General features: G+C 59.8%; 56 protein-coding genes, 1 tRNA gene and 3 pseudogenes (2 of these 60 cut by a window edge). 28 read left to right on the top strand and 32 right to left on the bottom strand.

From position 1 onward, the window contains the following. On the top strand, positions 1-225 hold the 3' end of the coding sequence (gene eno, locus C1J04_RS10610; RefSeq protein WP_009824746.1) for a phosphopyruvate hydratase. 1,053 nt of this gene lie to the left of the window's left edge; 225 of the gene's 1,278 nt are visible here — the last part of the coding sequence; the start codon falls outside the window, past its left edge; its stop codon occupies positions 223-225. Positions 226-314: 89 nt separating this feature from the next. Here the strand turns inward: eno and C1J04_RS10615 are convergent, their stop codons facing one another. Together C1J04_RS10615 and C1J04_RS10620 are read right to left on the bottom strand one after the other, a co-directional pair. Continuing rightward, positions 315-995, bottom strand: coding sequence for a hypothetical protein (locus C1J04_RS10615; protein ID WP_037953711.1), 681 nt, complete (start codon positions 993-995; stop codon positions 315-317). 333 nt (positions 996-1,328) lie between these two features. Beyond that, positions 1,329-2,474: an anhydro-N-acetylmuramic acid kinase gene (locus C1J04_RS10620; RefSeq protein ID WP_009824748.1), complete on the bottom strand. Its 1,146-nt coding sequence runs from the start codon at positions 2,472-2,474 to the stop codon at positions 1,329-1,331. 65 nt (positions 2,475-2,539) lie between these two features. On the opposite strand from C1J04_RS10620, the gene tyrS reads away from it, so the two are divergent. Beyond that, positions 2,540-3,790, top strand: a complete 1,251-nt coding sequence (gene tyrS / locus C1J04_RS10625; protein WP_009824749.1) for a tyrosine--tRNA ligase — start codon at positions 2,540-2,542, stop codon at positions 3,788-3,790. A gap of 41 nt (positions 3,791-3,831) precedes the next feature. Here the strand turns inward: tyrS and C1J04_RS10630 are convergent, their stop codons facing one another. The 3 genes from C1J04_RS10630 to C1J04_RS10640 all read right to left on the bottom strand — a co-directional run bounded on the left by C1J04_RS10630 (position 3,832) and on the right by C1J04_RS10640 (position 6,951). After that, complete coding sequence (locus tag C1J04_RS10630; RefSeq protein WP_009824750.1) at positions 3,832-5,643, bottom strand: ABC-F family ATP-binding cassette domain-containing protein; 1,812 nt, start codon at positions 5,641-5,643, stop codon at positions 3,832-3,834. Between the two features lie 84 nt (positions 5,644-5,727). After that, on the bottom strand, positions 5,728-6,477 hold the full coding sequence (locus C1J04_RS10635; RefSeq protein WP_009824751.1) for a GNAT family N-acetyltransferase: 750 nt from the start codon (positions 6,475-6,477) through the stop codon (positions 5,728-5,730). Positions 6,478-6,486: 9 nt separating this feature from the next. Beyond that, the gene (locus tag C1J04_RS10640) at positions 6,487-6,951 is read right to left on the bottom strand and encodes an outer membrane protein assembly factor BamE (protein ID WP_005853789.1); all 465 of its coding nucleotides are present in this window, start codon (positions 6,949-6,951) and stop codon (positions 6,487-6,489) included. Between the two features lie 91 nt (positions 6,952-7,042). Here C1J04_RS10640 and C1J04_RS10645 point away from each other — a divergent pair, with 91 nt between their 5' ends. From C1J04_RS10645 to C1J04_RS10680, 8 genes are all read left to right on the top strand, one after another. Beyond that, on the top strand, positions 7,043-7,597 hold the full coding sequence (locus tag C1J04_RS10645) for a YceD family protein (RefSeq protein ID WP_037953716.1): 555 nt from the start codon (positions 7,043-7,045) through the stop codon (positions 7,595-7,597). Positions 7,598-7,792: 195 nt separating this feature from the next. Continuing rightward, positions 7,793-7,999 carry a 50S ribosomal protein L32 gene (gene rpmF / locus C1J04_RS10650; protein WP_005853791.1) on the top strand — a complete coding sequence of 69 codons (207 nt, stop codon included), beginning with the start codon at positions 7,793-7,795 and terminating at the stop codon, positions 7,997-7,999. A 42-nt stretch (positions 8,000-8,041) separates the two neighbouring features. After that, a complete protein-coding gene (gene plsX / locus C1J04_RS10655) occupies positions 8,042-9,118 on the top strand; it encodes a phosphate acyltransferase PlsX (protein ID WP_037953718.1) in 1,077 nt (358 codons plus the stop codon). Next, entirely contained in the window at positions 9,115-10,086 is a 972-nt protein-coding gene (locus tag C1J04_RS10660; protein WP_009824753.1) for a beta-ketoacyl-ACP synthase III, read from the top strand. Before plsX ends, C1J04_RS10660 begins: the two co-directional genes overlap by 4 nt. Positions 10,087-10,183: 97 nt before the next feature. After that, the gene (gene ihfA / locus C1J04_RS10665; RefSeq protein WP_005853794.1) at positions 10,184-10,486 is read left to right on the top strand and encodes an integration host factor subunit alpha; all 303 of its coding nucleotides are present in this window, start codon (positions 10,184-10,186) and stop codon (positions 10,484-10,486) included. Between the two features lie 4 nt (positions 10,487-10,490). Further along, positions 10,491-11,516 carry a MerR family transcriptional regulator gene (locus C1J04_RS10670; RefSeq protein WP_009824754.1) on the top strand — a complete coding sequence of 342 codons (1,026 nt, stop codon included), beginning with the start codon at positions 10,491-10,493 and terminating at the stop codon, positions 11,514-11,516. Positions 11,517-11,585: 69 nt separating this feature from the next. Then, positions 11,586-11,662: transfer RNA gene (locus C1J04_RS10675), tRNA-Pro, on the top strand. A gap of 64 nt (positions 11,663-11,726) precedes the next feature. Then, positions 11,727-12,806 (top strand): 2'-deoxycytidine 5'-triphosphate deaminase, encoded by a 1,080-nt coding sequence (locus C1J04_RS10680; protein WP_009824755.1) that lies wholly within the window; start codon positions 11,727-11,729, stop codon positions 12,804-12,806. A gap of 25 nt (positions 12,807-12,831) precedes the next feature. Here the strand turns inward: C1J04_RS10680 and C1J04_RS10685 are convergent, their stop codons facing one another. The 7 genes from C1J04_RS10685 to C1J04_RS10715 form a co-directional block, all read right to left on the bottom strand. Next, a complete protein-coding gene (locus C1J04_RS10685) occupies positions 12,832-13,074 on the bottom strand; it encodes a hypothetical protein (RefSeq protein ID WP_037953720.1) in 243 nt (80 codons plus the stop codon). A gap of 83 nt (positions 13,075-13,157) precedes the next feature. Beyond that, on the bottom strand, positions 13,158-13,811 hold the full coding sequence (scpB, locus tag C1J04_RS10690; protein ID WP_009824757.1) for an SMC-Scp complex subunit ScpB: 654 nt from the start codon (positions 13,809-13,811) through the stop codon (positions 13,158-13,160). A gap of 1 nt (position 13,812) precedes the next feature. Then, complete coding sequence (locus C1J04_RS10695) at positions 13,813-14,598, bottom strand: segregation and condensation protein A (protein WP_005853799.1); 786 nt, start codon at positions 14,596-14,598, stop codon at positions 13,813-13,815. Beyond that, on the bottom strand, positions 14,591-15,595 hold the full coding sequence (gene nagZ / locus C1J04_RS10700; protein WP_114865357.1) for a beta-N-acetylhexosaminidase: 1,005 nt from the start codon (positions 15,593-15,595) through the stop codon (positions 14,591-14,593). The genes C1J04_RS10695 and nagZ overlap by 8 nt, the downstream gene beginning before the upstream one ends. Then, positions 15,595-16,512: an SPOR domain-containing protein gene (locus C1J04_RS10705; RefSeq protein WP_254693835.1), complete on the bottom strand. Its 918-nt coding sequence runs from the start codon at positions 16,510-16,512 to the stop codon at positions 15,595-15,597. Before C1J04_RS10705 ends, nagZ begins: the two co-directional genes overlap by 1 nt. 162 nt (positions 16,513-16,674) lie before the next feature. Continuing rightward, positions 16,675-18,417, bottom strand: a complete 1,743-nt coding sequence (argS, locus tag C1J04_RS10710; protein ID WP_009824760.1) for an arginine--tRNA ligase — start codon at positions 18,415-18,417, stop codon at positions 16,675-16,677. 63 nt (positions 18,418-18,480) lie between these two features. Further along, entirely contained in the window at positions 18,481-19,623 is a 1,143-nt protein-coding gene (locus C1J04_RS10715; RefSeq protein ID WP_005853804.1) for a deoxyguanosinetriphosphate triphosphohydrolase, read from the bottom strand. A gap of 84 nt (positions 19,624-19,707) precedes the next feature. On the opposite strand from C1J04_RS10715, the gene C1J04_RS10720 reads away from it, so the two are divergent. Further along, positions 19,708-20,031: a HesB/IscA family protein gene (locus C1J04_RS10720; RefSeq protein ID WP_009824761.1), complete on the top strand. Its 324-nt coding sequence runs from the start codon at positions 19,708-19,710 to the stop codon at positions 20,029-20,031. A 70-nt stretch (positions 20,032-20,101) separates the two neighbouring features. Here C1J04_RS10720 and C1J04_RS10725 read toward each other — a convergent pair whose 3' ends face one another. Both C1J04_RS10725 and C1J04_RS10730 read right to left on the bottom strand, forming a co-directional pair. Then, positions 20,102-21,193, bottom strand: coding sequence for a DUF6902 family protein (locus C1J04_RS10725; protein ID WP_009824762.1), 1,092 nt, complete (start codon positions 21,191-21,193; stop codon positions 20,102-20,104). Positions 21,194-21,249: 56 nt separating this feature from the next. After that, positions 21,250-21,480, bottom strand: a complete 231-nt coding sequence (locus tag C1J04_RS10730) for a DUF6749 family protein (protein ID WP_037953722.1) — start codon at positions 21,478-21,480, stop codon at positions 21,250-21,252. Positions 21,481-21,829: 349 nt separating this feature from the next. On the opposite strand from C1J04_RS10730, the gene xth reads away from it, so the two are divergent. Next, positions 21,830-22,612, top strand: a complete 783-nt coding sequence (gene xth / locus C1J04_RS10735) for an exodeoxyribonuclease III (protein WP_037953724.1) — start codon at positions 21,830-21,832, stop codon at positions 22,610-22,612. 26 nt (positions 22,613-22,638) lie between these two features. Here the strand turns inward: xth and C1J04_RS10740 are convergent, their stop codons facing one another. The 4 genes from C1J04_RS10740 to C1J04_RS10755 form a co-directional block, all read right to left on the bottom strand. Beyond that, entirely contained in the window at positions 22,639-23,223 is a 585-nt protein-coding gene (locus tag C1J04_RS10740) for an HNH endonuclease (protein ID WP_005853809.1), read from the bottom strand. Positions 23,224-23,436: 213 nt separating this feature from the next. Then, positions 23,437-24,102 carry an alpha/beta hydrolase gene (locus C1J04_RS10745; protein WP_005853810.1) on the bottom strand — a complete coding sequence of 222 codons (666 nt, stop codon included), beginning with the start codon at positions 24,100-24,102 and terminating at the stop codon, positions 23,437-23,439. Further along, positions 24,099-24,731, bottom strand: coding sequence for a DNA-3-methyladenine glycosylase family protein (locus tag C1J04_RS10750; RefSeq protein ID WP_009824764.1), 633 nt, complete (start codon positions 24,729-24,731; stop codon positions 24,099-24,101). Before C1J04_RS10750 ends, C1J04_RS10745 begins: the two co-directional genes overlap by 4 nt. Next, positions 24,728-25,486 carry a precorrin-6A/cobalt-precorrin-6A reductase gene (locus C1J04_RS10755; RefSeq protein WP_037954443.1) on the bottom strand — a complete coding sequence of 253 codons (759 nt, stop codon included), beginning with the start codon at positions 25,484-25,486 and terminating at the stop codon, positions 24,728-24,730. The genes C1J04_RS10750 and C1J04_RS10755 overlap by 4 nt, the downstream gene beginning before the upstream one ends. Positions 25,487-25,561: 75 nt before the next feature. Between C1J04_RS10755 and C1J04_RS10760 the strand changes: the two genes are divergently transcribed. Next, positions 25,562-26,785 carry an MFS transporter gene (locus tag C1J04_RS10760; RefSeq protein ID WP_009824766.1) on the top strand — a complete coding sequence of 408 codons (1,224 nt, stop codon included), beginning with the start codon at positions 25,562-25,564 and terminating at the stop codon, positions 26,783-26,785. A 2-nt stretch (positions 26,786-26,787) separates the two neighbouring features. On the opposite strand, the gene C1J04_RS10765 is transcribed toward C1J04_RS10760, so the two are convergent. From C1J04_RS10765 to cysS, 3 genes are all read right to left on the bottom strand, one after another. After that, positions 26,788-27,555, bottom strand: coding sequence for a squalene/phytoene synthase family protein (locus C1J04_RS10765; RefSeq protein WP_009824767.1), 768 nt, complete (start codon positions 27,553-27,555; stop codon positions 26,788-26,790). A 5-nt stretch (positions 27,556-27,560) separates the two neighbouring features. Next, the gene (gene cimA, locus C1J04_RS10770) at positions 27,561-29,177 is read right to left on the bottom strand and encodes a citramalate synthase (protein WP_009824768.1); all 1,617 of its coding nucleotides are present in this window, start codon (positions 29,175-29,177) and stop codon (positions 27,561-27,563) included. Between the two features lie 127 nt (positions 29,178-29,304). Then, positions 29,305-30,765 carry a cysteine--tRNA ligase gene (gene cysS, locus C1J04_RS10775; protein ID WP_009824770.1) on the bottom strand — a complete coding sequence of 487 codons (1,461 nt, stop codon included), beginning with the start codon at positions 30,763-30,765 and terminating at the stop codon, positions 29,305-29,307. 225 nt (positions 30,766-30,990) lie between these two features. On the opposite strand from cysS, the gene C1J04_RS10780 reads away from it, so the two are divergent. After that, entirely contained in the window at positions 30,991-32,169 is a 1,179-nt protein-coding gene (locus C1J04_RS10780) for a pyridoxal phosphate-dependent aminotransferase (RefSeq protein WP_009824771.1), read from the top strand. A gap of 151 nt (positions 32,170-32,320) precedes the next feature. On the opposite strand, the gene C1J04_RS10785 is transcribed toward C1J04_RS10780, so the two are convergent. Continuing rightward, positions 32,321-32,929 (bottom strand): outer membrane protein, encoded by a 609-nt coding sequence (locus tag C1J04_RS10785; protein WP_037953726.1) that lies wholly within the window; start codon positions 32,927-32,929, stop codon positions 32,321-32,323. A gap of 371 nt (positions 32,930-33,300) precedes the next feature. Between C1J04_RS10785 and C1J04_RS10790 the strand changes: the two genes are divergently transcribed. Next, positions 33,301-34,665, top strand: coding sequence for a phospholipase D-like domain-containing protein (locus C1J04_RS10790; protein WP_009824773.1), 1,365 nt, complete (start codon positions 33,301-33,303; stop codon positions 34,663-34,665). Next, positions 34,662-35,369 carry an endonuclease/exonuclease/phosphatase family protein gene (locus C1J04_RS10795; protein WP_009824774.1) on the top strand — a complete coding sequence of 236 codons (708 nt, stop codon included), beginning with the start codon at positions 34,662-34,664 and terminating at the stop codon, positions 35,367-35,369. The genes C1J04_RS10790 and C1J04_RS10795 overlap by 4 nt, the downstream gene beginning before the upstream one ends. Positions 35,370-35,468: 99 nt before the next feature. Here the strand turns inward: C1J04_RS10795 and C1J04_RS10800 are convergent, their stop codons facing one another. Continuing rightward, positions 35,469-38,885, bottom strand: coding sequence for an indolepyruvate ferredoxin oxidoreductase family protein (locus tag C1J04_RS10800; RefSeq protein WP_009824775.1), 3,417 nt, complete (start codon positions 38,883-38,885; stop codon positions 35,469-35,471). 118 nt (positions 38,886-39,003) lie between these two features. Here C1J04_RS10800 and C1J04_RS10805 point away from each other — a divergent pair, with 118 nt between their 5' ends. Then, entirely contained in the window at positions 39,004-39,474 is a 471-nt protein-coding gene (locus tag C1J04_RS10805; RefSeq protein WP_005853822.1) for an Lrp/AsnC family transcriptional regulator, read from the top strand. Between the two features lie 184 nt (positions 39,475-39,658). Here the strand turns inward: C1J04_RS10805 and C1J04_RS19340 are convergent, their stop codons facing one another. After that, positions 39,659-39,931: a hypothetical protein gene (locus C1J04_RS19340; protein WP_162797838.1), complete on the bottom strand. Its 273-nt coding sequence runs from the start codon at positions 39,929-39,931 to the stop codon at positions 39,659-39,661. A gap of 184 nt (positions 39,932-40,115) precedes the next feature. On the opposite strand from C1J04_RS19340, the pseudogene istA (C1J04_RS10810) reads away from it, so the two are divergent. Continuing rightward, positions 40,116-41,774: pseudogene (gene istA / locus C1J04_RS10810) on the top strand (IS21 family transposase). Beyond that, positions 41,764-42,619, top strand: a pseudogene (gene istB / locus C1J04_RS10815) (IS21-like element helper ATPase IstB). The pseudogenes istA (C1J04_RS10810) and istB (C1J04_RS10815) overlap by 11 nt, the downstream one beginning before the upstream one ends. Before the next feature lie 105 nt (positions 42,620-42,724). On the opposite strand, the gene C1J04_RS10820 reads toward istB (C1J04_RS10815), so the two are convergent. The 3 genes from C1J04_RS10820 to istA (C1J04_RS10830) form a co-directional block, all read right to left on the bottom strand. Then, complete coding sequence (locus tag C1J04_RS10820; protein WP_009824781.1) at positions 42,725-43,234, bottom strand: hypothetical protein; 510 nt, start codon at positions 43,232-43,234, stop codon at positions 42,725-42,727. A gap of 142 nt (positions 43,235-43,376) precedes the next feature. Beyond that, positions 43,377-44,141 (bottom strand): IS21-like element helper ATPase IstB, encoded by a 765-nt coding sequence (gene istB / locus C1J04_RS10825; RefSeq protein ID WP_009824782.1) that lies wholly within the window; start codon positions 44,139-44,141, stop codon positions 43,377-43,379. Continuing rightward, positions 44,138-45,616: an IS21 family transposase gene (gene istA / locus C1J04_RS10830; RefSeq protein ID WP_114865359.1), complete on the bottom strand. Its 1,479-nt coding sequence runs from the start codon at positions 45,614-45,616 to the stop codon at positions 44,138-44,140. Before istA (C1J04_RS10830) ends, istB (C1J04_RS10825) begins: the two co-directional genes overlap by 4 nt. 87 nt (positions 45,617-45,703) lie before the next feature. On the opposite strand from istA (C1J04_RS10830), the gene tnpA reads away from it, so the two are divergent. From tnpA to tnpC, 3 genes are all read left to right on the top strand, one after another. Continuing rightward, positions 45,704-46,096, top strand: a complete 393-nt coding sequence (gene tnpA, locus C1J04_RS10835) for an IS66-like element accessory protein TnpA (protein WP_114865408.1) — start codon at positions 45,704-45,706, stop codon at positions 46,094-46,096. Then, entirely contained in the window at positions 46,096-46,443 is a 348-nt protein-coding gene (gene tnpB, locus C1J04_RS10840) for an IS66 family insertion sequence element accessory protein TnpB (protein ID WP_114865360.1), read from the top strand. The genes tnpA and tnpB overlap by 1 nt, the downstream gene beginning before the upstream one ends. Positions 46,444-46,521: 78 nt before the next feature. Beyond that, positions 46,522-48,048, top strand: a complete 1,527-nt coding sequence (tnpC, locus tag C1J04_RS10845; protein ID WP_114865409.1) for an IS66 family transposase — start codon at positions 46,522-46,524, stop codon at positions 48,046-48,048. A gap of 159 nt (positions 48,049-48,207) precedes the next feature. On the opposite strand, the pseudogene C1J04_RS10850 reads toward tnpC, so the two are convergent. From C1J04_RS10850 to C1J04_RS10860, 3 genes and pseudogenes are all read right to left on the bottom strand, one after another. Next, positions 48,208-48,423: pseudogene (locus tag C1J04_RS10850) on the bottom strand (hypothetical protein); the annotation flags it as partial. 359 nt (positions 48,424-48,782) lie between these two features. Next, on the bottom strand, positions 48,783-50,033 hold the full coding sequence (locus tag C1J04_RS10855) for a DUF4135 domain-containing protein (RefSeq protein ID WP_156775789.1): 1,251 nt from the start codon (positions 50,031-50,033) through the stop codon (positions 48,783-48,785). A gap of 48 nt (positions 50,034-50,081) precedes the next feature. Next, on the bottom strand, positions 50,082-50,423 hold the full coding sequence (locus tag C1J04_RS10860) for a hypothetical protein (RefSeq protein WP_009824785.1): 342 nt from the start codon (positions 50,421-50,423) through the stop codon (positions 50,082-50,084). A gap of 536 nt (positions 50,424-50,959) precedes the next feature. Here C1J04_RS10860 and C1J04_RS10865 point away from each other — a divergent pair. The 3 genes from C1J04_RS10865 to C1J04_RS10875 are packed head-to-tail and all read left to right on the top strand — an operon-like array spanning position 50,960 to position 52,958. Then, complete coding sequence (locus tag C1J04_RS10865; protein ID WP_009824786.1) at positions 50,960-51,352, top strand: MAPEG family protein; 393 nt, start codon at positions 50,960-50,962, stop codon at positions 51,350-51,352. A 9-nt stretch (positions 51,353-51,361) separates the two neighbouring features. Beyond that, the gene (locus C1J04_RS10870; RefSeq protein ID WP_037953732.1) at positions 51,362-51,721 is read left to right on the top strand and encodes a YciI family protein; all 360 of its coding nucleotides are present in this window, start codon (positions 51,362-51,364) and stop codon (positions 51,719-51,721) included. Positions 51,722-51,725: 4 nt separating this feature from the next. Further along, positions 51,726-52,958, top strand: coding sequence for an RNA polymerase sigma factor (locus C1J04_RS10875; protein WP_114865361.1), 1,233 nt, complete (start codon positions 51,726-51,728; stop codon positions 52,956-52,958). 188 nt (positions 52,959-53,146) lie between these two features. On the opposite strand, the gene C1J04_RS10880 is transcribed toward C1J04_RS10875, so the two are convergent. Beyond that, positions 53,147-54,529: an IS1182 family transposase gene (locus tag C1J04_RS10880; RefSeq protein ID WP_009824789.1), complete on the bottom strand. Its 1,383-nt coding sequence runs from the start codon at positions 54,527-54,529 to the stop codon at positions 53,147-53,149. Positions 54,530-54,732: 203 nt separating this feature from the next. Next, a complete protein-coding gene (locus C1J04_RS10885; RefSeq protein ID WP_009824790.1) occupies positions 54,733-55,320 on the bottom strand; it encodes a TetR/AcrR family transcriptional regulator in 588 nt (195 codons plus the stop codon). A 135-nt stretch (positions 55,321-55,455) separates the two neighbouring features. Here C1J04_RS10885 and C1J04_RS10890 point away from each other — a divergent pair, with 135 nt between their 5' ends. The 3 genes in view from C1J04_RS10890 to C1J04_RS10900 are tightly spaced (at most 60 nt apart) and all read left to right on the top strand, a layout consistent with a single transcriptional unit that may run on beyond the window. Beyond that, positions 55,456-55,959 carry a YkgB family protein gene (locus tag C1J04_RS10890; protein WP_037953736.1) on the top strand — a complete coding sequence of 168 codons (504 nt, stop codon included), beginning with the start codon at positions 55,456-55,458 and terminating at the stop codon, positions 55,957-55,959. Between the two features lie 60 nt (positions 55,960-56,019). Then, entirely contained in the window at positions 56,020-56,292 is a 273-nt protein-coding gene (gene grxC, locus C1J04_RS10895) for a glutaredoxin 3 (protein WP_009824792.1), read from the top strand. 23 nt (positions 56,293-56,315) lie between these two features. Continuing rightward, positions 56,316-56,418, top strand: the start of a protein-coding gene (locus C1J04_RS10900) for a dihydrolipoyl dehydrogenase (protein WP_009824793.1). It continues 1,355 nt past the right edge of the window; only the first 103 of its 1,458 coding nucleotides appear in the window; it begins with the start codon at positions 56,316-56,318; its stop codon lies off the right edge, out of view.

The following is a 56,418-nucleotide window of genomic DNA, read 5'->3' on the forward strand; positions in this document are numbered from 1 at the left end:
GACATGGCGCATCGTGCGGGCTTTACCAACGTGATGTCCCACCGCTCGGGCGAGACTGAAGACGCGACGATTGCGGATCTTGCTGTTGCGACGAACTGCGGTCAGATCAAGACCGGCTCGCTCGCGCGGTCCGACCGGTTGGCGAAATACAACCAGCTGATCCGCATCGAGGAATCGCTTGGCGTGACAGCGGAATACGCCGGTCGCTCGATCCTGAAAGGTTGATCAAGGGGGGCAGTTCGCCCCGCCCGAAGATACGAAAGCGCGCCCGATCAAGGCGCGCTTTTTTTGTGCTTGCGGTGTCGCGTCCAGTGTCAGCTTTGGATCTGACGCAACAGGCCCGACTTGGTAAAGCCCACACGGATCATATCCGTGTCACTTTTCAGCATCGGCATCTTGATCTGGATCGTCCGCGGCTGCGCGCCAAAGGCGACGTTCATCCGGATGGTGGCCACGAATTTGCCTTGCGTCGACGGGCGCACGTCTTCGATCATACCCACGACCTCGCGGTCCGTGGTCATGACCGTAGCGCCCAATGCCGCCGTGATCGGGACAGAGGCCGCGGCGCGGGTCACATCGCCGCTGACACTGCGCGATACCGCGGCAGTCGCGCTGCTGGTCGTCCCGCTGTCGTCGGTCGTCGTGCCGCCGCCGCTGTTGGACCCGCCGGTGCTGCCGATACCCACGCCAACGCCCGCCACAGAATCCCCGCCAACCGCGGCCCCGACACCAGCGCCCACGCCGCCGACAGAGGCACCAGCGCCCGCATCAGCAACCGAGCCGCCACCGACAGAGGCACCCGCCCCCGCGCCGACGCTGCCCGCGCCCACACCAACACCGACATCCGCGGCGGACCCGTGGCCGACGCTGGCCCCTACGCCCGCGCCAATACCGCCCACGCTGGCACCGACGCCAACATCCAGCGCAAAGGCCGACGTGGCGATGAATACCGTTGCAACCGAAGTTGCGGCGTTTTTAAGAAACATACTCGTCATGGTCATTCTCCTTTTGAAAAGGAACGGCGCAAGCAAAGCCCCCACTTTCTGCGCCACCGTTCTGAGGTAGTACAATTCAAGGTAGAACCGCCCTACTCCCAAGCAAGGAAACAGACTGTTTACGGAACGCCGCTGTGCAACCGTGCCACAGCCCTTTGCCGCGTCGGAGACCCACGGCGGGTAGCTAACCTATTCGCGAAAAACGAAGATTACGCACGACTATAGCGCGAAATGCTAACAGGCGACTCAGGCCAAAACACATGCTGTCCAGCGAAAAACGCAGGTCAGAGGGGCGACGATACGCTGGCGCGAAACCCATCAAAGAGCCTTATTCTAAACGCTGATCGCCTCCGTCGGCATGCTCACGGTGCCGCCCCCGACCGCAGCCCGCACCCCCGTGGTGCCGGGGCAAGAGGTGGGCAGCCCGCGCGCCACCCGCACGGCAAGATATCCGAAGGCCTGCGCCTCCAGCATATCACCGTCGAGCCCGATCTCTTCTATCGGCATGACCGGACAATCCAGACTGACACTGAGCATCTTCATCAACACAGGGTTGTGCCGCCCGCCCCCGGTGACCAGCACACGATCGGGCAAGCGCGGACAATGCTGCATCGCTTCGGCCACGCCAGCGGCACACATGGCCGTCAGCGTCGCGGCGGCATCGGCGTCCGACAGTTCGGTCACCAGCGCGACCATCTCGTCAAAATCGTTCCGGTCCAACGACTTGGGGGGCATCCGTGCGAAATAGGGCTCGGCCAGAAACAGCTCAAGCGCGCCGGTCTCTACCTGCCCGCGCGACGCGGTCTTGCCGCCCTCGTCAAAGGGCAGCCCAAGACGCGCCTGCATCAGATCGTTGATGGGTGCATTGGCGGGCCCCGTGTCGAAAGCCAGCAGCGCCCCCTCCGTCTCGGGCAAGGGGATCGCCGGATCCACCCAGGTCAGGTTCCCCACCCCGCCAAGATTCAAAAAGGCCACCGGCCCCGTCAGCCCGGCATAGCGGGCACAGGCGTGGTGAAAGAACGGCGCGAGCGGTGCGCCCTCTCCGCCCAGATGCACATCGGCGCTGCGGAAATCCCACACGACGGGCAGCCCCAGATGATCCGCCAGCGCTGCACCGTCGCCCACTTGCAACGTCCCCTGCATGCGCGGCGCATGGGCCAGCGTCTGCCCGTGAAAGCCGATCAGATCCACATCGGTATACGCGCCAAGGGCACCGATATGCGCCGCCTCGACCACCTGCGTCGCCGCCGCCACCTCTGGCCCTGACCATTTGCCGAAACCGGCCGCGATGGTGCGGCGTTCCTCGACTGAATAACTGCGGTAGCTCGACGCGCCAAAGCCGATGATATCGCGGCCGTCTGTCTCGATCACCGCAACGTCCACCCCGTCGAGCGAGGTGCCGCTCATCGCGCCTGCGGCCCGCAGCGGGCCTGTTTTCGCGATCCGTGTCGGGGTTCTTGCCCCTTGGGCCTTATTCATGGCCTTTTCCTTTGTCTGCTCAGCACCTATAGAGTGCACCACCACCCAAGCTGAGGGCAAGCACCATGACATACCACCCCAAATCCGATTTCATCCGCATCATGATGGAGCGCGGCTTTCTCGCCGATTGTACGGACTATCAGGGCCTTGATGACGCGCTGATCAACGGGGCTGTGCCTGCCTATATCGGCTATGACGCGACAGCGAAATCCCTTCATGTGGGGCATCTGATGAATATCATGGTGCTGCGCTGGTTGCAGAAATGCGGCGGCAAACCGATCACCCTGATGGGCGGCGGCACCACCAAAGTGGGCGACCCGTCCTTCCGGTCGGATGAACGCCCCCTGCTCGACAATGCCGCCATCGACGCCAATATCGCCGGCATGCAGCAGGTGTTCGAGAAATACCTGTCCTACGGTGACGGCGACAGTGACGCGATCATGCTGAACAACGCCGAATGGCTGGACAATCTGAACTACCTCGCATTCCTGCGCGACATCGGGCGGCATTTCAGCGTTAACCGGATGCTGTCGTTCGAAAGCGTCAAATCCCGCCTAGATCGGGAACAGTCGCTTTCCTTCCTCGAATTCAACTACATGATCCTGCAGGCCTATGACTTCCTTGAGCTCAACCGCCGCTATGGCTGTTTGCTGCAGATGGGCGGCTCGGATCAATGGGGTAACATCGTCAACGGGATCGACCTGACCCGCCGCGTGCTGGATCAAGAGATTTTCGGCCTCACCACGCCCTTGCTCACCACCAGCGACGGCCGCAAAATGGGCAAATCCCAGGGCGGCGCGATCTGGCTGAACGGGGACATGCTGTCGCCTTACGAGTTCTGGCAGTTCTGGCGTAATACCACCGATGCGGACACGGGCAAGTTCCTCAAGATCTTCACCGAACTACCGGTCGAGGAATGCGACCGTCTGGGCGCACTGGAGGGCTCAGACATCAACGCGGCCAAGATCATTCTGGCGAACGAGGTCACGACCCTGCTGCACGGTGCCGAAGCCGCAAAGAACGCCGAAGCCACGGCACGCGAAGTGTTTGAAAAAGGCGGTGTCGGCGATGACCTACCCACCCTGACGCTCAGCGCGGCAGATATCGGCGACGGCATTTCTATCGTGCAGTTGATCGTGAAATCCGGTCTGGCCGGTTCGGGCAAAGAGGCAAAGCGTCTGATCACCGAAAACGGTGCCCGCTATAATGACGAACCGCTGACAGACGCAGGCCTGATGGTCGATGCTGCCACGCTGGCCACACCGATCAAGCTTAGCGCGGGCAAGAAACGCCACGCGCTGGTACAACTGGGCTAAGCCCCCGCAGTATGAGAGGGGGGCGGGTCGCCCTGCCCCCTTCAGCTTTCGGCTTTTTCTTCCAGCATCAGCCACTCGGCCTCTGCGTCCTGCAGCTTTTCATTCCGCTCGACCAAGGCATCGGTCGCTTTCTGGAATTTCACCGGATTGTCGGAATACAGTGTCGGATCGCTCATCAACTCTTCCAGTTTCGCGATTTCGGCTTCCAGTCGCGCAATCTCGGCGGGCAGCGCCTCAAGCCGATGCTTTTCGGTAAAGCTCAGTCCCGACTGCTGCGCCGCTTTGGGCTTTTCGGATTTCGCCCCGGGCTTTGATTTGACGGCGACGCTTTGGTCAAAATCATCCTGCTGGCGCTGTGCCAGATAATCCGTCCAACCGCCCGCATAGACGGTCGCCTTGCCGTCACCCTCCATCGCGATGGTGGTCGCGGCAACACGGTCAAGGAAGTCACGGTCGTGGCTGACCAGCAGCACGGTGCCGTCATAGGTCGACAGCAACTCCTGCATCAGATCAAGGGTTTCGACATCCAGATCGTTGGTCGGTTCATCAAGCACCAAGAGGTTGCTGGAGCGCGCCATGATCTTGGCCAGCAGCAATCGCGCCTTTTCACCCCCCGACAAGGACCGCACGGGCGCACGGGCCTGCCCCTCGTCGAACAGGAATTCTTTCAGGTACCCAACCACATGTTTCGGCTGCCCACGCACCAGAATCTGGTCCGCCTTACCCGATACACGCATTTCCGGATCACCGGTCAGACTGTCCCACAGCGACATATCGCCATCAAGCTGCGCGCGCGCCTGGTCGAACAGCGCGATCTCAAGGTTGGTACCCTGTTTGATCTCGCCCCCGTCGGGCTGTTCTTTCCCGATCAGCATATTCAGCAACGTCGTCTTGCCCACACCATTCGGCCCGACCAAGGCGATCCGATCACCCCGCTGGATCGTGATGTCGAAGGGGCGCAGAATCGTCTTGTCGCCAAAGGCCTTGGTGATGCCCATAGCCTCGACCACCTTGCGGCCGGACTTCGGCCCCGCTTCCAGCGCCATGGCGGCGGTGCCCTGACGTTTGATCTGGCTGGCGCGTTCGGCCCGCAGGTCTTGCAGGGCGCGCACACGGCCCTGGTTACGCTTGCGCCGCGCCGAAATGCCTTCGACAGCCCACCGTGCCTCCGCCTTGATCTTGCGGTTCAGCTTGTGGCGCTGCATGTCCTCTTCTTCCCACATCTGGTCGCGCCAGGCTTCAAACCCGCCAAAGCCGATGTCCTGCCGACGCACAACACCGCGGTCGACCCAGAGCGTCGCACGGGTCAATTCGCGCAGAAACGCCCTATCGTGAGAGATAATCACAAAAGCGGCCCGTGTGGCTTTAAGCTCGTCTTCAAGCCAGCGGATCGCTTCGATATCCAGGTGGTTCGTCGGCTCGTCCAGCAACATCAGCTCGGGCTCAGAGGCCATCAGACGCGCCAATGCCGCGCGGCGACGTTCCCCACCCGACGCGGTGCTGACAGGGCGCGCGGGGTCGAACTTCAACCCCTCTCCGGCACGTTCGACCTTGTACATCTCTGACGGGTCCAGGCCATGGGCCGCGAAGTCGCCCAAAGTCTCGAATCCGGTCAGATCCGGGTCTTGCTCCATATAGCCCACCGAAACGCCGGGCCCGACGATCACGTCGCCGCTGTCGGCCTCGACCAATCCGGCCATGACCTTCATCAAAGTGGATTTACCTGACCCGTTCCGGCCCACCAGCGCCAGTCGGTCGCCGGATTGAACCACAAGGGACATGTCTTCGAATACGGGATCGCCGCCGAATGTCAGCGAGATCTCGTTAACTTGTAAAAGGGGTGCGCGTGCCATGACAGCCAGCTAGCGCCGCGCCGCGTCAGCGTCAATGACCCCTCTTCCAAATGGGCTAAAATCCTCGCCGAAGGCATGAAACTCTTAGGCGGCACCGCGCAGCAGGCGCTTACGCCCCTCGGGGATCGCCGCGATTTCAAGGCCGGTAAATACATGCAGCGTGTTCATCTGGTGGTCGATCACCGCATGATCGCTCACCCAGCCCCCCATCATCAGATAGCTCCGCAGCAGCGGCGGCAACATTTGTAGCGCGGCTTTCTCGGCCGGTTTATCCAACGTCCGTTCCACAAAGCCCACCGTATCGGGGGCCTTGACCAGCGGCTGCCATTGCACGGGCGCAAGGTGGCGGCTGTGCAAAAGCGCCATGACATCGCTATAGGGTGCCGGATCGGTACCCTTGAAGGAGGTGCAGCCAAAGAGCAACGCGACCCTATGGGCGTCCACAAACTGCGCCAGCGCGGCCCAGGCCATGCGCACGACATCCGGGTCTGTGACCCCCGGGGCCAGACAGAACCGCCCCAGCTCCATCGTCGCGCCGGGGAAATATGCAAGCTTGGTCAGATCGTAGAATTGCGCGGCATAGCTTTGATCCAGCGACGCGCCCTCCATCAGCCCGATCCGGTAGCAGCACAGCAGATCACCGCTGCCTTGATGCCGCACGAGGATATGATGCTTTTGCGCATCAAACCCGTCGATATCGCGCGGTTGAACCAGCCCAAAGGCCCGCGCGCGTAAGGCTTGCGCGGCCTCGATATCCTCGGCTGTGGTGGCACAATAGGCGCGGTACGGACCGCGTAAAAGCGGCTCGATCACAGCACCCTCCGGCACCGTCACGGGCCTGCCCTAGCCAGCCAGCGCCGCGGGGTTGAAGCGGCCAATGTTGCCCAGAAGCTGGCGGATAAAGGATTTATCCGAGATCGGCGAACTGGTGACGCGGCGGTCAAGGGTGACGACATTGCCACGCTCCAGCCCGAAACGTTCGACGTTCTGCACCACACCGTTGCTGTCAAAGCTGACAGCGACAACTTCGCGCTCTGTCTCGCGCGGGGCCATGAACCACATCGCCTGACGGCGCGACCGGACATAGTAATACCCCGAATTGGTCAGCAACCCTGCCGACGCTGGCACGCCTACGGTTTCGGCCACGGTGTCGCGAGTGTCTTGGCCCACGGTGATCTTCTCAAGATCCTCTTGCGGCGGGATATAGCCGTGGTTGGAGTATTGCGGGGAGCAGGCCCCAAGCGTCAGACCAGCAGCGAGAACTGTGGCGGTCAGCAGTGTCTTTTTGACATGGCGGTCGATACGCATTCTTGGTGCCCTCTTGCCCTTGGGGATCATGGCTTTTATCTCGCATACACTAAGCACGCCCCATGGTTCAAGAAACGAAAGTACCCCTAACATGTCTCGCACGCCCCCAAGCCCCACAGCATTGCGCGTCGCAGAGCTGTCGCAGAATGCGCAAACCCCTTTCTCCCTGCGTCCCGACGCCGACAGCTTGCGGATGATCGCAGAAGAACTTGATCTTTCAGCATTACGTAAACTTTCATTCGAAGGGCACCTCAAGGCGCTTGGTCGCAGTGATTGGGAACTCAAGGCGCGTCTGGGGGCCACTGTGGTGCAGCCCTGCGTGGTGACGCTGGAGCCGGTACAGACGCGGATCGACGTCGATGTCACACGGCTTTTCGTGCAGGATTACGAAGAACCCGAGGAAGCCGAGGTCGAGATGCCCGAGGATGATCGCACCGAACCGCTTGGAGCGTGGATTGATCCCGCGGCCATCATGATCGAAGCGCTGGCGCTTGAGATTCCCGAATATCCCCGCGCCGACGGGGCCGAACTGGGGCAAGCGGTCTATACCAAACCCGGCGACACCCCGATGACCGACGAAGACGCCCGCCCCTTTGCGGGGCTGGCCGGCCTCAAGAACCAGCTTAAGGACGATACCACCGAATAACCCTGCCGGTTTGGGTGAAAAAAGGGTTGCTTCGGCGGTTTTTCGCAGTATTTTGCGCCCTTCACCCCAATTAAGGTTGGACATCGGATAGGCTTCGGCCTAAACGCACGTCACGCCCAAACCGGGAGTTGATCTGAAACACGGTCGTCTTTGGCAGGAAGCCGATGAACGACCCCGAAGGCAAAGGCACCAGACATGGCTGTCCAACAGAATAAAGTTTCCAAATCGCGTCGCAACAACCGCCGCGCACACGATTCGCTGACTGCAGCGAACCCGAACGAATGCTCCAACTGTGGTGAGCTGAAGCGCCCGCACCACGTTTGCGCAGCATGCGGTCACTATGACGACAACGAAGTTGTTTCTCTGAACGAAGAGATCGACCTCGACGAAGACGCGGCGTAAGCTCGTCACGTCAACCGCAGTTCATAAGAGGCATCGCACCAGATGACGGCCACGTCCGATCAGCCTAGCGCGAGAACTCAGCGCACCCTTATCTCAGTTGATGCGATGGGGGGCGATCAGGGCCCGGCAATCGTTGTTGCCGGGTGCTCTGCGTCCGCGCTAAAGAATCCCGATATCAGCTTTATCCTGCACGGCCCTGCCGAAACGCTGGAACCGCTGGTGGCAAAGCGGCCCGAACTGAAAGGGCGCTGCACCATTCGGGATGCCCAAGGGGTTGTCACAATGGATGACAAGCCCAGTAACGTCGTGCGCAATGGCAAGGGCACATCGATGTGGTCCGCCATCGAATCCGTGCGCGACAACGAAGCCTCGGTCGCGGTCAGCTGCGGGAACACCGGCGCGCTGATGGCGCTGTCGATGATCCGCCTGAAAAAGCTGCCGGGTGTGAACCGCCCTGCCATCGCTGTGCTCTATCCCTCTACCAACCCTCAGGGCTTCAACGTTCTGCTGGATGTGGGTGCGGATGTGCGTGCGGATGCCGATGACCTGCTGCGCTATGCGCTGATGGGCAAATCCTACGCCCGCAACGGTATGGACATCGAACGCCCGCGCATCGGGTTGCTGAACGTCGGCACCGAAGAACACAAAGGCCGGACCGAGCTGAAAGAAGCCCACGAGTTGATTCGCGACGCCGCGGATGACGCGGGTTTTGAATTCGTCGGTTTCGTCGAAGGCGGCGATATCTCGGGGGATGTCGCAGATGTGATCGTCACCGATGGATTTACAGGTAATATTGCGATCAAGACCGGTGAAGGCACCGCGACGCTGATCGGCAATGGCCTGCGCCAAGCGTTCAAGAATTCGATCTGGTCCCGCGCGGCATCGCTGTTGGCCTATACCTCGCTGCGCCGCGTCAGCAAACGGTTTGACCCGCGCCGTGTGAACGGCGGTGTGTTTTTGGGGTTGAACGGCACGGTCGTTAAATCCCACGGTGCCGCTGACGCGACGGGGGTTTCCTCGGCGATCAAACTGGCCGCGCGATTAGCGGAAAGTGAATTTACAAATCGGTTGGCTGCGCGTGTTGCTGCAGCAAAGCCGACGAAAGAGACCGAAGAATGACAAAAAGAGCCGTCGTAATTGGTGCCGGACACTACCTTCCGGAACGCATTGTCGAAAACGCAGAGTTTGAAGGCAAGATCGACACCAGTGACGAATGGATCCGGTCACGCTCTGGCATTGAACGGCGTCACTTTGTCGGCGAAGGCGAAACCACGTCGACCATGGCCACCGCTGCCGCCAAGGCCGCATTGGCCGACGCGGGCAAGACAGCCGCCGATGTGGATGCGGTGATTGTCGCCACCTCTACCCCCGATCTGACTTTCCCCTCTGCCGCAACGATGGTGCAGGCCCAGCTTGAGATGGAGCGCGGCTTTGCCTTTGATGTACAGGCTGTGTGCGCGGGCTTTGTCTATGCGCTGGCCAATGCCAATGCGCTGATCGTCTCGGGTCAGGCTGACCGCGTGCTGGTCATCGGCTCCGAGACATTCTCGAAAATCATGGACTGGACCGACCGGAGCACCAGCGTGTTGTTCGGTGACGGTGCCGGCGCGATCCTGCTTGAAGCGCAAGACGGCGCCGGCACCGCAGCCGACCGCGGTATCCTCTCCACCGATCTGAATTCGGACGGGCGCTACAAAGACTTGCTGTATGTCGACGGTGGCATCAGCACGGGCACGACCGGCTATCTGCGCATGCAGGGGAATCAGGTCTTCCGTCACGCGGTTGAAAAGCTCGCCGCGTCGGCAAACACCGCGATGGACCGTGCCGGCGTCAGCGCCGAGGACGTCGACTGGATCGTCCCGCATCAAGCGAATATCCGTATTATTCAAGGCACTGCCAAAAAGCTGAACCTGTCGATGGATAACGTCGTCGTGACGGTTCAAGACCACGGCAACACCTCTGCCGCGTCGATTCCGCTGGCCCTTTCCGTCGGGCAAGAGCGCGGCCAGATCAAGAAAGGCGACCTGCTGGTCACCGAGGCGATCGGCGGCGGGCTGGCCTGGGGCGCGATCGTTCTGCGCTGGTAAGCGGCTTTTCTTCGCGCGAACAGCACGTTACGCCCCATAGTTGTTGACTTGCGGAAAAATCACAGCCTATGCTGCTTAAAACACATGGGGGGAAGATATGGCCGACAAAACGTTGACCCGGATGGATTTGAGCGAAGCAGTCTTTCGTGAAGTAGGTCTTTCCCGCAATGAAAGCGCACAGCTGGTCGAAGCGGTGCTTGAACATATGTCCGACGCGCTGGTCAAAGGCGAACAGGTCAAGATTTCATCTTTCGGCACTTTCTCGGTGCGCGACAAGTCGGCCCGCGTTGGCCGGAACCCCAAAACCGGCGAAGAGGTCCCGATTAACCCGCGCCGCGTGCTCACATTCCGCCCGTCCCATCTGATGAAGGACCGGGTTGCAGACGGGAACAAGCGATAACCTAATGCCCAAGTCTCCGGACGCATTCAGAACCATCTCAGAAGTTGCAGAATGGCTTGAAATTCAGGCGCATGTCCTGCGTTTCTGGGAAAGCAAGTTCACGCAAGTCAAACCGATCAAACGCGCAGGCGGGCGGCGATATTATCGCCCCAACGATATGCTGCTGCTTGGCGGTATCAAACGCTTGCTGCATGAAGACGGGCTGACGATCAAAGGCGTCCAGAAGGTATTGCGCGAAGAAGGCATGGGCCATGTCGCGGCCCTGTCAGCGCCTCTTGACGGGGTCACGCAGGATGATCTGGATGCCGGTGGCGACACTATCGACATGACCCCCGCGCCGATGCAAGAAGACGCAGAACAGACCCACGAGGGTGTTGTTCTCCCATTCGAGCAACGCGCGAGCAAAGCGGCCAAGCCAGCCCCTGTCGAAGCGCCCGAAACACCAGCCGAAGCCGCTTCCGCGCCCGAGGTGTCGGCAGAGGATACCCCCCCCCTGCCTGCCGACGAACCGACCCTCGACGCGACAGAGGTAGAGCCGGAGCCGGAGGAGACAACCGTCGCCCCCGCCGATACCTCTGCGGAGGACGGTGCCACCCTGCCCGGCTTCCTGCGCCACCCGATGACCGACGCACCGGTGCCGCCAAGCGATAACACGCCGGACGACGCCCCTGCCGCTGCGCAAACTCGCGCCCCGGATCAGGACGCGCCGACCATCGACAGCGCGCCAGAGGCAGCGCCGGAAGGCAGCACCGCCGAAACGCGGGACATCGAAGCGCAGGACGTCGAAGCGCCAGAGATCAACGAGGCACCGGAAGACCCTGTTGTAGCAGGTCCCAAGCCGCGTGTGATCGATCTGCCGCCTCTGACGGCAGAAGAAGACTTCCCCGCCAAACCCTCTGTGCTTTCTGCTGCATTGCTGTGCCGCGATCTGCCCGAGGATTCGGCCCGCGATATCGCGCCTTTGCTTAACCGTCTGGGCGAACTGCGTGATTCCATTCGGGCCGATGTGGTCCGCGGCACAAAAGTCTAAGCCGCGCGTGCGATTTGCGACAATTCCCCCTTGCACGCACGGTTTTATCAGGTATGAAACGCCTCATGTCGGGCTATGGCGCAGCCTGGTAGCGCGTCCGTCTGGGGGACGGAAGGTCGCAGGTTCGAGTCCTGCTAGCCCGACCAACCGACATACAACAAACGCCCGTACCCTAATGGGTGCGGGTGTTTGCATTTGAAAGGCCCGGATATGATCGGCGTAGTTCCCAACCAGCATATCACCGACATGATCGCTTCGGGTCAGATCATCGGCACACCGCCTGTCGACAGCGCCCAGATCCAGCCTGCGAGCCTAGATCTTCGTCTCGGAACAGTGGCTTACCGCGTGCGTGCGTCTTTTCTTGCCGGGCATGGGGCCAAGGTCGCCGACCGTCTGGAAGAGTTCGAGATGCACCGCGTCGACCTGACGAATGGGGCGGTGCTGGAAAAGGGCTGCGTCTACGTTGTCCCGCTGATGGAAAGCCTCGCCCTGCCCCAAGGCACCTCTGCGGCGGCCAATGCCAAAAGCTCCACCGGGCGGCTGGACCTGCTCACGCGCACCATCACCGACGGCGGGACCGAGTTTGATCGCATCGCGCCGGGCTACACCGGCCCGCTTTATGCAGAGATTTGTCCGCGCTCTTTTTCGGTGCTCGTGCGTCCGGGCATGCGGCTGAACCAGATCCGTTTTTCCACCGGAGCCGCCACGCTTGACGATGCAGCGCTGCGCGCATTGCACGCCGACAGCCCGCTGGTGGATGGCGAGGCCGTGATCGATGATGGTCTGGGATTCTCGGTCGATCTTCGCCTGCCTGACACCACGCTGGTCGGCTACCGCGCCAAGCCGCATACGGGTGTGATCGATCTGGACAAGATCGGCCATTATGACCCTTCGCAATACTGGGAAGAGGTCCACAGCGACAACGGTCAGATCATCCTCGACCCCGGTGCGTTCTACATTCTGGTCAGCCGCGAAGCCGTGACCATCCCGCCAGAATACGCCGCAGAGATGGCCCCCTATCTGGCGATGGTGGGCGAATTCCGGGTGCATTACGCGGGTTTCTTTGACCCCGGTTTCGGCCATGCCTCTGCAGGGGGTGCGGGATCACGGGGCGTACTTGAAGTGCGCTGCCACGAGGCCCCTTTTGTGCTGGAGCATGGTCAGGTTGTCGGACGGTTGGTCTATGAGAAAATGACCGACGTACCGACCCAACTGTACGGGTCGGGCATCGCGTCGAACTATCAGGGTCAGGGTCTCAAGCTCAGCAAGCATTTCAGCGCGCCGCGCTAAGCTTCGCAGCGCCTGATCACGCGGGTTAGAAACGCGTCAGCTTGCGCATATTCTTGACCATATTGCGCGCCTGTTTGCCCTGCTCTCGGCTGCTTCTGTCACGACGGGCCATTTCCTCGGCGCTTGGTTGGACAGGATTGCCGTCACGGTCCACTGACGCCCGACGCCCCTTGCCCAACTTTGATGCCTGATCAAAGCCGATATCAACGCCTTTGTTGATCAAACGCCCCATCACGCGACGCATAATCATATTAATTATCTGGTTCATGTCCTGACCTCTTTACCGCGCGTTAAACTGTGTCTGAGGCCAATATAACACCTATTGCGGCGATTTTCAGGCCACCTGCGGGATTAATCCTCGAACAGCTCGCTCTGGCCCTCGGTCGCTTCTGGGTCTTCCTCGCTGTCGACACCGGGCATCTCGCCAAAGGCGGGGCGGCTTTCCAGCAATCCGGCAGAGCGGAGCTCTTTCAACCCCGGCAGGTCGCGGGGGCTTTCCAGACCGAAGTGGGCCAGAAATTCCTGTGTCACGACAAAGGTCACCGGACGACCGGGGGTCATCTTGCGGCGGCCAAAGCGAATCCAGTCCAGCTCAAGCAGCTGATCCAGCGTGCCGCGCGATACGGATACGCCGCGGATCTCTTCGATCTCGGCGCGGGTGGCGGGCTGGTGGTAGGCAATGATCGCCAAGGTCTCGATCGCGGCGCGCGACAGTTTGCGCGTCTCGACCGTTTCGTGTTGCATGAGATACCCCAGATCCGCCGCCGTGCGCATGGCGTAGGCATCCCCGATGCGGCACAGCTCGACTCCGCGGCCGGTGTAGCGCTTGCGCAGATGCACCATCGCTTCGGCAGGGTCACAGCCATGCGGCAGACGCGCCGCGATCTCGCGCAGGGTCATCGGCTCTGCGGTGGCGAAAAGGATCGCTTCGATCATGCGCTCCTGTTCGGCCAACGGCGGGGCCTCGAACAGGCTTTCCTCTGTTTGTTCAACGGGTTCGGCCACGTCAGATATCCTTCTTGCGCAACTGGATCGGGGCAAACACGCCCTCTTGGCGAATTTCCAGATGCCCTTCCTTTACCAATTCAAGCGATGCCGCAAACGTCGATGCCGTGGCCGAGCGGCGCATTGCCGGTTCTTCGCCCCATCCGTCGGGCATGTAACTGGTCAGGTCAGACCAGTCACCAGAAAAGCCAATCAAGCCGCGCATGCGTTCCAGCGCCTGCTCCATCGTAAAGACCTTGTCACGGTCCATCACGAAGGGGCGGAAATCGTCGCGGGTGCGGATACGCGCGTAGCCCTGCATCAGGTCCAGCAAGGTCGCGGTATAGGTCACGCGGCGGGTCTGGCGCATTTCCTGGGTCTGGCCGCGGGCAAAGAAGTCGCGCCCCAATTGGTCACGGGCCATCAGCTGGGCCGCCACGTCGCGCATCGCTTGCAGACGTTCCAGCTGGAACGCCAGATGCGCGGCCAGTTCCTCGCCCGAGGGGCCATCGTCCTGCGGATCAGGCGGCAGCAGCAGGCGGGATTTCAAAAACGCGAGCCACGCAGCCATGACCAGATAATCCGCCGCAAGCTCAAGCCGCAGCGCCTTGGCCTTGTCTACGAACATCAGATATTGGCGTGCCAGCTGCAGCACCGAGATTTTGCGCAGGTCGACCTTCTGGGTGCGGCTAAGGGTCAGCAACAGGTCTAACGGGCCCTCGAACCCGTCGACATCCACGATCAGAGCCTCGGCCGCGAGCCGTTCAGCAACTTTCGTTTGCCCGTCTTCCAACTGCGTTTCAGCCATATACCGTCCCGCCCAAAAGCCTGTCGAGCTTTGCAGTCAGGGCAGGAATGTCAACATCATCAGCCGTCCGGCGCGTGGCAAGCGCACGCACGGCCCGTGTTTGCGCGGCCTCGGACATCTCTCCGGCAGCATCGGCAACGCGGGTGCGATCCTCAAGTGTGGCGTTGCAGTACAACACCACGTCACAGCCTGCGGCCAAGGCACCGGCGGCGATGGCATCCACCTCGCCCGCCAGTGCTTTCATCGAAATGTCATCCGTCATGATCAGGTTATCAAAGCCGATATCCTCGCGGATCAGCTGCATCATCACCGGCGACAGCGTGGCAGGGCGCGGATCAATCGCGTCATAGACCAGATGCGCCGTCATCCCCATCGGCAGGTCGTTCAACGCCTTGAACGGGGCGAAATCATGGGTGTCCAACGCGGCACGCGGCGCATCAACCTGCGGCAAGTCAAAATGACTATCCATCGTGGCGCGCCCATGTCCGGGCATATGTTTGACCACAGGCAAGACGCCCCCCGCCAGCATGCCGTCAGCCGCCGCACGGCCCAAAGTCGCCACGGCATCGGGCGTCGTGCCGTAACAGCGGTTGCGCAGGAATGCGTGGGTTTGCGCCCCGGCGACATCGACCATCGGCGCGCAATTGCTGTCTATACCCACGCGGTGCAGCTCGTCCGCGATCAGTCGAAAGCGTAGATACATTGCCTCTGCCGCGTTGGGGCCGGCTGCCTGCACGAAGTCCAGCGGTGCCGTCCAGTCGCGCCAATGTGGAGCGCGCAAACGCTGCACCCGCCCGCCTTCTTGATCCACGGTGATAACAGCCTCGTGCCCCGCCGCCTCGCGCAGCTCGTCACACAGCGCGCGGACCTGATCCGGCGTGTCGATATTGCGCGCAAAGAGAATGAACCCAAAGGGCTTTACGGCGCGAAACAACGCCTTTTCCTGCGCCGTCAGCCGAAGCCCCGACGCGTCCAGTATCGTCGCCCCGTATCGCATCAGCGTGTAACGACGGGAATGCAGTCGGTGTTTTCAGCAACCAGCGCCGAACAGAAGCGTCGCGCATCCGCGATGTCCGAGAACCCATGCGCGCGCAAACGGTAGAAGGTACGCCCGCCGCTGCTGGCCTCTTGGATGATGCGGTCCTTGCCTTCCATATAGGCCCCGAAACGCGCGTTCAGACGGACCCATTGCGCCCGTGCGATCTGCGGTGAATCAAATGCGCCAAGCTGCACCAGACGCGTCCCGGTGGGCAGGCTGTCGGGCGAAAGCTCTTTCACTTCGGCGGCGGCGACCGGTGCGGGTTCAAACGACGCTTTGGTCGCCACGGCACGGCCGCCGGGGCGCGTTTGAGGACGCAAGGAGGCGCGCACGCCCGGCTCTTCGCCCATGGCAACGGCCACCGCGTTCGACACCGCCATCTCAAGCGGATCGACATCCATCGTGGCACTTGCGTTCATCGGCTCTGGCAGGGCGGTGCCGTCTTCTTCGTCTTCCAGTGGTTCCACCCCATTGGTGAGAGAGGCGACAAGATCGTCCACATCGCCGTTTTTCAAAGCCTCTGCCACGTCAGCCGCAGGCGAAGATTGCGTTGGTGCCTGTTGCGCAGGTGCAACCATCGCGACGGGAATGGGCTGGTCTTCTTCTTCCAGATCCAGTGGCTTCGGGGCCAAAATCAGCTGTTCCGCGAATTGGTTCGCCGTCCCTTCAGAGGCCACAGCATTGACCGACAGACCCTGATTGTCCGCCAGTTGGCCGCCCGGATTTTCGGGCCGCACGCGCATATCGCCCTGGGCCGCACGCACCACCGGAATGCCGGTAACATCGCGCACCAGCAGCTTGTAGCCCCAGACCCCGATGCCGACGATCAAGGTGATGGAAAGCGCCGCGCCTGCGAAATTTGCAAACTTGGTCAAGGGCTTAGCCGCAACTTGCGGTGCCAACCCTGCGTCATGTTCAAAGGAGTACCCCCCACCCTGGGAGGAGGACGTGTAATCTGCCATTTCTGCCTCACTGCCCGCGTCAGATATCACCCGCGCGGGTCTGTTTTTTGAACCTGCCTGACCAGCAATGGTGCGTTATCGCATCTCTTCCGCTGGCTTGACCCCAAGAATACCAAGACCTGACGCAATTACAATCGCTGCGGCTTGGGCCAGCGCGATTTTTGACTGGGACAGGGCCGCATCATCCTGCAGGAAACGCAGTTCAGGCACGTCGTTGCCGCGGTTCCACAGCCCGTGGAAATCGCCCGCCAGCTCGTAGAGATAAAAGGCGATCCGGTGCGGTTCGTTGCTGCGCGCCGCGGTCTCTACCATCCGGGGCCATTCGGCCAGCTTTTGCGCCAGTTTCAGCTCTGCTTCGTGGTCAAGCTGGCTCAGGTCGGCACGCTGCAAGGTTTCCATATCCGTGTCGACACCCGCCTCTGCCGCCTTGCGCAGGACAGAATGCACACGCGCATGGGCATATTGCACGTAGAACACCGGATTCTCGCGCGACTGTTCCAGCACCTTGGCAAAGTCAAAGTCCAGCATCGCGTCATTCTTGCGGGTCAGCATGACAAAACGCGTCACATCAGGGCCCACCTGATCAACCACATCGCGCAGGGTGACGAATGTCCCTGCCCGTTTGGACATCTTGAATTCCTTGCCGTTCTTGAACAGCTTGACCAGCTGCGTCAGCTTGATATCGAGCGGCACCGCCCCCTCGGACAGCGCCGAAACAGCGGCTTTCATCCGTTTGACATAGCCGCCGTGATCCGCGCCAAAGACGTCGATCAGCATGTCAAAGCCACGCTGCACCTTGTCGTAGTGATACGCGATATCGGGCGCGAAATAGGTCCAGCCGCCGTCGGACTTCATCACCGGACGGTCAACGTCATCGCCATGGGCGGTGGATTTGAACAGGGTCTGCTCGCGCGGCTCCCAGTCCTCGGGCTTCTTGCCTTTTGGCGGCTCAAGCACGCCCTCATAGATCAGCCCCTTGGCTTTCAAGTCATCAATCGCGGATTCGATCCGGCCCGTGCCATAAAGCGACTTTTCGGAATAAAATACATCCATCTCCACCCCGAGAGAGGCGAGATCATCGCGGATCAGTTTCATCATCTCGTCGGTGGCAAAGTTGCGCACATCTTCAAGCCAGACGGATTCATCGGCGTCGATATAGGCGTCGCCCACCTTGTCTTTCAGCGCGGCCCCCACATCGATCAGATAGTCGCCGGGGTATGTGCCTTCGGGAAAGGCGACCTCTTGGCCGTGCGCCTCCAGATAGCGCAGATAGACAGAGCGCGCCAGAACATCGACCTGCGCGCCGCCGTCGTTAATGTAATATTCACGCGTGACATCGAAGCCCGCGAAATCCAGCAAGGACGCCAGCGCATCGCCAAAGACCGCACCGCGGGTGTGCCCCACATGCAGCGGCCCCGTCGGGTTGGCCGAGACATATTCGACGTTGACCCGCTTGCCCTGCCCCAGATCGCCCCGGCCAAAGTCTGTGCCCTGCCCCAGAACGGCACCGACAACGCCCTGCCAGACCGCAGCACTCAGCCGCAGGTTCAAGAACCCCGGGCCCGCCACATCCGCCGCAGTGATCCGTGGATCCTCACCCAGCTTTTCCGCCAGTTTCTCGGCGATATCGCGCGGTTTCATACGGGCCGGTTTCGCCAGCACCATCGCGGCATTGGTCGCCATATCCCCATGCGCCGCATCGCGCGGCGGCTCTACGGTGATGGCGTCAAAGCTCAGCCCCTCGGGCAGAAACCCGTCGGCAACCAGCGTATCAAGGGTGGACAGCACGAGGCTGCGGATATCGGCAAATAGGTTCATAACGGGGTTCCTTCGACTTGGCCCCGTGTATCACCTGAATATGCGCCCATAATCAAGGGCGGTTCAGCCTTTAACGATCAACCGCTCATGTTCCTGCAAGGCAAAGCGATCTGTCATCCCCGAGATATAGTCGCTGACGATCCGCGCAAGCGCCGTATCGCCGTCCGCGTCCTCTACATCCTTGCGCCATTGCTTGGGCAATTGGTCCGTATGCGCGCAGAAATAGGGGAACAGATCCTCGACCACCTGCGTCACCTGCTTGCGCATGATCACCACGGATGGCGCGCGATACATGCGGTCGAACAGAAAGGCGCGGATGACCTTGAGATCCTGGAAAACCGGATCGGAGAACTGGATCAACGTGCGCCCGGCCATGCGAATATCGGTGGCGGTTTCGGGCTTCATCTCGGCCAGACGGTGCCGCGCGACGCTGATCACGTCCTCCACCAGCACCCCAAAGAAACGCCGCAGTGCCTCGTGACGGCGGCGATAGTAGTTCAGCCCGGGATACAGCCTGTCCACTTCGGCGAAATTCTGCTTCAGGATCGGCAGTTCGGCCAGCTCGTCCGTCGAGAATAGCTCGGCCCGCAGACCGTCATGCAGGTCGTGGTGGTTATAGGCCACATCATCGGCAATCGCCGCCACCTGCGCCTCGGCACTGGCGAATGTCTCCAGCTCAAGATCATGCTGACGCTCATAGGCCGCAAGCGCCCACGGCAGCTCTCCCGTCACCGGCCCGTTATGTTTGGCCAACCCCTCCAGCGTGTCCCAAGTCAGGTTCAGCCCGTCGAAATCCGCGTAGTGCCGCTCCAGATGGGTGACGATGCGGATGGCTTGGGCGTTGTGGTCAAACCCGCCATAGGGGGCCATCAAGGCTTCCAGCGCGTCCTCGCCCGTGTGACCAAAGGGCGGATGCCCCAGATCATGGGCCAGGGCGACCGCCTCTGTCAGCTCGGCATTCAGACCCAAGGCACCGGCGATCGTGCGTGCCACCTGCGCCACCTCGATCGAATGGGTCAGCCGCGTGCGATAGTAATCGCCCTCATGTTCGATAAAGACCTGCGTCTTGTGCTTGAGCCGCCGGAAGGCGCTGGCGTGGATGATCCGGTCACGGTCCCGCTGAAAGCAGGAACGAAAGGTGCTTTCCTCTTCCGGTATCAACCGTCCCCGGGTCAATGCCGGATCAGAGGCAAAAGAAGCGCGCATAGTCGGTGGTCCTTGTGGCCTGTCCTGTGGGTTTCTATATTGTAAGACAACACAGATGGAAACCGATCACACCGGAGCCCGAAAATGAACCTGCCCCCCCAAGTTACCCCGCGCGCCTTTGACCGCCTTGCCGAAATCGGTGCCGCCGCAGAGGGCAAAGCCCTGCGCGTCGCAGTAGAGGGCGGCGGCTGCTCCGGCTTTCAGTACGACATCGCGCTGGATGATCCCAAAGACGATGACCTGATCCTTGAAGGGGCCGGCCAGAAAGTTGTGGTCGACAGCATCTCCCTGCCCTTTCTTGCCAATGCCGTCATCGACTTCTCGGAAGAGCTGATCGGCGCACGGTTCGTGATCGAAAACCCCAATGCCACCAGCGCCTGTGGCTGCGGCACGTCTTTCTCGATGTAACAGACACCCGCTTCATTTTGCCAAAGTAAACTCCCGCCGGAGGCTGGCCTCATGCCCGCATGAGGCCATTCTAGTGCCGTCGCTGCACCATAGAAGCCACTGCCGGGATCGGTGCCCGTGCAAACCGCGCGAAAAACGCCTCAAATTGCGGGCAAGACGCCTCTGCCCCGGTCAGTATCTCTTGCGCCTCTGGGGCTAGCGCCCTCATGACCCGTCCACGCATAAGCGCCCATTGCGCTTGCCGCGTCTCTCCCATTTCAAAAAGCGCCGCCGATAGCGCCTGCAGCGCTCCGTTAGGCGGGGTATACCGGATGGCCACTGCCCCTGGTGGCACCGGTTGGCAAAATGCCGCCCCTCCGGACATATGCGCGGCCCAGCCGGTCACCAGATAGGCGTGATACCCGTCCAACGCCCCGCCACCTTGCTGCGGTACGATCCGGCAGGCACGCGCAGCGGACTGAACCGCATCCTCCCACAGTGTGGGTGCTGCAGCACCTGAAAACCGCAGCGCGGCGCATAGCTCTGCCAGCAAATCCATATCCTGATCCAGATAGGCGAGAATACCGGCAAAAGTCAGGCTCTCCACCGCTGTCGCCGGCAGTTCGGGGTCGCTTTGACCATACTCCGACAGGTAGAAAACAATATGCGCCAGCTCGTAAGACGCTTTCTTGTTGGGCAGCGCAAAGGTTTCGGATCGCGTGAAAAACCGGCGCAAGCGTGACTGCAGCGCGTCATCGCGCGGCACGGACATCCGACGCGCCAGCAGGCGCTGCGCTTCGGCGCGTTGCAGGTCGGACAGCTCCCCGTCAACCAACTTCATACGCGCGACCCACTGCACCAACCGCTCGCCCACCTCACCGGGCATACCAAGGTCTTCAAGGTCCAGCGCGAGGGACAGGAAAAATCGGTAGTACTGCGGGAAGAAGCGGATCGTCTCTTCGATACGGTCATAGAAGGACGCATAGGGCACCAGAGCGTCTGGCCGGACAGGCATGTGCGCGCTTGCCAGAATCCCTAGCCATTCCGCGTTTTCCTTCAACCAGAACACATCCCCCGCACGGCGTCGCTGTACCGCAAACATACGGCTGATCGCGGCGGTATCGGCGTGTTTGCGACCGCTATTGCGCGCACGTACGGATGAAAGCGGTATAACATTCGACATAGGCCCCCCTTTGGCAAGAAACCCCTGCGCCGGTTCCAGCGCAGGGTGTGTCTGGATTAGCAGCCGGTGGTAAACAAACCGGTAAACTCCCCAGTCGCCATGCCGCCTGCCTGCGGTCCCGACTGGGATCCTGTGGTGAACAGCCCGGTGCCGTGGCCGCAATGGGGGTCTTGCCCTGCACGGATACAGCCGGTGGTATAAAGCCCTGTCCCCGCCCCCTGATGGAGCGATGCCGCCCCGGCGTGAACATTCGGGAAAGCAGTTTCGACGTAAGCAATAGCGGTCATGAGTTTTCCTTTTTGACGTGATTTTGAAATCGGCAACTAAACCTCAAGCTGCACTCCCTTCATCAATCACCACCTCAGGGATTTGACCTAGGCGACAAAAAGATTGCATTTTAACGATGTAAATCATCCACATGCGCTGCGTCTTTGATCCGGTTGAAACCACGCGGCGATGCCGTGTTCTCCACAATAGCGACAATCTTAACGGAACGCTGGCAAAGCGCCCCGCGGCGGCGCAGGTACCGCCGGCCCACTTTCGAATCGCGGGCGAAACCTGCCCAAACCGGTGCAGCCCCCTTGCCCCATATTGCGGTATGCGCGATAGCTGCGGGGACCAATGCAGGGGGCCGCCATGAAAATCGCCACGTTTAACATCAACGGCATCAAAGCCCGGATCGACGCCCTGCCTCAATGGCTCGACGACGCGCAGCCCGATGTCGCCATTCTGCAAGAGATCAAATCCGTCGACGAAGGCTTCCCGCGCGAGCTGTTCGAGGATCGCGGCTATAACGTCGAGACCCACGGGCAGAAATCCTTTAACGGCGTCGCGATCCTGTCAAAGCTCCCGCTTGAGGATGTGACCCGTGGCCTGCCCGGGGACGACAGCGACGAACAGGCGCGCTATATCGAGGCAACGGTCGTGGGTGATCATTCATCGGTTCGGCTTTGTGGGTTGTATCTGCCCAACGGCAACCCCGCGCCGGGCCCGAAGTACGATTACAAACTGGCGTGGATGCAGCGTCTTGAAGACCGTGCGCGCGCACTCTTGGCCGAGGAAACACCGTTTCTGCTGACGGGCGACTTCAACATCATTCCCCAGGCCGAAGACGCGGCAACGCCGGATGCCTGGCGGGAAGATGCGTTGTTTCGCCCTGAATCCCGCGCCGCCTGGCGACGTCTGCTGGCCCTTGGCCTGACGGAGGCGTTCCGCGCACGGACCCAAGGGCCGGGGCATTACAGCTTTTGGGATTATCAGGCAGGCGCGTGGAACCGCAACAACGGCATCCGTATCGACCATTTCCTGCTGAGCCCTGCCATCGCCGACAGCCTGCGCGACTGCCAGATCGACAAGGATGTACGCGGACGCGAGAAACCCTCCGATCACGTGCCCGTCTGGGTGGAGCTTGACCTCTAACGCGGACGCACACCCGCGGCCCTAGATCACGCCTGAAGCTCGGCGTCCCAATAAAGAAAATCCATCCAGCTATCATGCAGGTAGTTGGGCGGGAATTTCCGGCCCATATTGCGCAGATCCTCGGCTTGCGGCTGACGCGGTGGTTTGCGCAGCTGGAATCCGGTCTGGTGCAGCGCCTTGGACCCTTTTTTCAGATTGCACGGGCTACACGCCGCAACAACGTTCTGCCAGCTTGTGATACCGCCCGCCGCACGGGGCACCACGTGGTCAAAGGTCAGATCCCCCCGTGCACCGCAGTACTGGCAGCAGAATTCGTCCCTCAGAAATAAATTAAAGCGCGTGAAGGCCACGCGCTTTTGAGGTTTGACATAATCTTTGAGAACGACCACCGACGGGATGCGAATTTGCATCGACGGGCTGTGAACATAGTCGTCATATTCAGCGACGATATCCACCCGATCCAGCCATTTGGCCTTCACCGCTTCCTGCCAGGGCCACAGCGACAACGGATAGTAGGACAAGGGCCTGTAATCCGCGTTCAGCACAAGGGCCGGTTTGTTTTTCAGCCCTGCCGGGCTTCGGGTGAATTCAGTTCTAAAGTCGCCGTCCATTGTTCGATAGCCCCTTGCCGTTCCGCGTCCGGTCCAGCGGGACAGCCCCGCTGATGCTTTCGACTATATCTCGTGGTTTGCGTCTGACAAGTCGCAAACGGATACAAGATGTCGCAGAATGCGTAAGCTGATTACGTAACAGGCATGTGACGGAAACAGCCAATCCGGCCGGGGCCTTCCTGCGGGTCGCGCATGCGCCCGCAGGGGATGGGATCAAAGCCCCAGTTTGTCGCGCATAAAGGCCAGCGCCACGCTCAGCCCGTCGGGGGCGATTCCGTGGCCTGTGCCCTTCATGATATGGGCGAAAACGTCCGTCCATCCGGCCTCTTGCAAGGTTTCGGCGGCCTGCGGCAGGGATTGCGGCGGGACAACATCATCGGCGTCGCCGTGCACCAGCAAGACTGGAGGGCGCACGACCGCTTCGTCTTTCAGGCTCTCGGGAGACAGCAAGCGGCCCGAAAACGCGACAACACCGGCCACGGCATCTTCGCGGCGCGGCGCGACATGCAGCGCCATCATCGTACCTTGGGAAAAGCCAAACAGCACGACCTGTTCGGGCAGCAGATCTTCGTCCACCATCAGCGCATCGAGAAAGGCGTTCAGGTCATCGACCGCCTGCATCATCCCGCGTTCGGCTTCTTCCTCAGAGGAATTATCGATCCAGGGGATCGGGAACCACTGGAACCCCATGGGCGCACCGGCACAGGCTTCGGGCGCATCGGGGGCCACGAACAGGGTGTCGGGCAGATGTTCCCCCAACGGGTCGGCAAGCCCCAGCAGATCGGCACCATTCGCGCCATAGCCATGCAGGAACACGACGGCAGACCGCGTTTCCCCCGAGACCGGTTCGCGGCGCTCTGCGTTTAGTACTCGTGTCATGAAATCCCTTCCCGTTGTTTTGCCACGCGGTAGTACGAAAACAGGATGCGGGCTGCAACCGATCGCCAGGGCGACCAGTCCTGCGCCATGTCCGCAAGCTGCTTCGGCTTTGGTCGCTGGGGCAGATCAAACAGGATTTTCGCGGCCTCTTGCAAGGCCAGATCGCCCTGCGGCAGGATATCGGCGCGCCCCAGCGAAAACATCGCATAGATCTGCGCCGTCCACAGCCCGACACCGGGCACCGCGGTCAGCGTCTCGATCACCACCGCATCCGGTGCCTCCCGCAAGGCGATATAGTCGATCCCCGCCTCGGCCAACGCCAACGCATAGCGGATTTTCTGGCGGCTCAGCCCCGCCGCGCGCAGGCCATCCTCGCCCGCGGTGAGTATCGCCGTCTCATGGGTCAGTCCCGCCGCATCCATCTTGGCACGCATGGCATTTGCCGACGCGACAGAGACTTGCTGGCTGATGATCGCCCCGATCAGCGCGTCAAACCCGTCCGCACGCAACCGCAGTGGCAAAGGGCCAGTCGCGGACAAGGCGGTAGCAAACTGCGGCACATGCGCAGCGAGCCAATCAGCCCCTTCGGCGACATCCGCGTCGCCAGTGATAATCCGTCCGATGCTCATCCGGTTGTGCCCCGCGTTGTCAGCGTCTCGACCCAGTGGATCGCCGCATCCGGCGCGGCGAGAACCTGCGCGCCGACGGGGGCCGCCGGACGGTCAATGGTAATCACCCGCAGCCCCAAAGCGCGCGCTGCGTCCAGTTTGGGGCGGCTTGGCACGCCACCGACATTGCGCAGAACCAGCGTATCGATCTGCAAGGCACGAAACAACGCTTCCTCCGCCGCCCGAGTGAAGGGCGGCTGGCCATAGACGGCTTCGGCAAAGGCGGGCAGCTTGGTTCGGGCCTGCGCGTTGGTCTGCCGCAGATAAAGCCGCGCGCCTGCGAAGGGCGCGTAATCCTCCACCGTTCCGCGCCCCGTCGCGGCAAAGACCCGTGCTTGGGGTCGGATCATCCGTGCCGCCGCCGCGACCGACGCGGCCCGTTCAACCGGTGCCGCGATGTCCCACATGGGCCGCAGGACACGCAGATAAGGCAGCCCCAACCGCGCGGCGGCGTCAAAAGCGATCTGCGAAATATCCGCGTCAAACCCGTGCCCTGCGTCCAGCACAGCGGTAAACTCATGGGCGCGCAGGTAAGCTGCCATCTCATCCACGGTGCGCGGTGACCAGATCTCGGACGGCACGGCCAGCGGGCCAAAGCTGCGCTCCGCCCGCCTTAACACGGCGCGTGCAGAGACGTCGGACTCCGCCATCGCAGCGGCGATCTCATGCGCTTCGGCGCTGCCAGCTATCAGCAGAATATGGGGGCCCTGGTTCATGGCGCGACCATCGTTGACCCCGCCGCCGGACGCAAGGCCCTTGCAGCCCCCCAAAGCCCGGTCTACGCATTCACCATGACAGTGATTGATGACACCCGCGCCAAGCGCAACGTCGCCGTGCTGGTGACCGCGCAGGCCTTTCTTGGCAGCCAGATGCCGATGTATTTTGTGGTCGGCGGATTGGCGGGGCAACAACTGTCGCCTAACGTCTGCCTCGCGACGCTACCGATCTCTATGATCGTCTTCGGGTCGATGACCACGGCCCCGTGGCTGTCGACGGTGATGCAACGCTTTGGCCGTCGCGCGGGCTTCGTGGCCGGCGCATTTGGCGGGATGACGGGGGCCGCACTTTGCGCCTATGCCCTGACGATCCAGAGTTTCATGACCTTCCTGCTGGGCAGCTATCTGATCGGCATCTACATGTGCTCGCAAGGGTTTTTCCGCTTTGCAGCGACGGACACCGCATCTGACGCGTTCCGGCCCAAGGCGATTTCCTATGTCATGGCGGGCGGGCTGATCTCGGCCATCATCGGGCCGCAGCTGGTAGGGTTTCTGACCGGAGCAAACGGCGATGCGACGATGATGCGGTTTTTCCCGGTCTACCTTGCCGCGATTGCGCTGAACGCTGTGGGCATGGTGCTTTTCGCCTTCCTCAACATCCCCAAGCCGCCCGTGCCTGCCGTGGATGCCCCCAAGGGCCGCACCCGGATGGAGCTTTTGAAAACCCCGCGCATCGCCGTCGCTGTGATCTGCGGCATGGTATCCTATGCGCTGATGAACCTTGTCATGACCTCGACCCCGCTGGCGGTTGTGGGCTGCGGCTATGACATCGTGGATGCGTCCCATGTGGTCACAGGCCATGTTCTGGCGATGTATGCGCCATCGTTTTTCACCGGCCACCTGATCGCGAAATTCGGGGTCGAAAAGATCCTCGGCCTTGGCATCGCGATCCTTGCGGGGGCCGGTGTGGTCGCGCTGCAGGGGGTGGAGCTGAACAACTTCTACATCGCGCTGATCCTGCTGGGGATCGGCTGGAACTTCGGCTTTATCGGCGCGACATCCATGCTGGCCGGTGCCCATGAACCGCACGAGCGTGGCCGCATGCAAGGGCTGAACGATCTGTTGGTTTTTGGCGGGGTGACCTTTGCGTCGCTGTCAAGTGGCGGGCTGATGAACTGCTCCGGCGGCAATCCCGTCGAAGGCTGGGCCGCCGTCAATATCGCGATGATCCCGTTTCTGGTGCTGGCAGGCGGGTCGCTGATCTGGCTGATGCTGCGGCAACGTAGCGCGCGGGTCTAGCGCTACCAACGTCCCGACAAAGCCCGCCACGACAGGGCGAAATCATTCATCGGCGGCAGCTCTCCGGCGCCGACACGCCCGGGGGCGGCGATTGCCGCGCTCAGCACCTTGTCTGCCGCGCCGGCGCTATACATCGCCGGTCGCGCCGCTTTCGAGATCTTGCCACGGTTGGCCCGCGCCTGTCGCAACCGCGCCCGCGCCTTTTGGGCCAGCGCCACAACGCCAGCGTCGGTGCCATCCAACAACGGCACACGCCCCTGCTCTACCAGCTGAGGGATCGCGTGCAGCCAAGCCGCTACCCCCGCCCCATAGGCCGCATCACGCACCGTGGTCTCCTCCGCCGGTCCCAAAGACCGCGCGGCCACCCACATCAGATGGCCCGCGGTCTGGTCGATATAGGCGTCGAAATGGGCGGCATCTTCAAAGGCGTCGCGGTAGATATCCCACCGACGCGCTGCAGCCAGCGCGTCCAGCAACACCGCGTCTTCGGGCGAGATGGCCAGTGCAAGGGGTGTCGCAACCTCGTGCCGCCGCACAACCCCACTGTTCGCGATCTCGTCACAGACATCGCGCCACCACTGCAAACGCATCTCGGCGATCATGGTTTCCTGCGTCACCCACGGGGCACGCGCTACCTCAATGTTGAAGGCATATAGCGGGAACAACACACGGCGTGCGGACACGGGGGCCGCCATGCTGGCGCGAAAGCGCAGCGGATCGGCACGCTCGATAATGGCCGCGCAGGCGCTTAGATCGGCATCAAATTCCATGGGTCCTATCCCTTGCGGTCGCGGATCAGCTTCCAGCGGATCGCGTCCAACAGTGCTTCGAAAGACGCATCGACGATGTTGGCCGACACACCCACAGTAGACCAGCGCCGCCCCTGCCCGTCTTCGCTGTCGATGATCACCCGCGTCACCGCCTCTGTGCCACCTTGCGTGATCCGCACTTTGAAATCCACCAGATGCATATCTTCGAGCAGTGCCGAGTACTGCCCCAGATCCTTGACCAGCGCCTTGCTGAGCGCGTTCACCGGCCCGCGGTCGCAGCCTTCGGCATCCATGCTCTCGCTCACCGACAGACGTTTCTCGCCATCCACCTTCACGACGACAACCGCTTCTGACAGGCTGACCATCTGGTCGTATTTGTTTTTGCGCCGCTCGACGGTCACACGGTAGCGTTTTACCTCGAAGAGATCCGGCATCTGCCCCAGAGCCTTCCGCGCCAGCAGCTCAAAGCTGGCCTGAGCGGTGTCATAGCTATAGCCTTCGGCCTCGCGCGCCTTCACCTCGTCAAGGATCCGCCCCAAGGCCGGATCCCCCTTGGCGATGGTCAAGCCCGCACTTTCAAGGCGCCGGCGCAGGTTCGACTGGCCCGCCTGGTTCGACATGGGGATGATGCGCGTGTTACCAACCAGCGCGGGGTCGATATGTTCATAGGTGGACGGGTCTTTCAGGATCGCGCTGGCATGCAGCCCCGCCTTATGCGCAAAGGCCGACGACCCGACAAAGGCCGCCTGTTTGGTCGGCACGCGGTTCAAGATCTCGTCCAGCGCACGGCTGATCTGGGTGAGGTTCGCCAGACCGTCTAGCGGGATTCCCGTGTCGAACCGGCTGGCATAGGGCTCTTTCAGCAGCAAAATCGGGATCAGCGTGGTCAGGTTGGCATTGCCGCAGCGTTCGCCCAAGCCGTTCAACGTGCCCTGTATCTGCCGCGCGCCCGCGTCAATGGCGGCCAGCGAACAGGCGACCGCATTTTCGGTGTCGTTATGGGTATGGATGCCCAGATGATCGCCGGGGATGCCTGCGGCGATAACCTCGGCTGTGATGCGCCCGACCTCGGCGGGCATGGTGCCGCCATTGGTATCACAAAGCACGATCCACCGCGCGCCCGCCTCATAGGCCGCCTTGATCGCGGTCAGCGCATAATCGGGATTGGCGCGGTAGCCGTCAAAGAAATGCTCTGCATCGAACAGCGCCTCGCGGCCCTGCGCCACCAGATGCGCGATGGATTTCGCGATATTGTCCGTGTTCTCGTCCAGCGTAATGCCGAGCGCTGCCAAGACGTGAAAATCATGAGTCTTACCCACCAAGCAGACCGTCCGCGTGCCCGCATTCATCACCGCCGCCAGCACATCATCGTTCTGCGCCGACATGCCGTTGCGCTTGGTCATGCCAAAGGCCGTCATCTTCGCCCGCGTGGTAGGTGCCGCGTCGAAAAAGGCACTATCCGTCGGGTTCGCGCCGGGCCAGCCGCCCTCGATGTAATCCACCCCCAGCGTATCGAGCGCGGTCGCAATCGTGATCTTTTCGGCGGTCGAGAATTGCACCCCTTGGGTCTGCTGCCCGTCACGCAAAGTCGTGTCATAGAGATAAAGGCGTTCGCGGGTCATAGGCTGCGCCCTTTCAGTTGCTCACTCTTGAGGTCGTGCACTTCGCACGACCAGCCCCCGTCCGCCCCCACGGGCGGGGGCTTCGCCCCAACCCTCGGCCGGGGGCTGGTCTGCGTTGTGATATGGGTCATTTGATGGCCTTAAGTTTCGAGCGGTCAAAATCTACTTGCGGTTCGATTGTTACCTCATTCGCGGACATTCGAACCGAAAAACCAGCCAAATCCAATTGCGTCTTCAGATGATCGAGCTCTGTAAAATCCTTCGTCTCTTTTGCAACGGTCCGGACTTCCTCCAGTTTCGAAGCAAGCTTGCTCAAATCCCTTTTAATATCCGAACGTTCGGCAACCTTGGTCTCAAGTCCGCTCCATGAGTAAAAACCAAGAAACACTAGATCTCGCGCCAGTTGGCTCGCTTTATTTCTATCCCTGAGGGTCTTCAGCACGCCGAGCGCGCCGTAGGTATCCAAGTCACGCGCCAGAGCTGAAATTATTTCGGGGCTTGGATCGAGTTCACGAGCTTTCTCAAGACTGACTGGAAACTCTTCGTAACTTTCGAGCGTACTAATGTAGCCAAACAGGGTCGCTTCTGCTTCCACTTGTTTCTCAACCGTCCAGTCCATCGGCTTGCGGTAATGCGTGCTGAGCATGACGAAACGGATCACCTCTCCCGGCACGCCTTGGTCCAGCAGGTCACGCACGGTGAAGAAGTTACCAAGCGACTTGGACATCTTCTTGCCCTCGACCTGAAGCATCTCGTTATGCAGCCAGTAGCGCGCCATCTCGTCGGTGCCATTGGCGCAGCAGCTTTGGGCAATCTCGTCCTCGTGGTGCGGGAATTGCAGGTCCAGACCGCCGCCGTGGATGTCAAAGACATGAGGTGCGCTCTTCGCCTCATCCGACAGACGATCCTGACGCAGAGGCTCTTTCCACAACAGCTCGTCCGCCATGGCGGAGCATTCGATGTGCCAGCCGGGGCGGCCTCGGCCCCAAGGACTATCCCACCCCGGCGTCGCGTCGTCCGACGGCTTCCACAGTACGAAGTCCATCGGGTTACGCTTGTAGGGCGCAACCTCGACCCGCGCGCCGGCGATCATGTCGTCGATTGACCGGCCCGACAGCGCGCCATAGGCTTTGTAGCTTTCGACAGAGAACAGCACATGCCCCTCGGCGGCGTAGGCGTGTCCCTTGGCGATCAGATCTTCGATCATCGCGACCATCTGCGGAATATAGGCGGTGGCGCGTGGCATGTGGTCGGGCTCAAGCGCGCCGACTTCGGCCATATCGTCCAGAAACCACTGGGTTGTCTCGGCGGTGATCTCTCCGATAGACCGCCCGCTTTCCGCTGCGCGCGCGTTGATCTTGTCATCCACATCCGTGAAGTTACGCACATAGGTCACATGGGCGTCGCCATAGACATGGCGCAGCAACCGGTTGAGCACGTCAAACACGATCACGGGGCGCGCATTGCCCAGATGGGCGCGATCGTACACCGTCGGCCCACAGACATACATCCGCACGTTCTTATCATCAATCGGGGTGAAATCCTCGCGTTTGCGGGTTTTCGTGTTGTGCAGCTTGATCGTGGTCATGGCGCGTCCTTACGCAAGGATTGCGCGGGCATGGCACAGAAATCTCGGGAAGAAAACGATGTGAGCAAGCCCGCCGGAAGGTCTTAGCAGGTAATACAGCAAATAATGAGTGGCATCATCTTCATGCCGTCTGCGTAGCCCGTCCCGCCACTGGCGGTCAAGCCTGATTGACAAATCAACCATGCTCTGCGCCCCTGCGTCTTCAAGTTACGAGGGAGAGACGGCATGCAACTATCATCGCGCATCACAGGGCTGCTTGGCGGCGGATCAGACGGCTGGGGCGTTTTCCTGCGCGCCCGCCAGATGATTGAACAGGGTACGCAGGTGACAGAGCTGACGATTGGCGAACATGACATCCGTACCGCTGCACCGATCCTGCAAGATATGCACCGCGCCGCTTTGGCCGGTCACACAGGGTATGCGGCCATCCCCGGCACCACGGGTCTGCGCGATGCCGTGGCCGCGCGGTTGCAGGAACGTACCGGTGTGCCGACGACGCGCGACAATGTGCTGATCACGCCGGGTGGTCAAAGCGCGCTGTTTGCCGCGCATATGGCGACCTGCAACCCCGGCGATACAGCGCTTTATATCGATCCCTATTACGCCACCTACCCCGGTACGATCCGCGGTGTCAGCGCCCTGCCCCATGCGATCGCCGCCCGTGCGGAAGATGCGTTCCAGCCCCGTGCGGACGTGATTGCCGCCGCTGCGAAACAGACCAACGCCGCGTCGCTGCTGGTGAACTCGCCCAACAACCCCACCGGCGTTGTCTATTCCCGCAAAACGCTTGAAGGCATCGCGCAGGTCTGCCGCGATCACGACATGTGGCTGATCTCGGACGAGGTTTACGACACGCAGGTCTGGGAGGGTGCGCATCTCTCGCCGCGCGCGCTGGACGGGATGGCGGAGCATACTCTGGTCGTGGGGTCGATGTCGAAAAGCCACGCGATGACTGGGTCGCGCTGCGGCTGGATCGTCGGGCCCGTGGATGCGATCGAGCATCTGACCAATCTGGCGACCCACACGACCTATGGCGTGCCCGGTTATATCCAGGACGCGGCGTTGTTCGCGCTGAACCAAGGCACCGATTTTGAGACAGAGATCGCCGCGCCCTTCCAGCGCCGCCGTCTGCTGGCGCAGGATATTCTTGCGCGACAAAACGCCGTCAGCCTCGTGCCCGCCCAAGGCGCGATGTATCTGATGCTGGATGTGCGCAGCACCGGCATGAGTGGCGAGGATTTCGCCTATGCGCTGCTGGAAAAACATCATATCGCGGTGATGCCCGGCGAAAGCTTCGGGACGGCAGCGGCCGGGCATATCCGCGTCGCGATGACCATCGAGGACACGCGCTTTGCCCAAGCGCTGACGACAGTATGCGACTTCGCGGAAAGCCTCGCCGCCTGACGAAAGCGTCGCGCGACCGCAGCTACCAACATACGAAAAAGGCCGGAGGATAATCCTCCGGCCTTTTTGACTGGCACATTATTATTTCCTGCCGAGAGCACCGTTATGCGACGCCCTCGGCAGATACACCGCCAGTTGTCAGCGTGTCAGCTTAGAAGCGGTAGGAACCACGGATGTTGAATGTGGTTACGTCTGCGTCGTTACCGGAAACACCGCTTACGTCGTTAAACTTGTGCTCAAGCAGTTCTGCACCAACGCTGTATTGCTCGGTGATTTTGTAGTCCATACCGACACCATAGAAGGCACCGTCTTCGTCACCCATGGTAGTATCGGCACGAGCGTAACCGCCGGTCGCGTAGATCAGAGTGCTACCCAAGTCGTAACCACCTTTGATTTTCGCACGAGCAACGGAGTCGATGGAACCCTGTGTTACGCCTGCAGCGTCGTTCAGATCGATGTCTGTTTTGTCGTAGTCCAGCTCACCGCCCAATACAAAGCGACCGAAGTCGTAGTTGTAACCAGCGTGGAAACCGTAGGACCCGTTGTCACCTTCCAGACCGTTGTCGACCTCAGCGTCGGAATAGCCCAGTTGCAGACCGGTGTAGAAGCCTGTCCAGTCGCCACCCAGATCGGGTGCAGGAACGGGTGCGGTCATTACGGGCTCAACCACTGGCTCTGCCAGGCTACCGGCGTATGTTGCGCCAGCGAATGCTGTGGATGCCAGAACGGCTGCGGATGCAAGTTTCATAGTGCGTTTCATAATCGTAACTCCTCGATCAGTTTGTACCGGAGCGGGCGCTTCCCGCTTCATCGACACAACACGGCAGCTAAGATCTGGTTTCGGGATTTCCCAATCACGGGTTGGTGATCGGTAAATTGTTGCTCAAATGCACGGCGTCTCGGCGGCCCGTCGCCGCTATTAACCCTTTCCACCAAGGCTAAAACGCAGTTCCGCGGAGATGCGCCAAAATCACCCGAAATTAAATTTTCAAGAAGATGGAACAATCTGGGCGTAGGCTGCAGCAGGAATCCCGCAAAAATGCTGCAAAAAGTGGCGTTTACCCCCCTATGTGCTAGGTAGCGATGCGGCGCGGATGATAGCACGTCCGGCATAATCGAGGCGAAACGAGTATGATCAATTTCTTCATTACCCATATAGAGGTCGTTGGCGTCATCCTTTTGACCCTCGGCGTGGCCTTCATCCTGCTTCAGCAGCGCCGCAGCCCACAATCAACTGCCGCCTGGATCCTGTTTCTGGTGGTGATGCCCTATGTCGCCGCGCCCTTGTTCCTGGCGCTTGGCTTTCGCAAACAGGGTAAACGTTACGAGCCTATTATATTTACCCAGAAAGAAGACCCGCAAACGCCGGTGCATGCGCTGGACGAGATGTTCCAGAGCTTCAACCTGCCCCCCGCGCTGGAAGCACAGCGACTGAACCTGCATGATACACCGCAAACCGCCTATGCCGCCGCGATGGAGGTGATCGAGAGCGCGACACAGACGATTGATGTGCTATTCTATATCGTCTCGGACGATGACACCGGTAATCACGTGGTCGACGCCCTGACCGAAAAAGCCCGCAACGGCGTCAAGGTGCGCCTGCTGATGGACCGGCTTGGCACCTTGCGCGGCCCCTCCAAGGCGGTCAAGGCGCTGCGCAAGGCCGGCGGCGAGGTGCTGTTCTTTTCGCCGATCCTGCAACTGCCCAGCAGTGGCCATCTAAACCTGCGCAACCATCGCAAGATGATCATCGCCGATCATGCCCGTGTCTTTTCGGGCGGGATGAACATTGGCGAACACTATATGTCAGACCACCCGCACAGCGATCACTGGGTTGATCTGGCCTTCACCCTTGAAGGGCAATCGGTACAGACTTTCTGCGATGTCTTCCGCTCGGACTGGGAAGTTGCCTGTGGTGAAGACGTGGATCATATCACAACGCCTGCCCCCACCACCGCGGGCAATGCGACGGTGCAGTTGATCCCCTCGGGCCCTGATATTGTCGAAGACCCGCTGCACGACGGGATCATTCGCGCGCTGCATCTGGCGAAAACCCGTATCTGGATCGCCACCCCCTATTTCGTCCCGACCGAGCCGCTGGCCAATGCGTTGCGCATCGCGGCGCTGCGCGGGGTGGATGTGCGTATTCTGGTGCCGCAGAAGTCGAACCAGCATATCGCGGACTTCGCCCGTGGCGGCTATCTGCGCGATGCGCATACCGCAGGGGCCAAGGTCAAATACTTTGAACCTGCGATGATCCACGCGAAAGCCGCGCTGATTGACGATGTGGGGCTTGTGGGCACGGCGAATTTCGACGTGCGCAGTATGCTTTTGAACTTTGAGGCGATGTTGTTCGTTTATGATGCACGCAGCGTGTCAACCCTGTCGGACTGGTTCACGGCCCGCGAGGCAGACTGCCACGAGAATATGCCAAGCCCGCATTTGCCCCGCCGTCTGGCCGAGGGCGTCTTTCGCATAGGAGCACCGATCTTGTGACCCAAGCCCCCTTTCGCATCGCCAGCTATAACATGCGCAAGGCCATGGGCACTGACCGCAAACGGGATCCCGCTCGCATCCTGCGCGTGATCCAGACACTCACGGCGGATATCGTCGTGCTGCAAGAGGCCGACATGCGCCTTGGCCCCCGCCCCTCGGCGCTGCCCCTGGATCAGGTGACGGCGCAGACCGGTTTGATCGCCGTGCCTGTCCCCAGTGAGGTCAGCATCGGATGGCATGGCAACGCCGTCTTGCTGCGCCCCGAGGCAGAGCTGATCGAGGTCAAACACCTGAACCTGCCGGGGATGGAGCCGCGCGGTGCGATGGTGGTGGATTTCGACCTGCGCGATATCCCGCTACGCATCATTGCCACCCATCTGGGGCTGATGCGCCGGTCGCGGCGCGCTCAGCTTTCCGCGCTCATTGCCCATCTTGATGCGCAGTCGAAACGGCCGACGTTGATCGCGGGCGATATGAATGAATGGTCGCTGAACGTCGGGCTTGGGCGTCTGGCGCATCAGTTTGACATCTATGCACCGGGTAAAAGCTATCATGCGCGCTTGCCTTTGGCCGCACTGGATCGCATCGCGGTGGATGACGCGCTGCATGTGATTGACGGTGGCGTCTGCGAGACTGACGATGCGCGCCGCGCATCGGACCACCTGCCCATCTGGCTGGATTTCGCGCGCACCAAAGGTCAGTAGAGCGCACGAATTCAGCCAACTTATCAGGTGAGATTGCAATCATAACACACTGATATTTATAGAACAAACGCCACACTTAAACCAATTTATGAAGTGCCATCAGAGCAATTTCCGCAGCCGCGCCTCCTCTGCGCGCGCCTGTTCGATAGCGGCGCGTTTCACCGGACCATAGCCCCGAATATCCATCGGCAGTGCTAGCAGCTCTTGTACCGTCTCGTCCGTTGACTCGTCGGTCTTGGCGGGCAGCTCTGCCAGCAAGGCTTCGTACCAGCGGATCAGCGCCACTTCTTCGCGACGTTCCTGAGTGTAGGAAAACACATCCAGCGCCGTGCCCCGTAGCGGACGCAGCCTCGACAGTGCGGTCAATACCGGCGTGAACCATGCACCAAACGCGCGCTTGACGGGCCGCCCCCGCGCGTCCTTGCGCAAAGACACGATCGGCGGAGCCATATGGTAGTTGATCTTGAACCCCGGCTCGAACTCCTGCGCCAACATTTCGGCAAAGGCAGGATCGCGGTGCAGCCGCGCGACCTCGTATTCATCCTTGAACGCCATCAGTTTGAACAGGGCCTTGGCCGCGACCTCTGTCAGCGCTTCGGCATGGGCGGCGGGCACGGCGGCGCGGAACTGCGCAAGCCTGTCGCGGTAGCGCTGCGCGTAGCTGTCGTTTTGATAGGCCCGCAACCGGTCGGCGCGATCCGCGATCAACGCGGCGCTGTCCAAGTCTGGCTGTTCACGCGACGGCAGGGCCAGCGCGTCAGGCGTTTCGGCCATCACGCGGCCCAGATCAAAGGCGCGATGATTCTTGTCGATAGCCACGCCGTTCAGCACGACCGCCTGCCGCAGCGCGCCGTGGGACACGGGCACCAGCCCTTTCTGCCACGCGAAACCCAGCATGATCATATTGGCGAAAACCGTATCGCCCAGAAACCGTTCTGCCATCGCATTGGCATCGAAACCGGCAAGGTTTTCACCCCCCACGGTATCGCGGATCACGCTCTCGCGCTGGTCGGTGTGCAGCTGCGCGTCACGGTGCAATACCAGATCGCCCGTGGGCATTTCTGCGAGGTTCAACACCACCTTGGTCGCGGGCCCATAGTAGACCGACGCCTGCGCGGCAGAGGAAACGACGATGTCACAGCCAATCACCGCATCCGCCGCCCCGTGATCAATGCGCACCTGATGGATCGCATCAGGGCGCGCGCCGATCCGGATAAAGCTAAGCACCGTGCCGAACTTCTGCGCGAAGCCGGTGAAATCCAGCACGCTGGCCCCCTTGCCCTCCAGATGCGCGGCCATGGTGATCAGCGCGCCGACCGTGATCACGCCGGTGCCGCCCACGCCTGTGACCAACAGATCAAAGGGCGCATCAAGGCTGGGCAGTTCGGGACGCGAGATACCCGCCAGCAGCGCGTCCACATCGACCTCTGCCCCGGTTTTCTTACGCCGCACCGCGCCTTCAAGGGTGACGAAGCTGGGGCAGAACCCGTTCAGACACGAGAAATCCTTGTTGCAGCTCGACAGGTTGATCTTGCGCTTGCGGCCTAGATCCGTCTCTAGCGGCTCGATGCTCAGACAGTTGCTTTCAAGCGAGCAATCGCCGCAGCCCTCGCATACAGCGGGGTTGATGAAGGCAAAGCGTTTGGGGTCCTCCATCTGCCCGCGCTTGCGGCGGCGGCGTTTCTCGGTTGCGCAGGTCTGTTCGTAGATCAGCACCGACACGCCTTTGACCTCGCGCAGTTCGCGCTGCACGCTGTCCATCTCTTCACGTGGGTGAAAGCTGGTGCCTTGGGGGAAATCGCCGCGATCGAATTTGTCGATCACATCCGACACCAAGGCGATGCGCTGGACCCCTTCTGCACGACAGGCCTGCGCGATTCCGGTTACGCTGATCGGCCCGTCCACCGGTTGCCCCCCGGTCATGGCCACCGCGTCGTTGTAGAGGATCTTATAGGTGATATTTGTCCCTGCCGCGACAGCCTGTCGAATGGCAAGCGACCCTGAATGGTACCATGTGCCCTCGCCCAAGTTCTGGAACAGGTGTTTGCCGCCGTTGAACTTTGAGGCCACCACATGCGGCACACCCTCGCCGCCCATCTGCGCATAACCACCGGTTTCGCGGTCCATCCACCCCGCCATGACGTGGCAACCGATGCCTGATGCGGCCTGCGACCCCTCGGGCAGCTTGGTCGAGGTGTTATGCGGGCAGCCCGAACAAAAATATGGCGTGCGTTTTGCCCCCGGTACATTCAGCAGGACAGGAGGCTTTTCCGTCAGCGCGCGGGCCTTTTGCGGCAGGTTTTCATCAGGGAAGAACGCGTCCAACCGCTCGGCCACCACGGGCACCAGCGCCAGCGGGCTTAACTCGCCGGTCCAGGGCAGCAACGGGTCGCCGGCCGCGCGGTGTTTGCCGACCATGCGACCGGCTTTGTGCCCCGGCCAGTCATAGAAATATTCCTTCAGCTGGCTCTCGATGATGCCGCGCTTTTCCTCGATCACCAGCACTTCTTCCGTGTCGGCAACAAAGGCCAGCGCATCACGCCGTGCCAAGGGCCAAACCATGCCGACTTTGTAGATATCGATGCCAAGACGGCGGCAGGCGGCTTCGTCCAGACCCAGCAGACGCAGCGCCTCCATCAGATCCAGATGGCCCTTGCCGGTGGTGACGATGCCAAAGGTGGCATTGTCCAGGTTATAGATACGCCTGTCGATCGGGTTGGCCTCGACAAAGGCCTCGACGGCGCTGAGCTTATGCTGCAACCGGGTCTCGATCTCGGGGCTTGGCATGTCCGAGCGGCGCACATGCAGCCCGCCGGGCGGTGGCGTGATCTGGGGCAGCGTAAACGCGCGGTCAGGCTGCAACGCCACCGATTGACCGCTTTCCACCGTCTCGGAAATCGCTTTAAACCCGACCCATGTGCCGGAAAAACGGCTTAGCGCGAGCCCATAGGCCCCGAATTCAAGAAACTCTCCCACATTCGCGGGGTTCAGCGTCGGCATCATCCAGGTCATAAAGGCGACATCCGATTGATGCGGCATGGACGACGACACACAGCCGTGGTCATCCCCCGCCACAACCAGCACGCCCCCCTTGGGCGAAGAGCCATAGGCGTTGCCGTGGCGTAGCGCGTCCCCCGACCGGTCCACCCCCGGCCCCTTGCCGTACCACATGGAGAATACGCCCTCGACCTCGCAATGGGGATCAAGCACAGCCTGCTGCGCCCCCAGAACCGCCGTGGCCCCCAGGTCTTCGTTCACCGCGGGCATAAAGGTGATGTTGTTATCCTTGGTCACATCCCGTGCGCGCCACAGCTCAAGATCGACCGCGCCCAAAGGCGACCCGCGATACCCCGAGATAAACCCAGCGGTGTTCAGCCCCTGCTGCTTATCGCGCCGCGCCTGATCCAACATGATCCGCACCAGCGCTTGGGTGCCGGTCAGAAACACCGTTCCTTCTGTGCGCGTGTAGCGGTCGGATAAGGCATAGGGGTAAAAATCGTGGGTTTCTTTGGTCATGATGGCAATCCTTGGCTGTCTTGACCATCAAACCACGTTTCCGTGAAATATCTGCCCCCTCTTGCGCGTACACGCGGAATAAACGAATGTTTTATTCAGCAGATAGGGGATTGATGAAATGTCTGACCAAATGCGCTTTGACGACCGCGACCGCAAGATACTGGAGCTGTTGCAGCGCGACTGCCGCATCTCGAACGCCGACCTGGCAGAGCGGGCCGGCATGTCCGCCTCCGCCTGCTGGCGACGGGTGAAAGCGTTCGAGGACGCCGGCGTAATCGAACGCTACCGCGCGGATGTGTCCCCGACCAAGGCGGGCAACAGCTTTCAGGCGTTGGTGCAGGTGCAGCTTGCGCGTCACAATCAGGAAAAGCTGGCAGAGTTCATCAAAGCCATCGCGCACCGCGCCGAGGTGCTGGAATGCTATGCCACCACCGGACAGGCCGACTACCAAATGCGCGTCCTTTGCCGCGACATCGCCGCCTATAACCGCTTTCTCGAAGATTTCCTGTTCCGCCTCCCCGCCGTCGAAAGCGCCCAAACCAACGTGGTACTGCGCGAGATCAAGCGGAATACGAGCATTCCGATGTAGCCTCCCAAACGAAGAAAGGGTGCCCGATGGGGCACCCTGAGTTTCGCCTAACCTTGCTCATCGTTCACCGCTCGTTTGTTTTATGCCTGCGGCAAGGCCAGCGTCAGGGGCAAGCGCACCTGCCCCATGTAGAAAGCCCCGACCGCAAGTGAAACGCCAACCAATTGAAGCCCATAGCAAGAAGTTAAGGCCTTATTTGTAAAAAGTCTTTTTCGACCCATAACCAAAAACGGCGGTTTAAGTGTACTTTTGCAAACCAATTATCGCCCACTGAAAAACAGTGTTGAACAAAAAAACCGCCCCAGCGGGCGGCTAAATCGTTTAAAGTTTGGGGTTTAGATATCTGCGATCCTGTAGAATTACGCGTTTGCATCCGCAGGATTCCAAACTGGAAAAACCCCTCTCGCTTGTAAGTTGGTTCGTAGTCGATTTGGATCCCCACCCCAGTAGCCTTCAATCGAAGATAACTTTCGATAGCGCTTCTTTAAACGTGTCACACTATCTCGGTCGATAAGATTACGCATGGCGTGTTGATTGTCACCGAGAACTGACCCGGCAACTGTAGAAATTGTCATTGAGAATTGACCCATGTGCAACCTTGCCCCTGCTTGAATCAGCTGGGAGCTATTGGAGTGTTAGACATGGGATTTCTGAGGATTATTCGGAAATGGGCTCTGCGAGACAAGATGCCCATCCGCGAGATTGCGCGCCGGACAGGGGTGTCTCGCAACACGATCAAGAAGTATCTGCGGACAGGGATAGTTGAGCCCGTGTTCCAAATTTTGGACCGACCGAGCAAGTTGGACCCTTATGCTGAGAAGCTGACAGGCTGGTTGCTGTCTGAGCAGCGTAAATCACGGAAGGAACGGCCAAGCAGCCTCTCGTGACATTGCCTTTGGCAATGCACTGTCAGCCAGTGGATGCATGCGGATCTGGTTCAGCTCGGCTTTGATGGCTCATATGAGCGTGTCGCGGCCTTCGTGCGGAACTGGAAGGGCGAACGACAGCGTGCTCAACATACGACTGACCGGGGTGTTTTCGTGCCGTTGGTCTTTCAGCCGGGCGAGGCGTTCCAATTCGATTGGAGCGAGGACTGGGCCTATGTCGGGGGCGAGCGTCTCAAGCTTCAGGTCGCCCATATCAAGCTGTCCCACAGCCGCGCATTTCTGGTGCGGGCCTATCTGCTGCAAACGCATGAGATGCTGTTCGATGCCCACTGGCATGGCTTTCGGGTGTTTGAGGGTGTTCCGGGGCGTGGCGTCTATGACAACATGAAGACAGCCGTTGACCGGATTGGTGTCGGCAAGAAGCGCGATGTAAACGCACGGTTCCTTGCGATGACCAGCCATTATGTCTTTGACCCTGAGTTCTGCAATCCTGCGGCAGGGTGGGAGAAAGGTCAGGTTGAGAAGAGTGTGCGCGACGCCCGCCATCACGCCAAAGGCGTGCCTGCAGCACGACGGCTTTGGCAACTCATGCCCGCCTTTTCCGAACCTCAATGCGCTGAATGAATGGCTGGAGGAGCGCTGCAAGCTTCTGTGGACCGAGGCACCGCATGGCAGATTGCCTGGCAACATTGCGGATGTCTGGGACGCCGAGAAGGCCGCGCTGATGCCACTGTCCAAAATGTTTGGCGGCTTTGTCGAGCAGAGCAAGCGGGTGTCCCCCACTTGTCTGATAGCATTCGACCGTAATCGCTACTCAGTGCCTGCCAGCTTTGCGAACCGCCCTGTCAGTCTCCGTATCTATCCTGAACGGCTGGTCGTCGTGCTGGAAGCACGCCTTCGGCGCGACGTCGCCGAAGGCTACGTGGTCTGCACGCATGAGCGCATTATTGAACGCTCACACCGTCAGCCAGGGCGCGTTATTTATGACTGGCACCATTATCTGGCGGTGGTTCAACGCAAACCCGGCGCGCTGCGCAACGGGGCGCCCTTCGTTGAGATGCCAGAAGGGTTCCGGAAGCTGCAGGATCATATGTTGCGTAGGCCAGGTGGTGACCGCGTCCCTCTCATCGATACTTCGTATCGACTGCCGGTCAATGGATGGTCGACGTCCTGTCCTTGGTGCTCCACCATGACGAACAGGCCGTGCTTTGCGCGGTGGAAATGGCGCTGGAGGCGGGCGTGCCAACAAAAACCCATGTATTGAACCTACTTCACAGGCTGGTGGATGGCGCACCGATAGACCAGCCTGATGTGACCCCGCCTGCGGCCCTTTCTTTGAATAAGGAGCCCGAGGCCAATGTCGCACGATATGACGGGCTACGCACCACGGAAGGAACACGTCATGCGTCATGATCCCGCCGGTGCTGCCATCGTCATCATGATGCGCAGCCTGAAGATGCATCACGCCAAAGGCGTGCTTTCAGCACGACGCATGGCTCAGGCCGTGCAGGACCTGCATGAGCAGGGATCGCCCACTTTCGATGCAGCGATCCCCATGTTGTCGCAGCTGCTTAAGGCCGAAATAGCTGAACGTGAGGTGCGCTCCATCCACTGCCCGGCAGTGCATGTTTACATGCATGAGAGGGGCCTACCACATGAAGGCAGCACGCTTTCCGGCATACAAAGACAGCTCTGGCTTCGACTTTGGTGCCAGCGAAGTCCGTGAAGCTTTGGTCCGCCAACTTCACCGATGCGAGTTCATGGAGGCGGCTGAGAATGTAGTGCTGGTCGGGGGCCCTGGAACGGGAAAATCACATGTCGCTACCGCCCTCGGCATTCAAGCAATCGAGCATCATCGCAAGCGTGTGCGCTTCTTCTCCACGGTCGAGTTGGTCAATGCGTTGGAGCAGGAAAAGGCCCAAGGCAAGGCAGGAAAGATCGCCGAGGTGCTGGTGAAAGCCGATTTGGTGATCCTCGATGAGCTCGGATATCTGCCGTTCAGCGCTTCGGGTGGCGCGTTGCTGTTCCACCTTCTGAGTAAACTCTACGAGCGCACCAGCGTCGTTATCACAACCAACCTGAGCTTTAGTGAATGGGCCAGCGTGTTCGGTGATGCAAAGATGACCACCGCGCTCCTCGACCGCCTCACACATCGTTGCCACATTCTCGAGACCGGCAACGACAGCTATCGGTTCAAGGCCAGCTCGACGACAGCCAAACAAAAACGAAAGGAGAAAGCGGCATTGACGCCATCATAAAGCAAAGAACATAACAACTGGGTGGGTCAAGTCTCGGTGAAAATGCCGGGTCAGTTCTCGGTGGCAATCAACACCCCTGCCCTGCTTACAGAAGGTGAAGAGGCCTCACTGGAGGTGTACCGATTGAAGCATATCGTCAGTGTCTAACTTCAAAACGCTGCGCCAGAGCGGGCTTTTATACACGTGGACAGCGCGCATTTCCGAGCCTTGGTCTTGGGTCGACATCAGAAGCCCGGCCCATTCAAGCGGTCGTAAAACGCAAGCCTTAAAGGCGTATATGTCCCGCCTGGCAGCATTGCGGTCACTCTCTGGTTCACCATAGAACTTTTGGTATAAGGCAACGTCGCTGATGCCGTGATCGGCCTCCACGTTGATCACATTCATCCAGACATCCCAATTCCCGAAGGGTTGGTCATCAAAGCGCGCATAAGAGGTGTGATCGACCTCGTGTACAAAATACGGGATCAATTCGACAAATAAGCGCCCGGGCGATTGGGCCAACTCTTTCCCACGCTTGGTGAGCCGGAACTCGTCTTTGAAGTGGCGACCAAGGCGTAATTCAATCAGCAGGAAGTGCAGCACTTCGAGCGGCGCGTAGTCAGCTTCGTTGATCACCTTATGTCAACGGCGGAGTAAAATTCGGCCATTGTGGCGGAGCAAAAGTCGGCCAGTTTGGGGCGAGCGCCTTGGAGCGTGCGGCCCTCATATAGCAAGCCCGGTCCAAGGCGCATTGGCCGTCAGGCCAATTCTGTGAGGTTCATTTGTTAGCGGCGGCGAGGCGGGCGCGGCTTTGATTGAGGCGGTAGCTTTCGCCGTTCATCTCGAGGATGTTGACGTGGTGTGTCAGCCGGTCCAGCAGCGCGCCGGTCAGGCGTTCGGTGCTGAAGGTTTCGGTCCACTCCTCGAAGGGCAGGTTGCTTGTGATCAGGGTCGACCCTCGCTCGTAGCGCTGTGAGATCAGCTCGAACAGAAGCTCGGCGCCGGTTTTGCTCAAGGGGACGAATCCCAGCTCGTCGATGATCAGCAGTTTGACCTTGGCGAGTTTGCGCTGGAGTTGCAGGAGGCGTTTTTCGTCGCGGGCCTCCATCATCTCGTGCACGAGGGCTGCGGCGGTCACGAAGGCGACAGGCAATCCTTTCTGGCAGGCAGCCAGTCCCAGCCCGAGGGCGACATGGGTCTTGCCGGTGCCGGAGGGACCGAGCGCGATCACATTCTCCTTGCGTTCGATCCATTCGCAGCGCGCCAGCTCCAGCACCATCATCTTGTTGAGCGACGGGATCGCCTTGAAGTCGAAGCTGTCCAGGCTTTTGATGGTCGGGAACTTTGCGGCCTTGATCCGGCGTTCCACCATGCGCCGTTCCCGGTCGATCAGTTCCAGCTCGGTCAGCCGGGCCAGGTAACGCACGTGATCTACGCCTTCAGCGGCGCAGATACGGGCCTGCTTGTCATGTTCACGCAAGAACGTGGGCAGCCGAAGCGTTTTGAGATGGTGGGCCAGCAGCAGTTCGGGTGCATCCGTCATGCCCCACCTCCTGCCAGCAGGCTCATGTAGGATGCGGCGGAGGTGGTGGTGATGTTGGTTCTGGGCAGGAAGGGATAGACATCCAGATCCAGCCTCGGAGGCCTTTGCTCGACCCTGCACAAGATCAGGTGCTTGATTGCATCGAAGCTGACCGCTCCCATTCGCAGGGCATCTTTGACGGCAAGATGCAGCACGTCAATCTCGAAGCGCTCCAGAAGGCGCAGGACCTGCACATACTCGCGCTTGCCGGCCTTTCCCTGCCGGGCTTCCAGCAGTCGGCGCAGGGTTTTGAACGCTTCGGGCAACTCCCAGCCCTGCAGAGGCGCGGCCTGATCGAAGGACATGATCTTGCGTTCGATCAGCGCCAGGTAATGCAGTGGATCAAACACCATGTCGCCGGTGTCATAGGAGCGCGAATGCTCAGCGATCACCTCGGCGCCGCAGCCGATAACAACCCGGGTCACGAAGCCCTTGATCCAGACCGCACGGTGGCCGTAGGCAACCGGCACCGAGTAATCATTGCCGCGATAACGCACCACCGATGTCGATGTGACCTGGCCACTTTGCAACTCACAAGCCTCAAAGGGGGTGCCGGGCAAATCCCGCATCGCCGCGAGATCGGCCTTCAGCCGTTCCCTGATGCTGACCTTGTGGCCACGCAGAACATCACCCTGGCGCTTGCGGCACTGCTCTTCCAGGTGAGCGTTGAACGCGTGCCAGTCCGGAAAGGACGGGATCGGCACCATGAAGTTGCGACGTCCGTAGCCGACCAGCCCCTCCACGGCCCCTTTGTCATTGCCCTTGCCGGGACGGCCATAGCGGTCCCGAATCACGTAATGCGACAACATCGCGCTGAACCGCTGGGTTCTTTGCCGGGAGCCATCCGGCAGAATCCGGGCTACCAGGCAGCGGTCATTGTCATAAAGAACCGACTGGGGAACCGCGCCGAAGAACGCAAAGGCATGGACATGGCCGTCAAGCCACGCCTCGGTATTGGCCGCAGGATAGGCCCGGATGTAGCATGCGTCGCTGTGCGGCAGATCGAGGGCAAAGAAGTGTGCCTTCTGCTCGACGCCGCCGATCACGACAAGCGCTTCACCAAAATCGGCCTGTGCATGACCGGGCGGATGGCTCAGCGGCACGAACATCTCCTTGCCGGTCCGCTTACGGTCTCGAACGTAATCCTTGACGATGGTGTAGCTGCCATCAAAACCGCACTCGTCCCGCAACCGCTCGAAAATACGCTTGGCGGTGTGACGCTGCTTGCGAGGGCGGCTCCTGTCTTCAGCAAGCCATTGGTCCATCTGGCTGGTGAACGCATCCAGCTTCGGGCGCCTGATCGGCGCTGTCCGCCGATATCCCGGCGGTTCCGAATAGGCCAACATCTTCGCAACACTGTCCCGGCTGATCCCAAAATCCCGGGCAATCTGACGCCCGCTCAATCCATCCTGGAAATGAGCGTGACGCACCTTCAAAGTATCCGTCCGGTGTCCCCGCTCTGACGGCGGGATAGAGTGCCTGCTAGATGTCCACCATTGATAGTGGACATCTTGAGGTGGGCGATGGCGGGCAAGAAGGGTCAGAAGAAGCGGGTCTGGTCAGACGATGAGAAGCTTTCGATCTGCGCGCAGGCGCGGGTTCCCGGTGTCTCGGTTGCGCAGGTTGCTCGGCGCTACGCCATGAACACCAACCTGATCCATAAATGGCTTCGCGATCCTCGTTTTGCATCAGGGGAGCAGGCTTTGGATTTGTCGAGGCCTGAGGATGCAACGTTTCTTCCAATCGAGATCACGGGCATTGCCCCCGCCTCAACGGCAACGATTTCGCCCATCCCTTCGTCAAGTTCCGTCACTGCGCAGCGTGTGGATATTACGTTGTCGGATGGTCGGCGGATATTGGTTGAGGGTCCGACTGCCCTGTCAGCGATCGTGGCGATGGTCGAGGGACTGGCTTAATGATCCCGGTGCCGAGCAACACGCGGGTATGGCTGGCTGCGGGCGTCACGGACATGCGGCGAGGGTTCAATACGCTGGCAGCCCAAGCTGAACAGGTTCTGGCCGAGGATCCGTATTCCGGCCACATGTTCGTCTTCAGGGGCCGCCGGGGCGATCTTTTGAAGATCATCTGGTGGGATAGCCAGGGGGCCTGCCTGTTTACAAAACGGCTGGAACGGGGCCGGTTTGTCTGGCCCGCGGCCAAGGAAGGCAAGATCAGTTTGAGCCCATCTCAGCTGTCGATGCTGCTCGAAGGGATCGACTGGCGGACCCCACAAAAAACCTGGCGACCGCTGGTCACGGGATAGGGGCGAACCCCAATAAAACATGGATTCTGACGCTGTTTTGCGTTCCCTCCTATGGGGCGATCTGGTATGGATTTCGCCATGCTGGACGCCTTCAAATCCCTACCCGAAGACCCCGACGAGCTGCGCTCTGTCAGCGCGCAAATGCTCCAACATATCCAGTCACAAGCTTACCAAATCGAGAAGTTGAAGGCCGAACTTCACGGCCATCGTAAGGCGCGCTTCGGTTCGAAGGCAGAGGGCATGGATCAACTTGCTCTCGACCTGCCGGAAGACGGCGAGATCGCGCAGGCTGCAGAAGATCAACACACCAAGCAGTCGCTCGGCGATGAAGATGTCCCAACCAACAAGCGCCAGCACAGCCGCAAGCCGCTGCCAGATCACCTTGATCGGGAAGATGAGGTCCTGTCACCTAGTGATGCATGCGCTGGATGCGGCGGCACCCTGCGCCAGGTGGGTGAGGACGTGACCGAAGAACTGGATTACATCCCCGGTCACTTCGTGGTGCGGCGGTTCATCCGCCCCCGCATGGCCTGCACTTGCTGCGAAGCCTTCACCCAAGCTCCGCTGCCCTCCCGCCTAATCGAACGCGGCCGGCCCGGTCCCGGCCTCGTGTCGCACATGCTGGTCGGCAAATATTGCGACCACCTGCCGCTTGAACGGCAATCCAAAATCTACGCCCGCGAAGGGGTCGATTTGCATCGCTCCACGCTGAGCGACTGGGTCGGGCGCACGACGGCCCTGCTGGCACCTCTGGCCGAGCACATCGGCAAACTGGTTCGGGCGGGGCCAGCCTTGTTTGCAGACGACACCCCTGTCAAACTACAGGTGCGCGCCAACACCACGAAGACCAAAACTGCCCGGTTCTGGAGTTATGTCCGGGACGAACGCCCGTGGTGCGGGGTGGCACCCCCCTGCGCCTGGTATCAGTTCAGCGTCGACCGGAAGGGGGAGCACCCCGCCAATCATCTTTCGGGCTATACCGGCACCGTCCATGCCGATGGCTTTGCCGGCTTCAATGGCCTGTTTGGCGAAGGCAAGGCTGACGAACAGGCCTGCATGGTCCATGTGCGCCGCAAATTTGTCGACGAGGTCGAGCGCACCGGCTCTCCCATTGCACAGCATGCGATCAAACAGATCGCGCAGCTTTACGCTGTCGAGACGGAGGCACGGGGAAAACCCCCGGAAGAGCGCATGGCCCTGCGGCAGGCGAAGGCTAAGCCCGTCTTCGACGAATTAGAGCTTTGGCTGCAGGCGCAGCTGCGCAAAATATCTGGAAAAACAAAACTCGCCGAAGCCATCCGCTATGCGCTGAACCGTATGCCAAAGGCCCGTGGCTATCTCAGCGACGGGCGCCTCGAGCTGGACAACAACACTTGTGAGCGGACAATGCGCCCTGTTGCATTGGGCAGAAAAAACTATCTGTTCATGGGCTCCGTCGGTGGCGGAAACGCGGCTGCGATCGCCTACACACTCATGGAAACCTGCAAGCTGAACAACGTCGATCCCCAAGCCTGGCTTACATGGGTGCTCCAGCGTCTACCCGATCACAAGATCAATCGCATCGACGAACTCATGCCATGGAATTGGCAGGCCGAAATCGCCTGAAACCGCGCCTCAACCGGACGGATACCCTTCAAATACAAGTCCACGGTGTATATCCCCAAGCCCTCCCGAAATCCGAAAGGGCAAAAGTGGACGACTTTTACGCCGCCCGCGACAACACTATGCCGTCGCTACCGTGGCCGAGTATTGCTCCGCCGTTCACACCTTATGATAACGGAACACCTCATCCGCACCTTCTCCTGGCCAGTCAAAATTCTGTACAGCCCATTGAACGAAGGTACGCTTGAACGCCTTGTTTTTGGTGATCCCTATCGATCCGTGTTCCTGCGTATATTGCATGGTCAGAACTGCTGCCTGTAGCAGCGGTGACCGCAAGAGGTCGGTATGGTCGTCAGCGAGGGTTTGGTATTCGATCATACCCGAAAGGTGTCATACACCGAACCGCAGCGCCATGATATTCGCGTAAGCTGTATGGACTAGTATTGTTACTGTCTTAATCTCGGAACGGAAAGTTAGAACTGAGTAGCCATATACTTATCGGGCGGATACCGGTCATTCGCTGCGATCTTCACCAGGGTCTGCAATGCGGACAAAGTGTGAATTCGCTGCGCTTGCGCCAATGTCTGCTGTTAGCCATCCGACGAATATCATGTAGCTGAGAACTGCTATAAGCGTAGCCGATAGTTGCCTAAATGACGGAGACAAAGAGCTACCAAGCCACCTCCCGGCGCATTTGGTACGTCACCCCATTCTTTCGTTTGCTGGTACCTGCCTACTCAAATTGGGGCATTTTGCAACGAAGAGTGTTTCACAGTCAAAGCACGGACCTCTGCAATCAACTGGTCCGAACCGGAGTTCAACGTGACGTTTAAGTGTTTTTTCACCAAGTCAAAAGATGTATTCGGAAAGTGGTACTTTTTGGAGTCTCCAGACTGGAGGATGCCTCTCTCAGTTGGGCGGTGATGAAATATTGGTATGTCGTACCCGATGAGTGAGCTCGCCTCTATCTCCCGTAGCCCCAATTCATTGTCGCCAAGGGTCTTCAGAAAATAACTGAAAACCTCTGTTGAGCTATTTCCGAAGTTTGTAAGGACGGCTCTCTGCAAAAGCTGAGCATAGGCAACAGTATCGCGAAACACGAACCTAAGACGGGCATTCCGAAAGTTTGAAATCAATTCCAGAATTGTTGTCAATTTCTGTTTAGTTAAGGATGAAACAACGGTTGAAATCCCATCAGAAAAGGCATCAAGGCAATCGGTTGAGCCGAGCAGTGCTGGTTCCTTCTCCCGTCTATCGCTTGTATGCTGGATTGGTATAAAATTTGGTATGTGGAGAACGCTCGGAGGTTTCAACCAAAAATCATTGTGTTGGTCACTCAGCCCCATAAAGGCCCCAGTATCGCGCAAATACCATTCTCCGCTTCCCCACGGTGCTAAAAGGCATTCGGCATCAACAAATACCAACTCGTTTTGGGTGAAGATGACGTTCTCATAATGCAAATCGTACCCCCTCACTAAGTAAAGCAACCCGGCAAGCAGTCCAAGTTGGTAGTGCCGCTCCTCACTATGAACTGAAATTAGAGACACAGCTTTATGTTCAATCGAAAAATCATCCCCGATGGCAACTGTACCTGGAGAAACCACCTTGCCTGCGCAACACTCAAAAATCCCCAACAAGCCTGAAAAAAGCTCCTGGCTATCATTGCTGCGCGGCTTATAGACCATGCGTTGCCCTCCAATCTCAAATTCGAATGTATGAGAGAGAGAGTTATGAAAATCGGAAAGCCGCTTGATGAAACTTACCTGAACTTCAGGGCTAAGTTTCAATGCAACACGGATATCAGCGTCAGCCTTGCGGATGAATGTCGCCAGACGGGTGCACATAGTATCACGCAGCCAGTCATGATAAGGTGAACTGCTGCACAGGTCATCGAAACTTACATCGCTTTGCCTGACTGATGACAAAATGTTTCTGATAGGTTCAAGAACCTTAGTTAGTTCTGCATTCGCAAGCCATTCGGGGATCACACATGGCTCCAACAGTTGGCAGACTTATCAACAACCCGCACCTTGCACTTACAACGCGACAGTTAGTGGTGTCCCCAAACACGGTTGCACTGGGCCATCCGTGCTTTTCCCGTATGATTCCAACGCCTCTAATACGGCATCCTGATCTGGCGCTGCACCGTCGTCACAAAAATCAGGCAACTCGATTACGTGGTAGCCTACCTTTGCTTCGAAAGTCTCTACGAAAACTGGTATTGCTCCCCCTGTGGGCAGGGGCTTTTCAGCGACTTGCTCGATCATTGTTTTTGCATCTTTAAGGCATTGATTTCGGTAATCTCTATCAACTATTGCCCGCATGAAAATTCTCTCAACGATTCCGTTCAGTTCAGCTTTGGTCCAATCTGTAGCCACGACAATACCTTTCTCTATAGCAATATGAAAAAAACGACCTCAAACACCCTTTCGGGTCAACTGTACTCAACAGTTTGGCTAAGGTGCTGTCAAGTTTACCCCTAACAAACGATAGTTCGTGAGAGGACAATGACAGCCCCTCGGAAGATATTCTCAAATCTCCCAGCCATTTTCGGAATTTTTCCGTGGTTGAGTGACGAGAAAAACAAAAACGGACTTTCATACACAATTCAGCACTTCACACATTGGGCTCAAACCGGTCCTTCGCCGCGTGTGGCATGAAGGTCCGGTAAGAGCCGGAAGCGGCGTCGAGCCAAGGTCGACCAAGGACTTGCCGACGCCGCACCGCCGCATGTCCGCTTAGAGCCCATAGCCGACCTTCGAGACAAATCCGTTAAGCGTCTCCTTTTATCGAGATCACCGTCGAAAACCGCCGAGCTTTGTCCGCGATTGAACAGAAAATTTGAAGCGCATGTCGAAATCCACCCGGCCCGAGCGTCCTAAGGGTATCGAAACCCTAAAAGAAAGGACCTTCCATGGTCTTCACGATCACCCCGCTCTACGCGTTGGCCGCTGCCGTCATCTACCTTGTCCTCTTTATGCGCGTGTCAGCGCTCCGTGGCAAAACCGGCATATCAACTGGCGAAGGCGGCAATGCGCTTCTGCTGCAACGCATCCGTCAGCATGGAAACTGCGCCGAGTGGTGCAGCTTTTTGCTTATCCTTATGATCCTGGCCGAAGGGGCGGGCGTCGCGCCACTGTGGCTGCATGCCGCCGGTGCATTGCTGATCCTGGGTCGCATCGCCCACCCCTTCGGGCTCGCCATTGACAACGCCGGTCATCCGCTTCGCTATATCGGCAATGGAACCAACATCACCGCCGCCTTGATCGCCATGGTCGGCATCGCCCTTCAAGCCCTTGCATTCTGAGAGTTCATAATGAAGTACATGCTTTTGATCTACAATGATCCCGCACAACAGCCCAAGTTCGGCACGCCCGAATTTGACCAGTTCATGAAGGGGTATTTCGCCGCCAACGAACGAATGAAGTCGGACGGCGTTCTGATCTCTGGTGAAGCTTTGCAGGGTGTCGAAACAGCCACTTCGCTGCGTCGAAAGGCCGGCAAGGTGGAGACGATGGATGGCCCCTTTGCCGAAACGCGCGAATATCTCGGGGGCTATTACGTCATCGAGGCGCCCGACCTCGACGCCGCATTGACCTATGCTGCGTTGATCCCGTCGGCCGATTTCGGCACCATCGAAGTCCGCCCCCTCATGGACTATAACCCGGCGGGCTGAACGGATGCCGCAGGCCATTCCCGGACCGGCCCATGCCATGGCGGCGGCGGCCTTGCTTGACCGCACCATCCAGACGGATCGAAGCAGGCTTGTGGCCATTCTTTCGGCAAGCCTGCGCGACATCACCCTTGCCGAAGATGTCCTGCAGGAGGCCGCCGTTTCGGCCCTGACCCATTGGGGGCGAAACGGTCCGCCTGCCTCGCCTGCAGGCTGGTTGTTGAAGGTTGCGCAGCGAAAGGCGATAGACAGGTTGCGGAAGACGTCGCGCCATACGCGGGTAACAGAGGCATTGGCCCTACTGTCCAACGACGACCTGATGCCTGACCAAGACTTCATCCCAGATGAACGCCTGCGCCTGATCTTCGCCTGTTGCCACCCCGCGCTTGAGCCAAAGTCGCGCGTTGCCCTCACACTGCGAACGGTATGCGGCTTGACAACAGTCGAGATCGCACGGGCGTTCGTTGACGCGGACACCACTATGGGTCAGCGCCTGTCCCGTGCCAAGGCCAAGATTGCGGCGACCGGTATTCCGTTCGCCATCCCCGGTCCCGATCAATGGGCGGAGCGCCTGAATGCGGTTTTGACGGCGGTCTACCTGATTTTCACAACGGGCTACGTCAACCGTCTCGATGAGACGCGCGATCTGTGCCACGAGGCAGAGTTTTTGGCGCGTCTGATCAATCAACTCCGCCCTGATGATCCAGAGATTGAAGGGGCGCTGGCAATGATCTTGCTGATTGGGGCGCGTCGTTTCGCGAGGGTGTCACCCGACGGAGCAAGCTTGCCTCCTGATGAACAGGATCGCGGGTTATGGGATGCTGACAAGATAGCCGAAGGTCGGCATGTTCTGGAAACAGCTGTGCGCCGGCGCGCTCCGGGGCCGTTCCAGATCAAGGCGGCCATTGCAGATTGTCACATGTCGCATCCCGGACCGGATTGGCCGCAGATCGCGGCACTCTACGCAGCTTTGTGGCGGTTCGAGCCCACACCGGTCGTGGGTTTGAACGGGGCCGTTGCGATCGCGCGTGCCGGTGACCTGACACGTGGGCTGTCATTGATAGAAGACCTCAAAGAGGCGTTGTCGGACTACCAGCCCTGGCACGCCGCCCGGGCAGACCTGCTTGCCAGATCCGGGAACGTCGACGCTGCGCGAGAGGCTTACGCTCAAGCCATCGAAAGAGCGACAACGGACGCCGACGCCCTGTTTCTCAGGAGGCGCCTGAACGAGATCCGTTGACTGCAGAGGCAACCCGATGCGGCAATAGAGACGGGACGTCACCAGAAGCGCGCTTCTGTTCGGTCATTCAGGGAGGTTGCAGCGAATGCCGGCTTCGAGCCCATTCCGTTGAAAAACTCACTGACTTTGGAGCTTTGTCTCAAGCTATCGCTTTGATTTCTTTTGGATGCGCGAGACTTGATGGCTCCTCATCCTTTGGCTGGTATCATGGGCTTGAGTTTGGCCATTTTTCGGAGGTTTTGGGCGGTGGCGGCGAGAGTGAATTCATCCTGAACGCCACAGGGCCCTCGTAATCGGAGCCGTCCCAGACCGAGAATGCGTTTGAGGTGGGCGAAGAGCATCTCGACTTTCTTGCGGCGCGCCTGAGCCTTTGGATTGAACTCCGAGGCCGTGCATTGGCGGGCAAACTCCCGGACCTCCTCGAACCGCTCGCGGGTGACGGAACGTGCATCGACCTTCGGACAGCACCTCTCCTTTGCAGGGCAGATGCTGCAAACCATCTTGCTGGCGCGGTATTTGCGGCGGCCTGTTCGCGGCTGCTTGTTGCGTGGGTCCTTGTGGTATTGCCGAGTGCGCTTCAACTCTTTGCCTTCGGGACAAAGATACCTGTCATTGTCGGGATCCCAGGTGAAGTCGGACCGCGACCACGTTCCATCCTGGCGTTTCGATTTGTCAAAGACAGGGATGAACGGCAGGATTTGTCGATCCAACGCGAGCCAGGCGAGGTTCTCTTCAGAGCCGTAGGCGGTGTCAGCCGCAACCCAGTTCGGCTTCAGCCCGAAGCATTCGCTGGTCCGGTCGATCATGCGGCGTGATGCGCCCACTTCAGCTGTTTTGACGGACCTGCTCGCTTCAACATCGACAATGATCCCGTGATCTGTGTCGATCAGGTAATTGTCCGAATAGGCAAAGAACGCAGGGCCTTTCCGGGCTGCCGTCCATTGGCTCGCAGGGTCGACGTGGGCTGTGAACTTCGGCTTCACCTCGCTGGCGGCCCCAAAGGCTTCGTCATCCAATACATCCAGATACTCGCGCACCGCGCGTGGCGCATCAGTAGGGTCAACATCGCGCGCCGCCCAGTCCTCGGGATTGCTGGAGTTCTGCTTCTGGACATCCACGACAATCAGACTGGCATCGACCGCAAAGCCCTGTCCTCCAACCAACCCTTCCGACATGCAACGCGCGACAGTCGTCTCAAAAACATGGCGCAACAAGTCGCTCTCGCGGAAGCGTCCGTGCCTGTTCTTGGAGAAAGTAGAATGGTCCGGGATGCGATCTGTCAGATCGAGACGACAGAACCACCGGTAAGCCAGGTTCAAATGCACCTCTTCACAGAGCCGCCGTTCTGACCGGATGCCGAAGCAATACCCAACCAACAGCATCCGGATCAGCAGTTCAGGATCGACCGACGGCCGACCCGTGTGGTTGTAGAAATCCGCCAGATGTGCGCGGATGGTGCTGAGATCAACGAAACGATCAATCGACCGCAGCAGGTGATCTTGAGGAACGTGACCTTCCAGCGAGAACTCGTAGAATAGCGAAGCTTGCGCTTCCTGCCTCGGTCCCATCATCGCAAATCCTCCCGCTCGCTGAGAGAATTGAATCAGGCGCTCGCAACCCGATCAACCAAGAGTTTTTCAACGGAATCAGCCCATAGTGCCGGATGCTGCGCTTTGCACGAACGTCCAGTTTTCGAGACGCAGCCAAAAACGTGTCAAAATTAAGCGGAGATTTGCCAAGGGTTTGTGGCACGTGGCATTTTGCAGCAGTCCGTCTAACCAGTCAGATTCTCCAGAACGGCGATCTTGGCCATTTCAAGGTCTTCGTTCTTCATGCCCGACCGGGCCATGACGCGTAGGCCAGAGTATACCGTGAGAACAAGCTGCGCGTGCTGCGCGGTTGCGTCGTCGTCTTGGTCCGGCCTGTCGGCGTTCAACGCCTCAGTGATTGCTGACCGCATCTTGGCGTAGCCGCGCAGAACAACCGCACCGGTCTTTGGGTCCAAGGACGCGCGGTCTGCTGCGGCATTGCACAGAAAACAGCCACGCCTGTCGGCATTGTCACGCACGGCTGTGATCGGGGCGGACAGGAACGCGTTGATGCGTTCCAACGGGGGGCGATCACCAGCGCGCAGGATTGCAACGGCTGAATCGACCATAAGCGCCTCGTACCGCGCCAGCGCCTTGAGATACATCTCTTGTTTGTTGCCAAATGCGGAATAGAGGCTCGCCTTGCCCATGCCTGTGGCCGCGATGATATCGCTCAGACCTGTCCCCTCGTACCCATTCTCCCAGAAAAGCTGCATGATCTTCGAGAGTACTTCGTCGGGGTCAAATTCCCTGGGGCGACCGGGTTGCTGCATGTGAAATGTTCCTCGCGAAGCTGTGACATTCTAATTATTGACCGATCGGTCTTTATCTCTTAGGTCTGGGTCATCGGCACTGACGCCGCACAGCTATACCAAATTTAAGACCGATTGGTCAAGAAGGAGACGCACGTGACATACGCAACCGACAAAGCAACCCCGGCCACGGATCTTTCAACCTTTGCCGATAATGTAACATTCGCTGGCGTGCACACGCTGCGCTTTTCCACCGCCATCGTATTGGGCTGGATCGGTGCGATGAAATTCACCGCCTACGAAGCGGGTGCCATTGAGGGGCTGGTCGCCTCCAGCCCATTGACGAACTGGCTTTACAGCGTGTTCAGCCTGCAAGGCGCGTCCAACCTGATCGGCACCGCAGAAATCGCAACCGCCGCGCTGATCGTCATCGGTGCGAAATTCCCCAAGGCAGCCCTGCTTGGCGCGCTCGGTGCGCTTGCGACCTTCCTTGTCACCGCCAGCTTTTTGTTCACGGCACCCGTGACCGAGCCGAGCCTTGGTGGCTTTCCGGCCCTGTCCGTCGTCCCGGGTCAGTTCCTGCTCAAGGACATCGTTTTGTTGGCAGGTGCGCTTTTCCTGACGGGTGACGCCCTCAAGCGGATCGCCAGAAACAACTGAGCTGCACACTTGCCCGCGCCGTCGAGGCGCGGGCATTCCGTACGCTAAAGGAGAAAAACCATGACCGCCAAAGTTACCCTCTACACCAAAGACTATTGCCCACACTGCAAGGCCGCCAAAGCCTTACTGAAATCCAAGGGGATCATCTTTGAAAATTATGAAGTTTCGACCGACCCCTTGCTGCGCGCTGAAATGATCGCCCGCAGCGGCGGGCGCAGAACGGTCCCGCAAATCTTCATCGGGGAGTTCCATGTGGGCGGAAACAGTGATCTTGTGGCACTCAATGCGGCTGGCAACCTTGACCCGCTGTTGGGCCTTGGGGAACCTGCCTGACCTAAAAGAAGAAGGACAAAGCAATGACCCAGTATGATGTTGATGTCGCCATCCTGGGCGCAGGGACTTCCGGGATGGCCGCCTACCGCGAGGTTGTGAAACACACCGACCGCGTGGCCTTGATTG

The organism is Sulfitobacter sp. SK025, from assembly GCF_003352105.1.
GTDB classification, from domain to species: Bacteria; Pseudomonadota; Alphaproteobacteria; order Rhodobacterales; family Rhodobacteraceae; genus Sulfitobacter; species Sulfitobacter pontiacus.

Excerpts from the sequence above, each read along its gene's own strand:
- C1J04_RS10715 (WP_005853804.1), bottom strand. The coding sequence starts at position 19,623 with ATGCGCGCTTCTTTTGCCTCTGATCCGGCATTGACCCGGGGACGGTTG.
- C1J04_RS10875 (WP_114865361.1), top strand. The coding sequence starts at position 51,726 with ATGCCGCAGGCCATTCCCGGACCGGCCCATGCCATGGCGGCGGCGGCC.
- C1J04_RS10620 (WP_009824748.1), bottom strand. The coding sequence starts at position 2,474 with ATGAATAAGGCCCAAGGGGCAAGAACCCCGACACGGATCGCGAAAACA.
- C1J04_RS10645 (WP_037953716.1), top strand. The coding sequence starts at position 7,043 with ATGTCTCGCACGCCCCCAAGCCCCACAGCATTGCGCGTCGCAGAGCTG.
- C1J04_RS10730 (WP_037953722.1), bottom strand. The coding sequence starts at position 21,480 with ATGACCGCTATTGCTTACGTCGAAACTGCTTTCCCGAATGTTCACGCC.
- cimA (WP_009824768.1), bottom strand. The coding sequence starts at position 29,177 with ATGACCCGCGAACGCCTTTATCTCTATGACACGACTTTGCGTGACGGG.
- nagZ (WP_114865357.1), bottom strand. The coding sequence starts at position 15,595 with ATGCGATACGGGGCGACGATACTGGACGCGTCGGGGCTTCGGCTGACG.
- tnpA (WP_114865408.1), top strand. The coding sequence starts at position 45,704 with ATGGCGGGCAAGAAGGGTCAGAAGAAGCGGGTCTGGTCAGACGATGAG.
- C1J04_RS10660 (WP_009824753.1), top strand. The coding sequence starts at position 9,115 with ATGACAAAAAGAGCCGTCGTAATTGGTGCCGGACACTACCTTCCGGAA.
- C1J04_RS10680 (WP_009824755.1), top strand. The coding sequence starts at position 11,727 with ATGATCGGCGTAGTTCCCAACCAGCATATCACCGACATGATCGCTTCG.
- C1J04_RS10695 (WP_005853799.1), bottom strand. The coding sequence starts at position 14,598 with ATGGCTGAAACGCAGTTGGAAGACGGGCAAACGAAAGTTGCTGAACGG.
- C1J04_RS10780 (WP_009824771.1), top strand. The coding sequence starts at position 30,991 with ATGCAACTATCATCGCGCATCACAGGGCTGCTTGGCGGCGGATCAGAC.
- C1J04_RS10725 (WP_009824762.1), bottom strand. The coding sequence starts at position 21,193 with ATGTCGAATGTTATACCGCTTTCATCCGTACGTGCGCGCAATAGCGGT.
- cysS (WP_009824770.1), bottom strand. The coding sequence starts at position 30,765 with ATGACCACGATCAAGCTGCACAACACGAAAACCCGCAAACGCGAGGAT.
- tnpC (WP_114865409.1), top strand. The coding sequence starts at position 46,522 with ATGCTGGACGCCTTCAAATCCCTACCCGAAGACCCCGACGAGCTGCGC.
- xth (WP_037953724.1), top strand. The coding sequence starts at position 21,830 with ATGAAAATCGCCACGTTTAACATCAACGGCATCAAAGCCCGGATCGAC.
- argS (WP_009824760.1), bottom strand. The coding sequence starts at position 18,417 with ATGAACCTATTTGCCGATATCCGCAGCCTCGTGCTGTCCACCCTTGAT.
- C1J04_RS10865 (WP_009824786.1), top strand. The coding sequence starts at position 50,960 with ATGGTCTTCACGATCACCCCGCTCTACGCGTTGGCCGCTGCCGTCATC.
- C1J04_RS10750 (WP_009824764.1), bottom strand. The coding sequence starts at position 24,731 with ATGAGCATCGGACGGATTATCACTGGCGACGCGGATGTCGCCGAAGGG.
- C1J04_RS10615 (WP_037953711.1), bottom strand. The coding sequence starts at position 995 with ATGACGAGTATGTTTCTTAAAAACGCCGCAACTTCGGTTGCAACGGTA.
- C1J04_RS10720 (WP_009824761.1), top strand. The coding sequence starts at position 19,708 with ATGAACCTGCCCCCCCAAGTTACCCCGCGCGCCTTTGACCGCCTTGCC.
- grxC (WP_009824792.1), top strand. The coding sequence starts at position 56,020 with ATGACCGCCAAAGTTACCCTCTACACCAAAGACTATTGCCCACACTGC.
- istB (WP_009824782.1), bottom strand. The coding sequence starts at position 44,141 with ATGACGGATGCACCCGAACTGCTGCTGGCCCACCATCTCAAAACGCTT.
- C1J04_RS10885 (WP_009824790.1), bottom strand. The coding sequence starts at position 55,320 with ATGCAGCAACCCGGTCGCCCCAGGGAATTTGACCCCGACGAAGTACTC.
- C1J04_RS10745 (WP_005853810.1), bottom strand. The coding sequence starts at position 24,102 with ATGACACGAGTACTAAACGCAGAGCGCCGCGAACCGGTCTCGGGGGAA.
- rpmF (WP_005853791.1), top strand. The coding sequence starts at position 7,793 with ATGGCTGTCCAACAGAATAAAGTTTCCAAATCGCGTCGCAACAACCGC.
- C1J04_RS10880 (WP_009824789.1), bottom strand. The coding sequence starts at position 54,529 with ATGATGGGACCGAGGCAGGAAGCGCAAGCTTCGCTATTCTACGAGTTC.
- C1J04_RS10685 (WP_037953720.1), bottom strand. The coding sequence starts at position 13,074 with ATGAACCAGATAATTAATATGATTATGCGTCGCGTGATGGGGCGTTTG.
- C1J04_RS10630 (WP_009824750.1), bottom strand. The coding sequence starts at position 5,643 with ATGGCACGCGCACCCCTTTTACAAGTTAACGAGATCTCGCTGACATTC.
- C1J04_RS10765 (WP_009824767.1), bottom strand. The coding sequence starts at position 27,555 with ATGGAATTTGATGCCGATCTAAGCGCCTGCGCGGCCATTATCGAGCGT.
- plsX (WP_037953718.1), top strand. The coding sequence starts at position 8,042 with ATGACGGCCACGTCCGATCAGCCTAGCGCGAGAACTCAGCGCACCCTT.
- C1J04_RS10740 (WP_005853809.1), bottom strand. The coding sequence starts at position 23,223 with ATGGACGGCGACTTTAGAACTGAATTCACCCGAAGCCCGGCAGGGCTG.
- C1J04_RS10785 (WP_037953726.1), bottom strand. The coding sequence starts at position 32,929 with ATGAAACGCACTATGAAACTTGCATCCGCAGCCGTTCTGGCATCCACA.
- C1J04_RS10790 (WP_009824773.1), top strand. The coding sequence starts at position 33,301 with ATGATCAATTTCTTCATTACCCATATAGAGGTCGTTGGCGTCATCCTT.
- tyrS (WP_009824749.1), top strand. The coding sequence starts at position 2,540 with ATGACATACCACCCCAAATCCGATTTCATCCGCATCATGATGGAGCGC.
- C1J04_RS10755 (WP_037954443.1), bottom strand. The coding sequence starts at position 25,486 with ATGAACCAGGGCCCCCATATTCTGCTGATAGCTGGCAGCGCCGAAGCG.
- C1J04_RS10640 (WP_005853789.1), bottom strand. The coding sequence starts at position 6,951 with ATGCGTATCGACCGCCATGTCAAAAAGACACTGCTGACCGCCACAGTT.
- C1J04_RS10800 (WP_009824775.1), bottom strand. The coding sequence starts at position 38,885 with ATGACCAAAGAAACCCACGATTTTTACCCCTATGCCTTATCCGACCGC.
- C1J04_RS10670 (WP_009824754.1), top strand. The coding sequence starts at position 10,491 with ATGCCCAAGTCTCCGGACGCATTCAGAACCATCTCAGAAGTTGCAGAA.
- tnpB (WP_114865360.1), top strand. The coding sequence starts at position 46,096 with ATGATCCCGGTGCCGAGCAACACGCGGGTATGGCTGGCTGCGGGCGTC.
- C1J04_RS10760 (WP_009824766.1), top strand. The coding sequence starts at position 25,562 with ATGACAGTGATTGATGACACCCGCGCCAAGCGCAACGTCGCCGTGCTG.
- ihfA (WP_005853794.1), top strand. The coding sequence starts at position 10,184 with ATGGCCGACAAAACGTTGACCCGGATGGATTTGAGCGAAGCAGTCTTT.
- C1J04_RS10805 (WP_005853822.1), top strand. The coding sequence starts at position 39,004 with ATGTCTGACCAAATGCGCTTTGACGACCGCGACCGCAAGATACTGGAG.
- C1J04_RS10870 (WP_037953732.1), top strand. The coding sequence starts at position 51,362 with ATGAAGTACATGCTTTTGATCTACAATGATCCCGCACAACAGCCCAAG.